Annotated in this window: 45 protein-coding genes, 1 tRNA gene, 1 rRNA gene and 1 pseudogene (1 of these 48 cut by a window edge); 16 read left to right on the plus strand and 32 right to left on the minus strand. The window is 63.3% G+C overall.

The window, feature by feature from the left end:
* A protein-coding gene (locus AWB67_RS03080; protein WP_087654763.1) for a CNP1-like family protein crosses the window boundary here: on the plus strand, nt 1-127 show its final stretch. The gene continues 431 nt to the left of window position 1, outside the view; 127 of the gene's 558 nt are visible here — the last part of the coding sequence; the start codon falls outside the window, past its left edge; the stop codon is at nt 125-127.
* A gap of 52 nt (nt 128-179) precedes the next feature.
* On the opposite strand, the gene proB is transcribed toward AWB67_RS03080, so the two are convergent.
* The 4 genes from proB to rplU form a co-directional block, all read right to left on the minus strand.
* Nucleotides 180-1,298 carry a glutamate 5-kinase gene (gene proB, locus AWB67_RS03085; RefSeq protein WP_087654821.1) on the minus strand — a complete coding sequence of 373 codons (1,119 nt, stop codon included), beginning with the start codon at nt 1,296-1,298 and terminating at the stop codon, nt 180-182.
* A gap of 53 nt (nt 1,299-1,351) precedes the next feature.
* A complete protein-coding gene (gene cgtA, locus AWB67_RS03090; protein WP_087654764.1) occupies nt 1,352-2,458 on the minus strand; it encodes an Obg family GTPase CgtA in 1,107 nt (368 codons plus the stop codon).
* A gap of 202 nt (nt 2,459-2,660) precedes the next feature.
* Nucleotides 2,661-2,921 carry a 50S ribosomal protein L27 gene (gene rpmA, locus AWB67_RS03095; RefSeq protein ID WP_087632317.1) on the minus strand — a complete coding sequence of 87 codons (261 nt, stop codon included), beginning with the start codon at nt 2,919-2,921 and terminating at the stop codon, nt 2,661-2,663.
* A gap of 18 nt (nt 2,922-2,939) precedes the next feature.
* Entirely contained in the window at nt 2,940-3,251 is a 312-nt protein-coding gene (rplU, locus tag AWB67_RS03100) for a 50S ribosomal protein L21 (protein WP_035927503.1), read from the minus strand.
* 273 nt (nt 3,252-3,524) lie between these two features.
* On the opposite strand from rplU, the gene AWB67_RS03105 reads away from it, so the two are divergent.
* The 5 genes from AWB67_RS03105 to AWB67_RS03120 all read left to right on the plus strand — a co-directional run bounded on the left by AWB67_RS03105 (nt 3,525) and on the right by AWB67_RS03120 (nt 6,820).
* Nucleotides 3,525-4,517: a polyprenyl synthetase family protein gene (locus AWB67_RS03105; protein WP_087654765.1), complete on the plus strand. Its 993-nt coding sequence runs from the start codon at nt 3,525-3,527 to the stop codon at nt 4,515-4,517.
* A gap of 39 nt (nt 4,518-4,556) precedes the next feature.
* Nucleotides 4,557-4,633 (plus strand) — tRNA-Pro (locus AWB67_RS03110).
* A gap of 131 nt (nt 4,634-4,764) precedes the next feature.
* Nucleotides 4,765-5,640, plus strand: a complete 876-nt coding sequence (locus AWB67_RS03115) for an SDR family oxidoreductase (RefSeq protein WP_087654766.1) — start codon at nt 4,765-4,767, stop codon at nt 5,638-5,640.
* A 153-nt stretch (nt 5,641-5,793) separates the two neighbouring features.
* Complete coding sequence (locus AWB67_RS39415; RefSeq protein ID WP_125477538.1) at nt 5,794-6,033, plus strand: hypothetical protein; 240 nt, start codon at nt 5,794-5,796, stop codon at nt 6,031-6,033.
* 1 nt (nt 6,034) lies between these two features.
* Nucleotides 6,035-6,820: a hypothetical protein gene (locus AWB67_RS03120; protein WP_125477539.1), complete on the plus strand. Its 786-nt coding sequence runs from the start codon at nt 6,035-6,037 to the stop codon at nt 6,818-6,820.
* Nucleotides 6,821-6,892: 72 nt separating this feature from the next.
* Here the strand turns inward: AWB67_RS03120 and AWB67_RS03125 are convergent, their stop codons facing one another.
* The 3 genes from AWB67_RS03125 to AWB67_RS03135 are packed head-to-tail and all read right to left on the minus strand — an operon-like array spanning nt 6,893 to nt 9,769.
* Nucleotides 6,893-8,155 carry a DUF3734 domain-containing protein gene (locus tag AWB67_RS03125; RefSeq protein WP_087654768.1) on the minus strand — a complete coding sequence of 421 codons (1,263 nt, stop codon included), beginning with the start codon at nt 8,153-8,155 and terminating at the stop codon, nt 6,893-6,895.
* Between the two features lie 13 nt (nt 8,156-8,168).
* A complete protein-coding gene (locus AWB67_RS03130) occupies nt 8,169-8,951 on the minus strand; it encodes a 3-hydroxybutyrate dehydrogenase (protein WP_087654769.1) in 783 nt (260 codons plus the stop codon).
* A 38-nt stretch (nt 8,952-8,989) separates the two neighbouring features.
* Complete coding sequence (locus AWB67_RS03135) at nt 8,990-9,769, minus strand: acetoacetate decarboxylase (RefSeq protein ID WP_087654770.1); 780 nt, start codon at nt 9,767-9,769, stop codon at nt 8,990-8,992.
* Between the two features lie 439 nt (nt 9,770-10,208).
* Between AWB67_RS03135 and AWB67_RS03140 the strand changes: the two genes are divergently transcribed.
* The 7 genes and pseudogenes from AWB67_RS03140 (at nt 10,209) to AWB67_RS03170 (ending at nt 16,661) form a co-directional block, all read left to right on the plus strand.
* A complete protein-coding gene (locus AWB67_RS03140; RefSeq protein WP_087654771.1) occupies nt 10,209-11,498 on the plus strand; it encodes an HlyC/CorC family transporter in 1,290 nt (429 codons plus the stop codon).
* Between the two features lie 74 nt (nt 11,499-11,572).
* Nucleotides 11,573-12,758 (plus strand): annotated as a pseudogene (locus AWB67_RS03145) (GspE/PulE family protein).
* Nucleotides 12,758-13,954, plus strand: coding sequence for a type II secretion system F family protein (locus AWB67_RS03150; RefSeq protein WP_087654772.1), 1,197 nt, complete (start codon nt 12,758-12,760; stop codon nt 13,952-13,954). The pseudogene AWB67_RS03145 and the gene AWB67_RS03150 overlap by 1 nt, the downstream one beginning before the upstream one ends.
* A 31-nt stretch (nt 13,955-13,985) precedes the next feature.
* On the plus strand, nt 13,986-14,879 hold the full coding sequence (locus AWB67_RS03155; protein ID WP_087654773.1) for a prepilin peptidase: 894 nt from the start codon (nt 13,986-13,988) through the stop codon (nt 14,877-14,879).
* A 14-nt stretch (nt 14,880-14,893) separates the two neighbouring features.
* Nucleotides 14,894-15,517, plus strand: a complete 624-nt coding sequence (gene coaE, locus AWB67_RS03160; protein WP_087654774.1) for a dephospho-CoA kinase — start codon at nt 14,894-14,896, stop codon at nt 15,515-15,517.
* Between the two features lie 168 nt (nt 15,518-15,685).
* A complete protein-coding gene (gene zapD, locus AWB67_RS03165) occupies nt 15,686-16,441 on the plus strand; it encodes a cell division protein ZapD (RefSeq protein ID WP_087654775.1) in 756 nt (251 codons plus the stop codon).
* 28 nt (nt 16,442-16,469) lie between these two features.
* Nucleotides 16,470-16,661 carry a DNA gyrase inhibitor YacG gene (locus AWB67_RS03170; RefSeq protein ID WP_087654776.1) on the plus strand — a complete coding sequence of 64 codons (192 nt, stop codon included), beginning with the start codon at nt 16,470-16,472 and terminating at the stop codon, nt 16,659-16,661.
* A 7-nt stretch (nt 16,662-16,668) separates the two neighbouring features.
* On the opposite strand, the gene AWB67_RS03175 is transcribed toward AWB67_RS03170, so the two are convergent.
* The 4 genes from AWB67_RS03175 to secA form a co-directional block, all read right to left on the minus strand.
* Nucleotides 16,669-17,085, minus strand: coding sequence for an NUDIX domain-containing protein (locus tag AWB67_RS03175; RefSeq protein WP_087654777.1), 417 nt, complete (start codon nt 17,083-17,085; stop codon nt 16,669-16,671).
* The gene (locus AWB67_RS03180; protein WP_087654778.1) at nt 17,082-17,945 is read right to left on the minus strand and encodes an ATP-binding protein; all 864 of its coding nucleotides are present in this window, start codon (nt 17,943-17,945) and stop codon (nt 17,082-17,084) included. Before AWB67_RS03180 ends, AWB67_RS03175 begins: the two co-directional genes overlap by 4 nt.
* Nucleotides 17,946-17,951: 6 nt before the next feature.
* Nucleotides 17,952-19,193, minus strand: a complete 1,242-nt coding sequence (argJ, locus tag AWB67_RS03185; protein ID WP_087654779.1) for a bifunctional glutamate N-acetyltransferase/amino-acid acetyltransferase ArgJ — start codon at nt 19,191-19,193, stop codon at nt 17,952-17,954.
* Nucleotides 19,194-19,361: 168 nt separating this feature from the next.
* Nucleotides 19,362-22,163, minus strand: a complete 2,802-nt coding sequence (secA, locus tag AWB67_RS03190) for a preprotein translocase subunit SecA (protein WP_087654780.1) — start codon at nt 22,161-22,163, stop codon at nt 19,362-19,364.
* A 263-nt stretch (nt 22,164-22,426) separates the two neighbouring features.
* Between secA and AWB67_RS03195 the strand changes: the two genes are divergently transcribed.
* Entirely contained in the window at nt 22,427-22,921 is a 495-nt protein-coding gene (locus tag AWB67_RS03195; protein WP_087654781.1) for a DciA family protein, read from the plus strand.
* A 54-nt stretch (nt 22,922-22,975) separates the two neighbouring features.
* Here AWB67_RS03195 and lpxC read toward each other — a convergent pair whose 3' ends face one another.
* The 18 genes from lpxC to coq7 form a co-directional block, all read right to left on the minus strand.
* The gene (lpxC, locus tag AWB67_RS03200; protein ID WP_087654782.1) at nt 22,976-23,893 is read right to left on the minus strand and encodes a UDP-3-O-acyl-N-acetylglucosamine deacetylase; all 918 of its coding nucleotides are present in this window, start codon (nt 23,891-23,893) and stop codon (nt 22,976-22,978) included.
* 288 nt (nt 23,894-24,181) lie between these two features.
* Nucleotides 24,182-24,685 carry a peroxiredoxin gene (locus tag AWB67_RS03205; RefSeq protein WP_087654783.1) on the minus strand — a complete coding sequence of 168 codons (504 nt, stop codon included), beginning with the start codon at nt 24,683-24,685 and terminating at the stop codon, nt 24,182-24,184.
* A gap of 273 nt (nt 24,686-24,958) precedes the next feature.
* Nucleotides 24,959-26,158 (minus strand): cell division protein FtsZ, encoded by a 1,200-nt coding sequence (ftsZ, locus tag AWB67_RS03210; RefSeq protein ID WP_087654784.1) that lies wholly within the window; start codon nt 26,156-26,158, stop codon nt 24,959-24,961.
* A gap of 131 nt (nt 26,159-26,289) precedes the next feature.
* Nucleotides 26,290-27,522: a cell division protein FtsA gene (gene ftsA, locus AWB67_RS03215; protein WP_087654785.1), complete on the minus strand. Its 1,233-nt coding sequence runs from the start codon at nt 27,520-27,522 to the stop codon at nt 26,290-26,292.
* 27 nt (nt 27,523-27,549) lie between these two features.
* Nucleotides 27,550-28,302: a cell division protein FtsQ/DivIB gene (locus AWB67_RS03220; RefSeq protein ID WP_087654786.1), complete on the minus strand. Its 753-nt coding sequence runs from the start codon at nt 28,300-28,302 to the stop codon at nt 27,550-27,552.
* Nucleotides 28,303-28,320: 18 nt separating this feature from the next.
* A complete protein-coding gene (locus AWB67_RS03225; RefSeq protein ID WP_087654822.1) occupies nt 28,321-29,262 on the minus strand; it encodes a D-alanine--D-alanine ligase in 942 nt (313 codons plus the stop codon).
* A gap of 29 nt (nt 29,263-29,291) precedes the next feature.
* Nucleotides 29,292-30,683, minus strand: coding sequence for a UDP-N-acetylmuramate--L-alanine ligase (gene murC, locus AWB67_RS03230; protein WP_087654787.1), 1,392 nt, complete (start codon nt 30,681-30,683; stop codon nt 29,292-29,294).
* Nucleotides 30,680-31,822, minus strand: coding sequence for an undecaprenyldiphospho-muramoylpentapeptide beta-N-acetylglucosaminyltransferase (murG, locus tag AWB67_RS03235; protein WP_087654788.1), 1,143 nt, complete (start codon nt 31,820-31,822; stop codon nt 30,680-30,682). Before murG ends, murC begins: the two co-directional genes overlap by 4 nt.
* Nucleotides 31,819-33,048: a putative lipid II flippase FtsW gene (ftsW, locus tag AWB67_RS03240; RefSeq protein WP_374729799.1), complete on the minus strand. Its 1,230-nt coding sequence runs from the start codon at nt 33,046-33,048 to the stop codon at nt 31,819-31,821. Before ftsW ends, murG begins: the two co-directional genes overlap by 4 nt.
* Nucleotides 33,049-33,128: 80 nt before the next feature.
* Complete coding sequence (gene murD, locus AWB67_RS03245; RefSeq protein WP_087654790.1) at nt 33,129-34,634, minus strand: UDP-N-acetylmuramoyl-L-alanine--D-glutamate ligase; 1,506 nt, start codon at nt 34,632-34,634, stop codon at nt 33,129-33,131.
* Between the two features lie 26 nt (nt 34,635-34,660).
* On the minus strand, nt 34,661-35,830 hold the full coding sequence (gene mraY, locus AWB67_RS03250) for a phospho-N-acetylmuramoyl-pentapeptide-transferase (protein WP_025496821.1): 1,170 nt from the start codon (nt 35,828-35,830) through the stop codon (nt 34,661-34,663).
* A gap of 19 nt (nt 35,831-35,849) precedes the next feature.
* Entirely contained in the window at nt 35,850-37,271 is a 1,422-nt protein-coding gene (locus AWB67_RS03255) for a UDP-N-acetylmuramoyl-tripeptide--D-alanyl-D-alanine ligase (RefSeq protein WP_087654791.1), read from the minus strand.
* Nucleotides 37,268-38,809, minus strand: coding sequence for a UDP-N-acetylmuramoyl-L-alanyl-D-glutamate--2,6-diaminopimelate ligase (locus AWB67_RS03260; RefSeq protein ID WP_087654792.1), 1,542 nt, complete (start codon nt 38,807-38,809; stop codon nt 37,268-37,270). Before AWB67_RS03260 ends, AWB67_RS03255 begins: the two co-directional genes overlap by 4 nt.
* Nucleotides 38,806-40,647, minus strand: coding sequence for a peptidoglycan D,D-transpeptidase FtsI family protein (locus tag AWB67_RS03265; protein WP_087654793.1), 1,842 nt, complete (start codon nt 40,645-40,647; stop codon nt 38,806-38,808). The genes AWB67_RS03260 and AWB67_RS03265 overlap by 4 nt, the downstream gene beginning before the upstream one ends.
* Nucleotides 40,644-40,988, minus strand: coding sequence for a cell division protein FtsL (ftsL, locus tag AWB67_RS03270; protein WP_025584319.1), 345 nt, complete (start codon nt 40,986-40,988; stop codon nt 40,644-40,646). Before ftsL ends, AWB67_RS03265 begins: the two co-directional genes overlap by 4 nt.
* Entirely contained in the window at nt 40,985-41,938 is a 954-nt protein-coding gene (rsmH, locus tag AWB67_RS03275; RefSeq protein WP_087654794.1) for a 16S rRNA (cytosine(1402)-N(4))-methyltransferase RsmH, read from the minus strand. The genes ftsL and rsmH overlap by 4 nt, the downstream gene beginning before the upstream one ends.
* Nucleotides 41,939-41,954: 16 nt before the next feature.
* Nucleotides 41,955-42,383, minus strand: a complete 429-nt coding sequence (mraZ, locus tag AWB67_RS03280) for a division/cell wall cluster transcriptional repressor MraZ (protein WP_087654795.1) — start codon at nt 42,381-42,383, stop codon at nt 41,955-41,957.
* Between the two features lie 384 nt (nt 42,384-42,767).
* A complete protein-coding gene (coq7, locus tag AWB67_RS03285) occupies nt 42,768-43,424 on the minus strand; it encodes a 2-polyprenyl-3-methyl-6-methoxy-1,4-benzoquinone monooxygenase (protein WP_087654796.1) in 657 nt (218 codons plus the stop codon).
* A 338-nt stretch (nt 43,425-43,762) separates the two neighbouring features.
* Here coq7 and AWB67_RS03290 point away from each other — a divergent pair, with 338 nt between their 5' ends.
* The gene (locus AWB67_RS03290; protein WP_087654797.1) at nt 43,763-44,917 is read left to right on the plus strand and encodes a porin; all 1,155 of its coding nucleotides are present in this window, start codon (nt 43,763-43,765) and stop codon (nt 44,915-44,917) included.
* Between the two features lie 138 nt (nt 44,918-45,055).
* Here the strand turns inward: AWB67_RS03290 and AWB67_RS03295 are convergent, their stop codons facing one another.
* Entirely contained in the window at nt 45,056-46,729 is a 1,674-nt protein-coding gene (locus AWB67_RS03295; protein WP_087654798.1) for a long-chain fatty acid--CoA ligase, read from the minus strand.
* Between the two features lie 128 nt (nt 46,730-46,857).
* Complete coding sequence (locus AWB67_RS03300; RefSeq protein ID WP_087654799.1) at nt 46,858-48,948, minus strand: molybdopterin-containing oxidoreductase family protein; 2,091 nt, start codon at nt 48,946-48,948, stop codon at nt 46,858-46,860.
* 167 nt (nt 48,949-49,115) lie between these two features.
* On the opposite strand from AWB67_RS03300, the gene AWB67_RS03305 reads away from it, so the two are divergent.
* Complete coding sequence (locus AWB67_RS03305; RefSeq protein ID WP_087654800.1) at nt 49,116-50,315, plus strand: M20 aminoacylase family protein; 1,200 nt, start codon at nt 49,116-49,118, stop codon at nt 50,313-50,315.
* 301 nt (nt 50,316-50,616) lie between these two features.
* On the opposite strand, the gene rrf is transcribed toward AWB67_RS03305, so the two are convergent.
* Nucleotides 50,617-50,730, minus strand: a 5S ribosomal RNA gene (gene rrf, locus AWB67_RS03310).
* Between the last annotated feature and the right edge of the window lie 173 nt (nt 50,731-50,903).

The raw sequence follows: 50,903 nt of genomic DNA on the forward strand, positions 1-50,903 counted from the left end.
GTTGAACGCGTATCACGCGGCGCTCTATCAGGATTATTTCTGCGCGAACAAGCTGCCGACCGGCGACGCCAAGCAGATCGTGAACGCGATCCAGTACAAGCGATCGGCGGTTTCGCAGTATCGGTGAGGTTTTGGTGGTTGAAAAAGCCCGCTGACTTTTTTTGGTCAGCGGGCTTTTTTCATACCAGCACGAGGTTGTCCCGGTGGATCAGTTCGGGCTCGAGCATATAGCCAAGCACCGTTTCGATTTCCGCGCTTGGCCGCCGATGAATCAGCCGCGCTTCCGAGCTGCTGTAGTTCGTGATGCCGCGCGCGACTTCCTGGCCCTGAGGATTCACGCACGCGATCACCTCGCCGCGCGCAAAAGCGCCCTTCACGTCGATCACGCCGATCGGCAACAGGCTTTTGCCGCCCTCGGTAAGCTTCTCGACCGCGCCGTTGTCGATCACGACGTGGCCGCGCACCTGCAGGTGATCGGCCATCCACTGCTTGCGCGCCGCGATCCGCGCCGTGCGCGCCATAAGTTGCGTGCCGATCATCTCGCCCGATGCAAGCCGCGTCAAAACGTCCGATTCCCGCCCGCTCGCGATTACCGTGTTCGCCCCGCTGTGCGCGGCGCGCTTCGCGGCGAGGATCTTGGTCAGCATGCCGCCGCGCCCGAGGCTCGAGCCCGCGCCGCCCGCCATTGCTTCGAGCTCCGGCGTGCCGGCGTCGGCCTGCTCGACGAGCGTGGCCGTCGGATCCTTGCGCGGATCGGCGGTGAAGAGCCCGCGCTGGTCGGTGAGAATGATCAGCGCGTCGCCTTCGATCAGATTCGCGACCAGCGCGCCGAGCGTGTCGTTGTCGCCGAACTTGATCTCGTCGGTGATGACGGTGTCGTTCTCGTTGATGATGGGGACTGCGCCCAGACGCAACAGCGTCAAGAGCGTCGAGCGCGCGTTCAGATAGCGCTCGCGATCGGCGAGATCGGCGTGCGTGAGAAGAATCTGCGCCGTGCGGATTCCGTGCGCGCCGAAGCTGCTCTCGTAGACCTGCGCGAGCCCCATCTGGCCGACGGCCGCGGCCGCCTGCAATTCGTCGATTTCACGTGGACGCTTGGTCCAGCCGAGCCGATGAATGCCTTCGGCGATCGCGCCCGAACTGACCATCACGACTTCCTTGCCCTGCTCGCGCAATGCCGCGATCTGCGATGCCCAGCGGGCGATCGCGGCGTGGTCGAGCCCGCGCCCATCGTTCGTGACGAGGCTCGATCCCACTTTCACTACCAAACGCTTCGAAGCAGCGATGACGGAACGCATCGTGCGCATTCTCCTCGGGTGGTCGTTGGCTGCGCGAGCGCGCAGGTGCGTGGTTATTCTTCCTCGTCCTGCTTCGGCACGGCGGCAGTTTCATCGCGAAAACGAACGTCTGCTGCAAGATCTTCCGCCTCGGCCGCGCGAGACGCGTCTGAATTCTTCGAGATGTAATCGAAGATCGCGTAGGTCAGCGCTTCGCAGCCCTGGCCCGTCAGCGCGGAGATTTCGAACACCGGACCGCTCCACTCGTAGCGATCAAGGAAATCCGCGACGCGCGCTTCGCGCTCATCGTCCGGCACCATGTCGAGCTTATTTAGCACGAGCCAGCGCGGCTTTTCATACAGCGCTTCGTCGTACTTGCGCAATTCGTTGACAATTGCCCTCGCTTCCGCGACCGGATCGACGTTTTCGTCGAACGGCGCCAGATCCACCAGATGCAGCAGCACGCCGGTACGCTGCAAATGCCGCAGGAACCGATGGCCGAGGCCCGCGCCTTCCGCCGCGCCCTCGATCAGGCCGGGGATATCCGCGATCACGAAGCTCTTGCTCGGACCGACGCGCACCACGCCGAGATTCGGCGCGAGCGTGGTGAACGGATAATCGGCGATCTTCGGCCGCGCATTCGAGACAGACGAAATGAACGTCGATTTCCCTGCGTTCGGCATACCCAGCAGGCCGACGTCCGCAAGCACCTTCAGTTCGAGCCGGAGCATGCGGCGCTCGCCGGGCTTGCCTTCGGTCTTCTGGCGCGGCGCGCGATTCGTACTCGACTTGAAATGCAGGTTGCCGAGGCCGCCCGCGCCGCCGTTCGCGATCAGCACTTCCTGATTATGCTCGGTCAAATCGGCGATCAGCTCGCCGGTTTCCATGTCCGCGATGATCGTGCCGACCGGCATGCGCAAGGTGATGTCGTCGCCGCCCTTGCCGTAGCAGTCCGCACCGCGGCCGTTTTCGCCGTTGCGCGCCTGGTGTTTTTTCGCGTACCGGTAGTCGATCAGCGTGTTGATGTTGCGGTCCGCGACCGCGTAGACGCTGCCGCCCCGGCCGCCGTCGCCGCCGTCCGGTCCACCGAATGGGACGAACTTCTCGCGGCGCATCGACGCGCTGCCATCCCCTCCGTCGCCGGCGATGACTTCAATTCTCGCTTCGTCAATGAACTTCATGCGTTGCTCCGTCCCGTGTTTCGTGCCGTGGGGGCCGGCGTAAGCGCCTAGGCGTTACACCAGCAAACACCCTATTTTGCCGCGACCGGCCAATGCCGGCCAACGTGCAAACGATATAAGCCAAATGTCCTGGAAACCAAATAAAAAAGGCCCCGCGAACTTCGCGGGGCCTTTTGCGGTCCTGAAGCCCGTGCAGTAAGACTTAGGCTGCCGGGACGACGTTGACCAGATGCTTCTTCGCTGCGCCCTTCGTCGTAAACGTGACGTGGCCGTCGGTCAGCGCGAACAAGGTGTGATCCTTGCCGATGCCGACGTTCTCGCCCGGGTGCATGCGCGTGCCGCGCTGGCGAACGATGATGCCGCCCGCGTTGATTGCCTGGCCGCCGTAAACCTTCACGCCGAGGCGCTTCGATTCGGAATCGCGGCCGTTGCGGGAAGACCCGCCTGCTTTTTTGTGTGCCATGTGATTACTCCTTGCCGCTTACGCGTTGATCGCGTCGATACGCAGTTCGGTATAGTTCTGGCGATGGCCAGCGTGCTTTTGGTAGTGCTTCCGGCGACGCATCTTGAAGATCGTGACCTTCTTGTGACGACCCTGGGACACGACGGTAGCCTTGACGGAAGCCCCACTCACCAGCGGTGCACCGAACTTAATCGATTCACCTTCGCCTACTGCGAGAACCTGGTCGAGCGTGATTTCAGCGTCAATGTCTGCCGGTATCTGTTCTACTTTCAATTTTTCGCCGACGGCAACCTTATACTGCTTGCCACCGGTTTTTATGACCGCGTACATTGAGAACCTCACTCTGAATTCATTTTTCCGCGCACCGTGCGGGGAAAACGCGTGATTATACAGAGAGTTAGGATCGACGTCAAAGGCCGTTGACTTTGTCTTTCAGGCAAGCCAGCGGTCGCAGCCCGACCGATTGCCTGACGAATGGCCGTGCAATCAAATATCGCAAAATATCCGCCGAAACCGGCCGCGCACCGCGTCGCATCGGCTGGGGAAACTCCGTCGAGAGGCCGATTCGCCTTATAATTCGCGGCACTATCCTAATTGCCGATCATGTCGTCCACCGCCACTTCATCCCCCAACGCCGCCACTCTGCTCGCCCCGATCGCCGAGGACATGCAGCAGGTCAATCGCGTCATCCGGCAGCGCCTGGCATCCGAAGTGATGCTCATCAACCAGATTTCGGAGTACATCATCGGGGCCGGCGGCAAGCGTCTGCGGCCCGCGCTGCTGTTGCTCGTCGCGGGCGCGCTCGGCGATACGACCGGACATCGTCATGAACTCGCGGCTGTCGTCGAGTTCATCCACACAGCGACGCTGCTGCACGACGACGTCGTCGACGAGTCGGATCTGCGCCGCGGCCGCAAGACGGCCAACGCGCTCTTCGGCAACGCGGCGAGCGTGCTGGTCGGCGATTTCCTGTATTCGCGCTCGTTCGAGATGATGGTGGGCGTCGGCAAGATGCGCGTGATGGAAATTCTGTCGGTCGCGACGAACGTGATTTCCGAAGGCGAAGTCCTGCAGCTTCTGAACATGCACGATCCGGACGTCGATCAAGCGCGTTACATGCAGGTCATTCGTTATAAGACGGCGAAGCTTTTCGAAGCCGCAGCACAGTTGGGCGCGGTGTTGTCGGGGTCGGATGCGAAGACAGAAGCGGCGGCCGCCGAGTTCGGTCGGCGCATCGGCACGGCGTTCCAGATCATGGACGACTGGCTCGACTACACGGGCACCGCGGAATCGATGGGCAAGAACGCCGGCGACGACCTCCGCGAAGGCAAGCCGACGCTGCCGCTGATCTACCTGATGGAACACGGCACGGCGGAAGAAGCGGCGCTCGCGCGGGAAGCGATCGAACAGGGCGGCACGGACCGCTTCGACACGATTTTCGAGGCAATCACGCGCTCCGGCGCGCTCGATCACACGCTGGAATGCGCGCGCGGTGAAGCGCAGGCGGCGGCGAAAGCGATTTCTTCCTTTCCCGATTCCATTTTTAAAGATAGCCTGCTAGAATTATGCTCTTACTCGACGGCGAGACAGTCTTGAACGAGACTGTAATGGCGTAAGAGTCCAGCAGTAAAAATTCGGGGTGTAGCTTAGCCTGGTAGAGCGCTACGTTCGGGACGTAGAGGCCGGAGGTTCGAATCCTCTCACCCCGACCAGAATTTCCTTGTAGATCAAGGCCGAAACCGCCCAGCTCGCTGGCGGTTTTTTGTTTTGGGGCTCCGTTCGCTCAAGTCATCCGATTCGAAAACCAGGCGTATGCTGGCAACGAAAAACTCGGGAGACGACCATGAGCCTCGCCGGCAAGACCCTCTTCATTTCCGGTGGCAGTCGCGGCATCGGCTTGGCGATTGCGCTGCGGGCGGCGCGCGACGGCGCCAATATCGCGATCGCCGCGAAAACCGCAGATCCCGATCCGCGGCTCGAAGGCACGATCCACACCGCGGCCGCCGCGATCGAAGCGGCCGGTGGCAAGGCACTCCCCCTCGTCGTCGATATTCGCGATGAGGAGCGCGTGCAGAGCGCCGTCGCGGAAACGGTGCATGCGTTCGGCGGCATCGATATTCTCGTGAACAACGCGAGCGCTATCCGGCTGACCGGCACGCTCGATACCCCCGTCAAACGCTACGACCTGATGCACGGCGTCAACGGCCGGGGCACGTTCGCGTGCGCGCAGGCCTGCCTGCCCTATCTGCTCGAAGCCGCCAATCCGCACATCCTTACGCTCTCGCCGCCGCTCGTCACCGATGCCAAGTGGTTCGAGGAATTTCCCGCCTACACCATCGCGAAATACACGATGAGTCTCTTTACGCTGGCGCTCGCGAGCGAATTCCGTGAGCGCGGCGTGGCGGTCAATTCGCTGTGGCCGCGTACCGCCATCGCGACGGCTGCCGTGCGCAACGAAATCGGCGGATCGGGGATGCTTGCGGCGTGCCGTAAGCCTGAGATCGTCGCCGATGCCGCGCACTTCATTCTCACGCGCCCCGCGCGGGAGTGCACGGGCAATTTCTTTCTCGACGACGAAGTGCTGCTGGCCGCCGGCGTGCGCGACTTCGCCCAATACGACATGCAACCTGGCGCGCCGCTGCAGGCCGATTTCTTCGTCGAGGCATTGCCCGGCATGCTGCGCTCGGACGGCATGACGAAGCGCCGCAGCGGTCCGTGACTTCGTTCGGGCAAGACGCGAGAAAATGCCGTCCGGCCTAAGGGTATAAGCACCGACCGCCGCCTTGCTACCGGCTTTTGCTGACTGTTAGGATTCCTGCTCGGCTTGAGAGAAGCCGAGCCGATATAACATCCAGCAAACTGAGTACAGTCCTTGAAAAAAATAGCAAAATTTGGGGTATCCGCAGCAGCCGTCATTTCGCTTGCTGCGTGTGGCGGTGGCGGAGGTGACGAGAGCGGCAGCGTGGCGAATTCGAGCAGTCAGCCGCCATCGACGATGAAACTCGCAGACCCCGTCAACAACTACGCAACCAGCAAGAAAGCAAGAAAGCAAGAAAGCAAGAAAGCAAGAAAGCAAGAAAGCAACAGGGTATGTGCTCTTCGCAGCGCGTGACGTGTATCAACTCTATCTGCATACGCTCGCCACCGCGATTACCGGCGCGAACCAGAGCTCGGCGGGCAAGCACACGCAAGACTGTCCTGGGGGTGGCAGCGCAACAGTGACCCTGAAGGACTCGGACAACTCCCGCAGCATCACGCGCGGCGGTTCCGCGATGATCGAGTTCGCTAATTGCAGGCAGTTCGGGACGTTAGAAGGACAGGCCCTCGAATCCATCAACGGCGGCATGACGTTCGCGATGAACAAGGTCGAAGGCATCATCGGTTCCGGTGGCGATTTTGCCGTCGCCGCGGATGTCACCGCGTCCGCGCTGACGTTCGCGACCAACACGGGTATAGGCTCCATCGACGGCACCATGTCGTTGACCGGGAAACACACATCGAACGGCATCGAGTCGGCTGTCGCAAAGACGAGTTCCGTGACCGTCAAGCGCACGGTGAATGGCAGGACGGACAGCATCACGCTCGTCGACTGGTTCGAAAGAGATGACTACTCGGCCCAAACGAATACCGACACGGTTTCCGTCGATGGAAAACTCAACGTGACGTCGCCCGATGGCGATGCGTCGCTTCTCGTGAGTACGCCAACGCCCGTCGTCGTGACAAAGGGCAATTCGCTCGACAGCGGAAATCTGACGATCGCGACTACTGTCGATGCTGTCAACGCGGCTTTCGCTGGCAATTCGAACGTGACGCTCGCTGTCGACGCAGGCAAAATGGGCACGCCTACCGCCGTCGTACCGACGAGCATCGACGAGATGAACGCGCTTTTGAAGTCCTGATGGCGCCATTCACATAAAAGCGCCACCGCCGGCATACCCGGCGGTGGCGCTTTGCAATCCCACACGCAAGCCTCAGCCCGCGTCGACTTCGTCCGCCTCTTCCGCCTCGCGGGGCATATCCGAGACCGACACCGGCGCTGCCTCATGCCGATGCACATCATGCGTCACGAACCCTAACTCGTGACTCGGGATCGCAAACCACTCAGGATGTTCGAACGATCGGCGGATATCCTCCAGACCGCTCGCCCAGTGCTCGCCCATCGTGTCGTTGCTGAACTCGTAGTCCTTGTAATGGCCTTCGAAGAACTTGTCCTTGTAGATCAAATGCACGATGTTGACCGCCCCGCCATCCGCGGCTTTCTGTGCCGCGCGCACGAGCGGATGCGTACGACGCACCTTCTCCGGAATGTGCTCGAGCAGTTCCTTGATCATCCGAGCGTGCTTCTGGCTCAGTGACACGAAATCCGTCACCGCGCGCGTCCGGCTAGAGAACTGGATGTCCTTGGTGCGTTCGGAAATGTCGAGGAAATCGGTGGGCAGCGTGCCTTTCGCGCTCCACAAATCGACCTGGAAGATCAGCGTGTCCTTGTGTTGCGACTCGTTGATGATCTCAGTGAGCGGCGTGTTCGAGACGAGGCCACCGTCCCAGTAATACTCTCCGTCGATCTCGACTGCCGGAAAACCCGGCGGTAACGCGCCCGACGCCATGAAGTGCTCCGGCTCGAGGCGCATCTTCGTGTTGTCGAAGTAGACGAGGTTGCCGGTGCGCACGTTCACCGCTCCGACCGACACGCGCACGTTGCCGTCGTTGATGCGGTCGAAATTGGCGTATTTCAGGAGCGTCGCGCGCAAGGCGCTCGTGGCGTAGAAGCTGACTTCGTTCGGCAACTTCGCCGAGGCACCCGCGAACGGCGCCGTGACGGGTACCAGCATGCGCGGCGAGAAGAAGCCCTTCTGCCCTTCGGTCAGCGTGCGCGCGGCGGACCACATGCTCGACCACTTGCGGCCGATGTCGGGGAATCCGAACATCGTGGGAACGAAGTTGCCGACGTGGCCCAGCAAGTCCGCCGGCTGGCAGATCGTCCGCCAGAAACCGCGCAACGCCTCGGCGCGATCCTTCGGCGCGTTGCCCGCGATGATCGCGGTATTCAGCGCGCCGATCGAGATGCCCAGCACCCAGCCCGGTTCGATGCCGGCTTCGGCCAGGCCTTCATAGACGCCCGCCTGATAAGAGCCCAGCGCGCCGCCGCCCTGCAGGACCAGGCCGATCTCATCGTAGGAAGGCAGTTCGATGCACTTCGGCCCACAAGATTTGTTACGTGACTTGCGATGCATCGTCGTCGGCTCCTTACTGCATGAACCAGCCGTGGCTGACGACGATCGACTGTCCCGTCAGCGCAGCCGATCCGAAGCCGGCGAGAAACGCAACCGTGTTCGCGACATCGTCGATAGTGGTGAATTCGCCGTCGACGGTTTCCTTCAGCATCACGTCCTTGACCACCTGCGCCTCGCTGATGCCGAGCGCCTTCGCCTGTTCCGGGATCTGCTTGTCGACGAGCGGCGTGCGCACGAAGCCCGGGCACACGACGTTCGCCCGCACGCCGCGCGAGCCGCCTTCTTTCGCGACGACGCGCGCCAGGCCGAGCAAGCCGTGCTTCGCGGTGACATAAGCGGACTTCAGCTTCGACGCCTCGTGCGAATGCACCGATCCCATATAGATGATCGAGCCGCCCTTGCCGTCCGCGTACATGTGCTTGATGGCGGCCTTCGTGGTGAGGAACGCGCCGTCGAGGTGGATCGCGAGCATCTTTTTCCAGTCGGCGAACGCGTAGTCTTCGATCGGGTTGACGATCTGGATGCCCGCGTTCGACACGAGCACGTCGATCGAGCCGAGCTTCGCCACGGCTTCCTCGATGCCCGCGTTCACCGCGTCTTCGTTCGTCACGTCCATCGCGACGGCGAGCGCCTTGCCGCCGCTGGCGACGATGTCGTCGGCGACTTTCTGCGCGTTCACGAGATTCAGGTCGGCGATGACGACGGCCGCGCCGTCCGCTGCGAGCTTGCGCGCGCATTGTTCACCGATACCGCTTGCTGCGCCCGTGACGAGCGCGACTTTTCCTTGCAATGACATGAGTGTGGTTCCTTCGCTTTCGGCTGAGTTTTTACTGGTTATTGATTGACGGCGAGTTTCAGTGCTTCGGCCGGCGCGAGATAGTCATAGGCGACTTCGCCGATATCGAGCGTGAGATTCGCGATGACGTGCCGCGCGCCCACCACCTTGCGCACGGGCAAGTCGGCGACCGGCGCAAGCGCGTGCGCGTGGAGGTCGAGCGCAGCGGGGCCTTCCCACGCGCCAAGCACGGCGACGTCGCGCAGGAAGAAGCGCACGAGTTCGCAAACGCGCGCCGAGCCGTCGACGTGCGGAATCACCTTGAGCAGATAGTTCGGCGTATCGGCGAGCTTGCGGCGCTCGGTTTCGATGTCGAGCGGACGATACTTGTAGCCCATCGTGCCGGTCGCGATGCGTTGCGTGCCGTATTCGAGCGTGCCGAGCAGCGTGTCCCTGCCGTCGACGCCCAAGCGCGGCGACGCCAGCTTCTTCGGAAAGCCCCAGATCTCGCGGCCGCCGGCGATCGGGCCTTCGTCGTCGAGATACATCGCGTGGGTGTAGCTGGCCTTGCGCCCTTCCTCGTCAATCACCGAGATGACCTGGCCGCTCTCCGTGTAATCGCCGAATCCCGACGAATCCGGCATGCGGATGAACTCGTAGTGGACGAGGCCGTTGTCCACCGTCAGCGGCTCGGGGACGACGGCGCGCAGGGCGTCGAGGTCGGTCTCGTACGAGATGATGAAGTACTCGCGATTGACGAAGCGGAACGGCGGGCGCGGATAAGCGGGGTTATGCACGGGCATGGCATAAGCGTTCTTGCGGATTTCATCGGCTGTCACTGCATCGATTCCTTGGGATGAGGAAGGCACGATGGTAGCGGCATTCTTCGATCGCGGCGCTTTACGCCAACCTGACATTTGACGCCTGAGAGACCCTTCATGAAACGCTGGAATGCCCGCCGGGCTTGGCTTCCAGCGATTCGACCAAGCCTTCGCAATGCATCGTGTCCCATTTCGCAAAATATTGTTGCTTCACGAGCTCCTATGCCGATCGGCGCCTGTTCAAGATAGTGCATAAGACTTTTACCCAGCCATCCTTATCAATCAGTACGCTCGCCTAAGGCGTTTAGATGATCGACGGTCCCCGCACGATCGTGCTCCGAAAACGCCGAAAAAAAACCGTCAAACGCCCGCCCATCGGCCGATCGGCCGGTCCCGGCAGCTTTGGGGAAGGGTCTGTTATAGTCGTCCCCATCCCTCCCCCTCATTCATCGGTCGCGTGGACAACCTTCCCTTATGGGCGCAAATTGGCGCCATCTTTCTTCTTCTCTTTCTGTCCGGCTTCTTCTCGATCTCCGAAACGTCGATGATGGCGCTGAATCGCCATCGTCTGAAGCACCTCGCCAACCAGGGGTCGCTCCGCGCGCGCACCACGCAAGGGCTTCTCGCCAAAACGGATCAGCTACTGAGCGTCATCCTGATCGGCAACAACCTGATCAATACGATCATCCCCGTTCTCACCACGTCGATCGCGCTGCGCACGTTCGGGCATGACAACCTCGTGCTGTCGATCGCGACGGGGCTGGTCGCGTTCCTGATCATCGTGTTCGCGGAGATCGCGCCGAAGATCGTCGGCGCGACATATCCGGAAAAAGTCGCGCTGCCGGCGAGCCTGATCCTCGCGCCGCTGATGCGCATCGCGCGGCCGCTCGTGTGGTTCGTCAACCTGTTCGCGAACGCCGTGCTGGGCGCGCTGCACATTAATACGAAGGGCGGCCGCGACCAGCGCATGTCACCGGAAGAATTGCGCACCGTCGTGCTGGAATCGGGCAGCTTCATGCCGACCAAGCACCGCAGCATCCTGCTGAACCTGTTCGATCTCGAAAACATCACCGTCGACGACGTGATGATCCCGCGCCGCCGCATCGAAGCGCTCGATTTCGATGCGCCGTTCGAGCAGATCATGCAGCAGCTCGAAACCTGCTATCACAACAAGCTCGTCGTGTACCAGGGCGATATCGATCGAGTACTCGGCATCCTGCATGTGCGCAAGACGCTGTCGGCGCTGCACAACCAGGAGCTGGAGCGCGAGACGCTGCGCGAACTGCTCACCGAGCCGTATTTCGTGCCGACCGGGACGCCCGTGTTCCAGCAGTTGCAGTATTTCCAGGAAAGCCGTCACCGGATTGCGATCGTCGTCAATGAATACGGCGAACTGCAGGGGCTCGTGACGCCGGAAGACATCATCGAAGAGCTGATCGGCGAATTCACGACGACGATTCCGCGCGGCACCGCGTCACGCGGCGGCTGGGACGACAACGGCGAGGTCATCGTGGCGGGCAGCATGCCGCTGCGCGAGCTGAACCGCTGGCTGCACCTGAATCTTCCGACCGATGGCCCCAAGACGCTCAACGGGCTGATCCTCGAAACGCTGGAGGAAATTCCCGACGGCGATGTATCGGTGCAGATCGCGGGCGTGCGCTTCGAAGTGATGCGCAGCGACGATCAGGCGATCCGCACGGTGAAGATCTTCCGGCCGGCCGTCACGAAACCGCGTTTGCAGCGTTAGCCTTTCGGCCGAGTTGGAAGGCGCGCGGCGCGGCGCGATGATCAGGTCATCCTGATTACGAAGGGCCCGACGCCATGCCAGCCACTTCCCGCCCCGCCTTCGCGCGTCCTGCGGAGACACCCCTGACCGACGACGCGCCCGCCGTCTCGCTGCTCACCGAAACCTTGCGCGCCGCCGCGGCGCGCGGCGCGTCCGATATCCACGTCGAGCCGGCGGAACACGCGTGGCGCATCCGATTGCGTATCGACGGCGCGCTCCACGTTCTGCAAAGGCCGCCGCTGCATCTGCGCGACGCGTTCATCACGCGTATCAAGGTGCTGGCGCGCATGGACATCGCGGAGCGGCGCGTGCCGCAGGACGGGCGCCTGCGCCTGCCGCTCGCGAACGGCCAGCTCGAAAACTATCGCGTGAACTCGCTGCCAACGCTCTTCGGCGAAAAGCTCGTACTGCGGCGTCTCGATGCGCTGCCCGCTGATTTGTCGCTCGCGGCGCTCGGGCTTGATGTGCGACAGCGGGAAGTCGTCGAATCCGCGATCCACGCGCCGCACGGGCTCATTCTCGTCACCGGGCCGACCGGCAGCGGCAAGACGCTTTCGCTCTACTGCTTCCTCCAGATGCTGAACGCCGAAGCGCGCAACGTGCTCGGTCGAAGATCCCGCCGAAATCCAGCTCGACGGCATCAATCAGGTCAGCGTGCGCGACAAGGCCGGACTCACCTTCGCGGTCGCGTTGCGCGCGTTCATGCGGCAGGACCCGGACGTGATCATGGTCGGCGAGATCCGCGATGCCGAGACCGCCGACGACGCCGTAAAAGCCGCGCAGACCGGCCATCTCGTGCTTTCGACGCTTCACACGAACGACGCGCCCGCCGCGATCGCGCGGCTGATCGACATCGGCATCGCGCCGTACAACCTGGCGTCGGCGCTCAGGCTCGTGACCGCGCAGCGGCTCGTGAGGAAGCTCTGCGACGCTTGCCGCGCGCCGTCCGAACTCGCGCTCGACGACGGCACGCGCCCCTTCGAGCCGCGCGGCTGCGTGAAATGTCACGGCATCGGCTATAAGGGGCGCGTGGGCGTGCATCAATTGATGCCCGTCACCGACGCGTTGCGCGAATTGATCGTCGCGCGCGCCGCCACCCACGCAATCACGCGTCAGGCGCAGGCCGAGGGCATGCCTGCACTGCGCGACGCCGCGTTCCAGCGCGTGCGCGACGGCGTGACGAGCGTCGCGGAAGCGGCCGAAGCGACGGAGATCGCGTGATGAGCATTGACACGCGTTTTGCATGGCGCGGCGTCGATGCGAACGGCGCCGCGAAACGCGGCAAAACCATCGCCGCTGATGCCACTGGCGCCCGCGCCGCGCTCAAGCGCGAAGGCTGGACGGTGCTCGAACTCGACGCCGTCGGCCCCGCGCCGCCCCCAAAATCGAGCGCCGCCGACGTGACGCTCTTCACGCGCCAGCTCGCGGGCCTGCTGCGCTCGGGGTTGCCGCTCGCGCCGTCGCTAGAACTGATCGCGCAGACGCCGACGCGCGGCGGCCTGCCGCGCATCGTGCAGAACGTCGCCCGCGACATCACGCAGGGCGTGCCGTTCTCAGATGCGCTCGCGCGGCATCCAGCCTGCTTCGGGCCGCTGTATTGCCAACTGGTGTCGGTCGGCGAACTGGCGGGCGCGCTGCCGACCGTGCTCGCCCGCCTCGCCGACGACCGCGAGCGCGCTGCCTCGCAGCGCGCGAAGCTCAAGGGCGCGCTGACGTATCCGGTCATGGTGCTGCTTCTTTCACTGCTGATCACGGCTGGCTTGCTGGTCGGCGTGGTGCCGACGTTCAAGACGATCTTCGACGGCTTCGGCGCCGCGCTCCCCGCACCGACGCGTTTCGTGCTCGCGCTCTCCGACGGCGTCGCGCGCTGGAGCGTGCCGTTCGCGACCACGTGCGTGGCCGTCGGCATCGGATGCGCACGGCTGTTGAAGCGCTCGCCGTCGGCGCGCGAGGCCGCCGATCGCGCGACGCTCAAGCTGCCGCTCGTCGGCGCGTTGCTGCGCTCGCTCGCGATCGCGCGCTGGAGCCGCGCGCTAGGGACGCTGCTCGCCGCCGGCACGCCGCTGTCGGACGCTTTCGATTCGCTCGCCAACGCAACCGGCAACCGCATCTTCGACCGCGCGACCGTAGAGATCGCGACGCGCCTTCGCCACGGCGAGCGGCTGGCGGCCGCGATGCGCGCGCTCGGCTGCTTCCCGCCCGAAGTCGTGCAGCCGATCGCCGTCGCCGAGGAGTCCGGCTCGCTCGACTCCATGCTGATGGACCTCGCGACCCTCGGCGACCGCCAGGTCGACGAAAAGATCGGCACGTTCGCGAGTCTTTGCGAGCCGGTCGTGATCGTGGTGCTCGGCGCGCTCGTGGGCGGACTCGTGATCGCGATGTATCTTCCCATCATCCAACTCGGCAACGTGGTGTAGCATCCCTGCCGAATTCACCCAGACACAGCCCATGCAGCTTTCGTTCGAACCGTACGTCGCGCGGTCCAGCCTCTTCACGCAGGCGTTCGCCGCGCTGCCCGCCGCCGCGCAATACGGCTTTGCGATCGTCTTCGGACTTGTGATCGGCAGCTTCCTGACGGTCGTCGTGCACCGGCTGCCCATCATGCTCGAGCGTGCGTGGCGCGCGGAAATCGACGCCGAAACCACGAGCGAAGCCGCTCCCGCCGAGCGCTACAACCTCGCCGTCCCGCGCAGCGCCTGCCCGCATTGCGGACATGTCCTGCGCGCGTGGGAAAACATCCCCGTCATCAGCTATGTGCTTTTGCGCGGACGCTGCGCGAAATGCGGCGCGTCCGTCAGCGCGCGCTATCCGCTGATCGAACTCGCGACCGCTCTCTTCGCCGCCGCGTCGCTGTATGCGTTCGGGCCGGACTGGCTCGCGCTCGCCGCGTTCGGTTTATGCGCTACGCTGCTCGCAACGAGCCTGATCGATTTCGACACGCGCTACCTGCCCGATTCGCTCACGCTGCCGCTGCTCTGGGCCGGCCTGATCGTCAATCTCAGCGATGGCGGCTTCGTGCAACTGCACGACGCGGTGATCGGCGCGATCGGCGGGTATCTCTTCCTTTGGTGCGTCTACTGGATCTTCCGGCTGGTGCGCGGCGTCGAAGGCATGGGCTACGGCGACTTCAAGCTGCTCGCCGCACTCGGCGCGTGGTTCGGCTGGATGGCGCTGCCGCAGATCGTGCTGGTTTCCGCGATCGCCGGAGCGCTGGTCGGGCTCGTCGCGACGTGGCGCGGACGTATGCGCTTCGAGGAACCGCTGCCGTTCGGCCCGTTCCTCGCGATCGGTGGCGTGCTGACGCTCTACTTCGGCACCCCGCTTTACGGACTTTTTGGATGATCAAGGAGTTACGGATGTACAGCATCGGCCTGACGGGCGGCATCGGCAGCGGCAAGACCACAGTCGCGGATTGCTTTGCCGCGCACGGCGTGCCGCTGATCGACACCGATCTCATCGCGCACCAGATCACCGCACCCGGCGGCGTCGCGATGCCGCTGATCGCAAGCCGCTTCGGGCCGGAGTATGTCGCGGCGGACGGGTCGCTCAATCGCTCGAAGATGCGCGAGCGTGTCTTCGCCGACGATACCGCGAAGGCGCAGCTCGAAGCGATCACGCATCCGCTGATCCGTGCGGAGACCGAACGGCAGCGAAGCGTCGCGGACGGCGCGTATCACATCGTCGTGGTGCCGCTATTGGTGGAATCGGGGAACTGGTCGTCGCGGGCGGACCGGGTGCTGGTCGTCGATTGCCCGGTCGAGACGCAGATCGCGCGCGTCATGCGCCGCAACGGCTTTTCACGCGAACAGGTGCTCGCGATCATCGCGCGCCAGGCGACGCGCGAGGCGCGGCTCGCGGCAGCGGACGACGTCGTCGTCAACGATGAGCACGCGACGCTCGACACACTCAGGCAGCAAGTCGATGCATTGCACGCGCGCTATCTGTCGCTCGCGAGCGGCGCCGACAGGGCGCAAGCGTAAAGTTCACACGAACGGAGGAAACCGCGGATTGAAAAACTCCCGCTAACAGCGACGAAAATGCTCTGCGACAGGCTCATTTTGCGTCGATTTGCTAGGGTAGTGCTGCGGCATTAGAATGTCCTGACTTTCCGTCCCACGAAGCACCGACCAACGCTGAGGCGAGCGCGCTTGATCCTTTACGAGTATCCCTTCAACGAGCGAATTCGAACGCTGTTGCGACTCGAAGACCTGTTCGAGCGCTTCACGTTCTTTTTGACCCAGGAAGACCCGCGAGAGCATCACGTCGCACTGACGACGCTCTTCGAAATCGCCGAAGTCGCAGGCCGCACGGATCTCAAAGCCGATCTGATGAAGGAACTGGAACGCCAGCGTCAGACGCTCGCGCCGTTCCGCGGCAATCCCGGCATCGAACAGGAGGCACTCGAAGCGGTGCTTGGCGAAATCGAACAGACGCTCGCCGGTCTTTCGCAGATGCAGGGCAAGACAGGCCAGCATCTCGCGGACAACGAGTGGCTCGCCAGCATCCGCAGCCGCACGATCATTCCGGGCGGTACCTGCAAGTTCGACTTGCCGTCGTATTTCGCGTGGCAGCAATTGCCGGTGGAGCAGCGTCGCCACGACATCGCGAAATGGGTCATGCCGATGCTCGCGCTGCGCGACGCCGCCATCATCGTGCTGCGGCTCGCGCGCGAATCGGGGCAGGCGTCGAAAGTGATGGCGATGCAGGGCAGCTATCAGCAGATGCTGTCGGGACGGACGTATCAGTTGATGCAGGTGCGCGTGTCGCCGGAAGTGCGGGTGATCCCCGAGGCGAGCGCGAACAAGTACATGCTGTGGGTGCGTTTCACGGTGCAGGACGGCGATCTGCGGCCGCGTGCCGTCGATGTCGACGTGCCGTTCCACCTCACGCTGTGCAGCCTTTGATCAGCAACCTTCGATAACGTCAGACCGTATGACCACCGTCGTCAAATGTCCGACCTGCGATAAGGAAGTCCGCTGGGTCCCGGAAAACCGCTTTCGTCCGTTCTGCTCGGACCGCTGCAAGCAGATCGATCTCGGCGCCTGGGCGGCCGGGAAATATCGCATCGCCGGCAATCAGCAGGAAACGCCGCCCGATGACGATTCGCGCGGCGGCCTGAACTAAAGAGTTTCTAGCTTGCTTCCGCTGCGAGCCATTCCAGCACGGGAATGGTCGCCGGAAGCAGCGGGCCGACGTCGGCCGGCAAGTGCTGCCAGGCGAGCGCCTGACCCTCACGACCGGCGGGCGTCCCGGTCCAGTGCGTCACCTTGCAGAAATGAAGCCGCACATACGCGTGCGGATAGTCGTGTTCGAGCGTGCGCCAGCGTTCGCTTGCGGTGACGTCGATGCCGAGTTCCTCGTGCAGTTCGCGCCCGAGCGCCGCTTCCACGCTCTCACCCGCCTCGATCTTCCCGCCCGGAAACTCCCAGTAGCCCTCGTACGGCTTGCCTTCCGGCCGCTGCGCGAGCAGATAGCGCCCGTCCGGCTGCACCATCACGCCGACGGCCACCTCGGTGACCTTGCGCCCGTTCGCGGCGATTTCCGTCATGCCTTGCGCCCCGACCAGTCGCGCGCGAACTGCCACGCGACGCGTCCCGAGCGCGACCCGCGCTCCAGCGCCCAGACAAGCGCATCGCCGCGCGCGCTTTCGATTTCGCTTTGCTCGCAGCCGAAGTGCTTCAGCCAATGGCCGACGATCGACAGGTAATCGTCCTGCTTGAACGGGTAGAAGCTGACCCACAGCCCGAAACGCTCCGACAGCGAAATCTTCTCCTCGACCACTTCGCCCGGGTGAATCTCACCATCGGACGTGTGCTTGTAGGTCTCGTTTTCGCTCATGTACTCGGGCATCAGGTGCCGCCGGTTTGACGTCGCGTAGATCAGCACGTTGTCCGACTGCGCCGCGACCGAGCCGTCGAGCGCGACTTTCAGCGCCTTATAGCCCGATTCACCTTCCTCGAACGAGAGGTCGTCGCAGAACACGATGAAGCGCTCCGGCCGCGTCGAGATCAGATCGACGATGTCGCCGAGATCGTGGAGATCGTCCTTGTCGACTTCGATCAGGCGCAGGCCGTCCTTCGAATACGCGTTCAGGCACGCCTTGATCAGCGACGACTTGCCGGTGCCACGCGCGCCCGTCAGCAGCACGTTGTTCGCCGGGAGCTTCGCGACGAATTGCCGCGTGTTCTGATCAATCAGACCCTTCTGGCGATCGATGTTTTGCAAATCGTCGAAGGAAATGAGGGAAATCGACGGCACAGGTTGCAGGTAGCCGCGCCCCTGACGCTTTCGCCAGCGAAAGGCGACAGCGCCGTTCCAGTCGATCTGCGGCGCCGTCGGCGGCAGCATGCCTTCGATGCGCGCCAGAACTGCTTCGGCGCGAGTCAGAAATTGTTCGAGTTTGTCCATGATGTTTTATGAGCGATAGTCGGCGTTGATGCTCACGTAGTCGTGCGAGAGATCGCAGGTCCAGACGGTCGCCTGCGCGTCGCCACGGCCGAGCAGCACGCGAATCAGGATCTCGCTCTTCTTCATCACGCGCTGGCCGTCTTCCTCGCGATACTCCGGATTCCGGCCGCCTGCCTTCGCGACGAGCACATCGTCGAGATAGAGATCGATTTTGTCCACGTCGAGATCGGACACGCCCGCGTAGCCGATCGCGGCGAGAATACGGCCGAGGTTCGGATCGGATGCGTAGAACGCCGTCTTTACGAGCGGCGAATGGCCGATTGCATACGCGATCTGGCGACACTCGGCGACGTTCGCGCCGCCTTCCACCGTGATCGTCATGAACTTGGTCGCGCCCTCGCCATCGCGCACGATCAACTGCGCGAGCTCCTGCGCGACGGCCGTCACGGCGTCGCGCAACGCGGTGTAGGCGGGCGAATCCGTCGACGTGATCGCCGGCAGGCTCGACTTTCCCGACGCGATCAGGATGAATGAATCGTTCGTCGACGTATCGCCATCGATCGTGATGCAGTTGAACGAGCGGTCCGCGACGTGTTTCGCGAGCTGATCGAGCACCGGCTGCGCGACGGTTGCATCGAACGCGAGGAAGCCGAGCATCGTCGCCATATTCGGCTTGATCATGCCGGCGCCCTTGCTGATGCCCGATAGCGAGACCGTGTGGCCGTCGATCTGCACCTGGCGCGACGCGGCTTTCGGCAACGTGTCGGTCGTCATGATGGTCTGCGCGGCATCGAACCAGTGCGCCGCCCTCTGGTTGGCGAGCGCGGCCGGCAAGCCCGCCTTCAGACGATCGACCGGCAGCGGCTCCAGAATCACGCCGGTCGAGAACGGCAGGATCTGCTGCGCGTCGAGGCCGAGAAGCTGCGCGAGCGCCGCGCAGGTTTCGCGCGTGTGGGCCATGCCCGGCTCGCCGGTGCCCGCATTCGCGTTGCCCGTGTTCACGACGAGCGCGCGAATACCCTTGCCGCCAGCGCGCACCGCGTCGAGATGCTCACGGCACACCGTGACCGGCGCCGCGCAAAATCGATTCAACGTGAACACGCCCGCGACGGTCGCGCCCTCTTCGAGCTGAATGACGAGCAGATCCTTCCGATTCGGCTTGCGAATATGGGCTTCGGCCCAGCCGAGCGTAACGCCGGCGATGGGATGAAGCGCTGCGGGATCGATCGAGGGGAAATTGACGGCCATGTTCGCGACTCGCTGAATGTGGCGCGCGCCGGCGCTTGTTGTGAGACACGCTGCGCGGGCGCGGGATGAATAGACAGACGCCTTAAGACAGACGCCAGGAAAAACCGGTCCTGCAAAGACAAACGACGCATCTCTGCGTCGCTTGTTCCAACCGTGAACCGTCGGCGATTAAACCAGCTTGCCGTGACAGTTTTTGTACTTCTTGCCGCTGCCGCACGGGCACGGATCGTTGCGGCCGACCTTCGGCACGTCGTCGCCGGCGCGCGTGGCGACGGTGGTGTCGTCGCCGTAGGCCATTGCCTGGTTGACCATTTGCGCGGTGGCGTCGGCCGGGGCGGGCGCGGCGGCGGCCTCGGCGAAGTCCATGTGTGTGAACGCGACGTTCTCCAGATGGCTGCCCTTTTCCTCGTACTGCTCGGCGGCTTCTTCGAGTTGCTCCGGCGATTGAATTTGCACGTTCATCACGACGCGCGTGACTTCCTGCTTCACCGAATCAAGCATTGCTGCGAAGAGTTCGAAAGCTTCGCGCTTGTATTCCTGCTTCGGATTTTTCTGTGCATAGCCGCGCAGATGGATGCCCTGACGCAGGTGATCGAGCGCGGCAAGATGCTCGCGCCAGCGGCTGTCGAGCGTCTGCAGCATGATCGAGCGCTCGAACGCGCTGAACGATTCGCGGCCCACCAGCGTGACTTTCGCCTCGTAGGCTTCGTCGGCGGCGGCGAGCACGGCTTCGAGAATTTCGTCGGCGTCGATCGAATTCGACTCGTTGATCATCTCCTGAATCGCGAGATCGAGCGACCATTCGTTGCGCAGCACCTCCTCGAGTTCCGGCGCTTCCCACTGCTCTTCGATACTGCCCGCCGGCACGAACGTGCGCCCGACTTCGCTGAGCACGCTATGGCGCATCGCGGCGATCGTTTCCTGCACGTCGGTGGCTTCGAGCAGTTCATTGCGCTGCTGATAGATCACCTTGCGCTGATCGTTCGAAACGTCGTCGTATTCGAGCAATTGCTTGCGGATATCGAAGTTGCGCGCCTCGACCTTGCGCTGCGCGCCTTCGATCGAACGCGTGACGATGCCCGCCTCGATCGGCTCGCCTTCCGGCATCTTCAGGCGGTCCATGATGGAACGCACGCGGTCGCCAGCGAAGATGCGCAGGAGCGGATCATCCAGCGACAGATAGAAGCGCGACGAACCCGGATCGCCCTGACGGCCCGCACGGCCGCGCAACTGGTTGTCGATCCGGCGCGACTCGTGGCGTTCCGTGCCGATGATGTGCAGCCCGCCAGCAGCCTTCACCTGATCATGCAGCGCCTGCCATTCGTCGTGCAGTTTCTGGATGCGCGGCTGCTTTTCGTCCTCGGGGATCGACAGATCCGCTTCGATGAACGACGCCTGTTTCTCGACGTTCCCGCCGAGCACGATGTCCGTGCCTCGGCCGGCCATGTTCGTCGCGATGGTGACGACGCTCGGCCGCCCCGCTTCCGCGACGATCGCGGCTTCGCGCGCGTGCTGCTTCGCGTTGAGCACCTCGTGCTTGATGCCGGCTTGCGTGAGCAGACCCGACAGCAGCTCCGACGCCTCGATCGACGTCGTGCCGACGAGCGTCGGCTGGCCGCGGCTCACGCAATCGTGGATGTCGCGGATCACCGCGTCATAGCGTTCCTTCGCGGTCTTGTAGATCTGGTCCTGCTTGTCGCTCCGCTTCGGCGGACGGTTCGTCGGGATCACGACCGTTTCCAGGCCGTAGATCTCGTTGAATTCGTACGCTTCGGTATCGGCCGTGCCGGTCATGCCGGACAGTTTCGAATACATGCGGAAGTAGTTCTGGAACGTGATCGACGCGAGCGTCTGGTTCTCGTTCTGAATCTTAACGTGTTCCTTCGCCTCGACGGCCTGATGCAGCCCGTCCGACCAGCGGCGGCCGGTCATCATGCGCCCAGTGAATTCGTCGACGATGACGACTTCGCCGCCCTGCACGACGTAATGCTGATCGCGATGGAACAGCGTGTGCGCGCGCAACGCGGCGTACACGTGGTGCATCAGCGTAATGTTCTGCGCGGCGTAGAGGCTCTCGCCCTCGCCGATCAGGCCCCACTCGGCGAGCAGGCGCTCCGCCTTTTCGTGGCCCTGCTCGGTGAGGAAGACCTGACGCGCTTTTTCATCGAGCGTGTAGTCGCCCGCCTTCTCGACGCCCGTGCCGTCCGCCTTCTCCTCGCCGATCTGCAGTTCCAGCAGCGGCGGCAGCGCGTTCATGCGCACGTAGAGGTCGGTGTGATCCTCGGCCTGGCCGGAGATGATCAGCGGCGTACGCGCTTCGTCGATCAGGATCGAGTCCACTTCGTCGACGATCGCAAAATTCAGCGGCCGCTGCACGCGCGATTCGGTCTCGTAGACCATGTTGTCGCGCAGGTAGTCAAAGCCGAATTCGTTGTTCGTGCCGTAGGTGATGTCCGCGGAGTAGGCCTGCTGCTTCTGGCCGTGCTCCATCTGCGACAGGTTGATGCCCCACGACAGCCCGAGGAAGTTGTAGAGCCGGCCCATCCATTCGGCGTCGCGCTGCGCGAGGTAATCGTTTACGGTCACGACGTGCACGCCACGCCCCGAGAGCGCGTTCAGATAGGCCGCGAGCGTGGCGACGAGCGTCTTGCCTTCGCCGGTGCGCATTTCCGCGATCTTGCCGTAGTGCAGGACCATGCCGCCGACGAGCTGGACGTCGAAGTGGCGCATGTGCAGCACGCGCTTGCTGGCCTCGCGACAGACGGCGAACGCTTCGGGCAGCAGAACGTCGAGCGACTCGCCGCTCGCGACGCGCTGACGGAATTCGTCGGTCTTCGCGCGCAGTTGCTGGTCCGTGTACTTTTCGATCGTCGGTTCGAGCGCATTGATCGCCGCAACGGTCTTTTGGTATTGCTTGACCAGCCGCTGGTTGCGACTGCCAAAAATCTTTTGAAGGAAACCGGTGGTCATCGGATCAGTGTCTGCGTCGCGGTGTCGGCTGGGCGCACGCTAGGTGCGCCCGAGTACGGCGGACCTCGGCGGCTTAAGTCCATTAGTGAAAATTAACGGGGGATTTTAGCACGCGAGCCCGGCGGAGCCTGTGTCCGCGTGGGGCCGCGCGTCCGGCCGGGGCCTCGGCGTCAGAGGCGTAAAAGCTTCCGCCGGCGGAGCGCTTCGCCGCAATCCTGCGCGTTACAATTGATGGGTCGCGCTCGCGCCCACTGACCCAGAAAATGAGCCGTTTTCCGCCGAATTCAAGGCCGCCGCCGCAGCGATTCGATCCCCGCAAGCCGCAAGCCGTGTCGGATTTACTCGGCCGGACCGACGCGTTTCGCGCATTGCGCGCGGGCGTCGAGCAAATGGCGGCATTGCAGCTCGACTTATCGACGCTGTTGCCGGATTATCTGGCGTCGAGCGTCGAGCCAGGGTTCATCAAGGACGGCGTTCTGGCGCTCTTCGCGGGCCATAACGCGCTCGCCGCCCGCTTGCGGCATATCGAGCCGCGTCTTCTCGCCGATTTGCAGCAGCGCGGCTGGGCGGTGAATTCGCTGAAGATTCGCGTGCGTCCGCAGTCGATGAAGGAAAGCGCGCCGCCGAAGCAGGCGCGCATGTCGGCTGCCGGCGCCGACGCCTTGCAGCACCTCGCCGAAACGCTCGAACCGTCGCCGCTTCAGGAGGCGCTCGCGAAAATGGCTGCGCGTCATCAGGCGAAAGCGCAAAAAAAATGAGCGGCGCTTTCGCTGCCGCTCATTCCTGGATTTACTTCCGGGCTTAATTCAAATTCACGCAAATGCCGTCTGCGTGTCGAAGCCAAAGCCGCGCGGCGCTTTCTGCGTATCGTCGAACGTGACGATTTCATAGGCGTCTTCGTGCGCCAGCAATTCACGCAGCAGCATGTTGTTCAGCGCGTGACCGCCCTTATAAGCCGTGTACGACGCGAGCAGCGGATGACCAACCACATACAAATCGCCGATTGCGTCGAGCATTTTATGCTTCACGAATTCGTCGTCGTAACGCAGGCCGTCGTTATTCAGGATGCGGTATTCGTCCAGCACGATCGCGTTATCCATGCTGCCGCCGCGCGCGAGGCCCAGCTCGCGCATCATCTCGACTTCATGCGCAAACCCGAACGTGCGAGCACGCGCGATTTCACGGACATACGACGTATGGGCAAAATCGACCTCCAGCGCCTGACCGGTTTTATCGACTGCCGGATGACGAAAATCGATCGTGAATTGCAGCTTGAAACCGAAATACGGTTCGAGGCGCGCGAATTTATCTCCGTCGCGGATTTCGACGGGCTTCGTCACCTTGATGAATTTCTTTGGAGCATTCTGCTCTTCGATTCCCGCCGATTGAATCAGAAACACGAACGAAGCGGCGCTTCCGTCCATGATCGGAATTTCTTCGGCAGTCACATCGACATACAAATTATCGATGCCGAGACCCGCGCACGCCGACATCAAATGCTCGATCGTGGAAACGCGTGCGCCGTCTTTCTGCAGCACGGACGCGAGACGCGTGTCACCGATCGCCATCGCAGACGCGGGGATATCGACCGGCGTGGGCAGGTCGATACGCGAAAACACAATACCGGCGCCAGCCGGCGCCGGCTTCAGCGTCAACTCGACTTTTCGGCCCGAATGCAGGCCGATACCGACGGTCTTCACGACAGATTTGATTGTTCTTTGCTTCAACATGATTTTTCCGCTTCGATTAACTTTCTCTATAAAGAGAATTAATCGTAAATATGCATTCAATAGCACGAATTATACTCCATCCGCTGCGAGACGTCTTGAAAGGGAGCGTGTCAATCTGTTGCCCTGTGTTACGCCCGACTTATGCTGAACCGCGCGGATCGAGGAAGCAGAACGGGCCGATGACCGGAATGGAGGCATTTCCGGTCATCGGCCCCAAGTCACGATGATGACGAGGGTGTCATATTTTGTTGTCCCGCTACAACGCAGGCCAACGAGACACCGCTGCGATCAGCGCAACGTCGCCAGGATGCTTTCAGCGTCGCTGACTTCGAACTTGCCGGGCGCTTCGACATTGAGCGTCTTGACCACGCCGTTGTCGACCACCATCGCGTAGCGCTGGGAACGGATTCCCATGCCACGCTCCGACAGATCCTGATCCAGACCGAGTGCCTGGGTGAAACGCGCGGCGCCGTCGGCGATCATCTTCACCTTGCCCGAGGTTTGAAGATCGCGTCCCCACGCGTTCATCACGAACGCGTCGTTGACGGAAACGCACCAGATTTCGTCGATGCCGGCAGCGGTCAACCGCTCCGCCGCCTCGACATAACCGGGTACGTGTTTCGCGGTACAGGTCGGCGTGAACGCGCCCGGCAATCCGAAGATCACCACGCGTTTGCCTGCTGTCTGCTCGCGCACCTGGAACCCGTTCGGTCCCACGGCGCAGCCTTCGCTCGCCACTTCGACAAACTCGAAGAGGCGTGCATCCGGCAACGTGTCACCCACCTTGATCATGTTCGGTCCTTCGCTCGTCAGTGCTTTCGCAACCTCGCGAAACAACTTTATGCCGCAAGAGCGAGACGGAATCGGCTTCAGATCAAACGCTTGTCGTGCAAAAAAGCGCCATCCGTGGAGGTCGGCTGGCCACGGCCTGGCGTCCAGAAAAAGACGCGGCCTTGGACAGTCGCCCCATCAGCCCGATTCGTCAGGCTCCGCGTTCTGCTTCATGTGTGCAGTGCGCCGCACTACACCAAATCAGCAAAAAACGTGCAGCTTTCTTCAGCTTTTTCAGTCGGCTTGCTTGCGCAGGAACGCCGGAATGTCATACGTATCGACGCCCTTTTCCTGCAGCGCCTGAACGTGCGAAGCCGCCGTTTCACGCGTCGAACGCCACACCGCCGGGGTGTCGAGCGCGCCGTAGTCCGTCGCGTGCGATTGCTGCGGAGCGTAGCTGTGCTGCGGCGAATGCGAGATCGGCTGGTTGTCGGTGCCGGTGCGCAGCAGCGTCATCGGTGCGGCTTGCTGCTTGTTCTTCGCCGCGCGGCCGAGACCCGTCGCCACCACCGTCACGCGCAGAGCGTCGCCCATTGCGTCATCGTAGACCGCGCCAAAAATCACGGTTGCATCTTCTGCAGCGTAGCTCTTGATCGTGTTCATCACTTCGCGCGTTTCCGACAGACGCAGCGAACGGCTCGACGTGATGTTCACCAGCACGCCACGCGCACCCGACAGATCGACGCCTTCCAGCAGCGGGCTCGCGACCGCCTGTTCGGCAGCGAGACGCGCGCGATCGACGCCGGCGACCGTCGCCGTGCCCATCATCGCCTTGCCCTGCTCGCCCATCACCGTCTTCACGTCTTCGAAGTCGACGTTGACCAGACCGTCGACGTTGATGATTTCCGCGATGCCGGCCACAGCGTTGTTCAGCACGTCGTCGGCGCACTGGAAGCACTTGTCCATCTCGGCGTCGTCGCCCATCACCTCGAACAGCTTGTCGTTCAGCACGACGATCAGCGAATCGACGTGATCCTCCAGTTGCTGCGAACCGGCTTCGGCCACGCGCATGCGGCGGCCGCCTTCGAACTCGAACGGCTTGCTGACGACACCGACCGTCAGAATGCCCATTTCCTTCGCGATCTGCGCCACGACCGGCGCTGCGCCCGTGCCCGTGCCGCCGCCCATGCCCGCGGTGATGAACACCATGTGCGCGCCGCGCAGCGCATCGGCGATCCGCTCGCGTGCGTCTTCAGCCGCGGCCTTGCCCATGTCCGGCTTGGCACCAGCGCCCAGACCGGTGTTGCCGAGCTGGATCACCGTGCTCGCGCGCGAACGGGCGAGTGCTTGCGCGTCGGTGTTCATGACGATGAAGTCGACGCCCTGCACGCCGCGGTTGATCATGTGCTGCACGGCATTGCCGCCAGCGCCACCAACTCCGACGACCTTGATGATCGTTCCGTTGGTTTCCGTTTCCAGCATTTCGAAATCCATGTTGCCTCCGTCAAGATGAAAAGCGGCGTTATTCGGCGAGGGATCGGGCAACCCCTTGTCGCGCGCCAGCCGCCGGCACCAGCGCGTATTATTTTTGCTGCGGTTTCGTCGTAACTCTCGTTGATGCTCTTTTAGAAGTTCCCGAGGAACCAGTCCTTCATCCTCGTGAACACCTGTCCCATCGATCCTGACTGCACCGCGACCTTGCGGCCGCGCATGCGTTGCGAGCGTCCTTCGACGAGCAAGCCCATTGCCGTCGAATAACGCGGATTGCGCACGACATCCGCGAGACCGCCCGCGTACTCCGGCACGCCGATGCGTACCGGCTTCAGAAAAATGTCTTCGCCGAGCTCGACCATGCCGGGCATCATCGATGCGCCGCCGGTCAGCACGACGCCGCTGCTCAGCAACTCCTCGTAGCCCGACTCGCGCACGACCTGCTGCACGAGCGAGAACAGCTCCTCGACGCGCGGCTCGACCACCGCCGCCAGCGCCTGCCGCGACAGCGTGCGCGGACCGCGCTCGCCGAGTCCCGGCACTTCGATCATTTCGTCCGGGTCGGCCAACGCCTGCTTCGCGATGCCGTAGCTCACCTTGATGTCTTCCGCGTCGGGCGTCGGCGTGCGCAGCGCCATCGCGACGTCGCTCGTGATCTGGTCGCCGGCGATCGGGATCACGGCCGTGTGACGGATCGCGCCTTCGCTGAAAATCGCGATGTCGGTCGTGCCTCCGCCGATATCCACGAGCACGACGCCCAGTTCCTTCTCGTCCTCGGTGAGCACCGCGAGCGACGACGCGAGCGGCTGCAAAATGAGGTCGTTCACTTCGAGCCCGCAGCGGCGCACGCACTTCACGATGTTCTGCGCCGCGCTCACCGCGCCCGTCACGATGTGCACCTTCACTTCCAGCCGGATGCCGCTCATGCCGATCGGCTCGCGCACGTCTTCCTGGCCGTCGATGATGAATTCCTGCGTCAGGATGTGCAGCACCTGCTGATCGGTCGGGATGTTGATGGCCTTCGCCGTCTCGATCACGCGCGCGACGTCCGTCTGCGTGACTTCCTTGTCCTTGATCGCGACCATGCCGCTCGAATTGAAGCTGCGGATGTGGCTGCCCGCGATGCCGGTGAACACGTTTGTGATCTTGCAGTCGGCCATCAGTTCCGCTTCTTCGAGCGCGCGCTGGATCGACTGCACCGTGGCCTCGATATTGACCACGACGCCCTTCTTCAACCCCTTCGAATCGTTCTGGCCGAGTCCGATCACTTCGTAGTGGCCCTCGCCCTTCAATTCAGCGACGATCGCCACCACCTTCGACGTCCCGATGTCGAGGGCGACCAGCAGGTCTTTGTAGTCTTTGCTCATAGCGTGCTCATTGCCTGTGATGTCTGCTTATTTCTTGGCTTTGTCGGTGTCGCTGATGAAACGCATGCCGGCAGCCCGTATTGCGAAGCCATTCGGATAGCGCAAATCCGCGTATTCGATGTCATTTCCCCACCGCCCCGTCACCGACGACCACGCCGACACGAAACGGCGGCTGCGGTCGAATAAAGTGTCCTGATTGCGCTCGCGGCCGAGTTCGACCTGCGTGCCGTTCGAGAGCTTCACCGTCCACGCGAAACGCGGCGACAGGATCACTTCGTCCGGATGCGCGTCGAGCGGCGCGAACCACTTCGTGAAATCGCGATACCGCGCGACCACTTCCTTCGCCGTGCCTTCTGGGCCGTCGAACGCGGGCAGGTCGTCGTCGAGCTCGCCCTGGTTCGCCGTGAAGAGCTCGCCGTCGACGCTCACGAGCTGATCGCTGCCCCACGTGCCGAGCGGCTTGAATTCCTCGAGCGTCACGGCGAGCGCATTCGGCCACACGCGGCGCACGCTCGCGTGGCGCACCCACGGCATCTGTTCGAACGCGGTGCGCGCCGTATCGAGATCGACGGTGAAGAAATTGCCCTTCAGCCGCCCGACTACGCTCGCACGCACCGTCGGCGAATTGATGTGGGACGTGTCCCCGTCGATCTGGATCTCGCGCAGCCGGAACTCGGGACGCTGGATCGCCCAGTACCCCGCGGCGGCCAGCAGCAGAAGCACGAGCAATACGTGCAGCGCATTGGCGGCGAGGTTGAGTTGGCGAGCGTTGTTCCACATGTTTCGGCTTCAGTCCTTTCAGTTTTTCAGCGTCAGCGAAAGCACCTTCACGACGAGATCCTGATAGCTGATCCCGACCGCGCGCGCGGCCTTCGGCGGCAGCGAGTGATCGGTCATGCCAGGCGCCGTGTTCACTTCCAGGAAATACGGATTGCCGTGCGCATCGAGCATGAAATCGGCGCGGCCCCAGTCGGTGCAGCCGAGCATGTCGAAGGCGCGCTGCGTCAGTTGCTTCATGCGCGTTTCTTCGGCAGGCGTGAGGCCGCAGGGAATCAGGTACTGCGTGTCGTTCGCGATGTACTTCGCGTGGTAGTCGTAGAACTCGCCCGCCGGCACGATCTTGATGACCGGCAAATCGAGGTCGCCCGCGATGCAGCAGGTGAACTCGCCGCCGCCTTCGATGCTCTTCTCGACGATCACGATCTTGTCGAACTTCGCCGCCTCGACGAGCGCCGGCACCAGCCCCTCCGCGCTCTTCACCTTGATGACCGCGACGCTTGATCCCTCGCTCGCCGGCTTCACGAAGAGCGGCAAGCCGAGCTTCGCGACGATCTCTTGTGCGCGCGCTTCGTACGCGTCACCGCGCAGGACGGTTTCGAACGGCGGCGTCGGCACGCCGGTCTGCTGCCACACGAGCTTGGTGCGCAGCTTGTCCATGCCGAGCGCCGAGCCGAGCACGCCGCTGCCCGTATAGCGGATGCCGTAGAAATCGAGCGCGCCCTGCAACTGACCGTTCTCACCGTAACCGCCGTGCAGCGCGATGAACGCGCGCACGAAGCCTTCGGCCTTCAGTTCCGAGAGCGGACGCTCGGCCGGATCGAACGGATGCGCGTCGATGCCCGCATCGCGCAGGCCTTGCAGCACGAGGCGTCCGGAATTGAGCGACACCTCGCGCTCGGCCGAATTGCCGCCGAGGAGCACTGCCACTTTGCCGAATGCTTTCGGATCGATCTGGTTCACGCTTTGGCCCGTTGTTTCGTTCATTTTGGTTATTGCGATTGCTGTTCTTGCGTGATGCGTCCGCACACGCCGCCGATCGATCCCGCGCCCATCGTGATCACCACGTCGCCGTGCCGCGAGATCGTGTTGAGCGCGTCCGGCATCTCGTCGACCGTTTCGACGAACACCGGCTCGACCTTGCCCGCGACGCGAATCGCGCGCGCGAGCGCCCGGCCGTCGGCGGCGACGATCGGCGCTTCGCCCGCCGAATAGACTTCGGTGAGCACGAGCGCATCGACGGTCGAGAGCACTTTCACGAAGTCCTCGAAGCAGTCGCGCGTGCGCGTGAAGCGATGCGGCTGGAACGCCAGCACGAGCCGGCGGTCCGGAAACGCGCCGCGCGCCGCCGCGATCGTCGCGGCCATTTCGACCGGGTGATGGCCGTAGTCGTCGATCAGCGTGTACGCGCCGCCGTTCACCTTCACTTCGCCGTAGCGCTGGAAGCGCCGCCCCACGCCGTTGAATTCGGCGAGCGCACGCTGGATATCGGCATCGGCGACTTCGAGTTCAGTCGCGATCGCGATCGCCGCCAGCGCGTTCTGCACGTTGTGCGTGCCCGGCAGGTTCAGCGTGATGTCGAGCGGCGGCGCATCTTCGCGCAGCGTCGTGAAGTGCATGCGGCCGTCGCGCGCCTCGACGTTCACCGCGCGCACCTGCGCCTCGGCGCCGAGACCGTAGCGGATGATCGGCTTCGACACGAACGGCAGAATCTCGCGCACGTTCGGATCGTCGACGCACAGCACCGCGATGCCATAAAACGGCAACCGGTGCGTGAATTCGATGAACGCCTGCTTGAGCCGCGCGAAGTCGTGGCCGTAGGTGTCCATGTGATCGGCGTCGATGTTCGTGATGACTTCGATCACCGGAAAGAGGTTCAGGAACGACGCGTCCGATTCGTCGGCTTCCGCGACGATGAAGTCGCCCGTGCCGAGCCGCGCGTTCGCGCCCGCGCTGATCAGGCGCCCGCCGATCACGAAGGTCGGATCGAGCCCGCCTGCCGCGAGCACGCTCGCGACGAGCGACGTAGTCGTGGTCTTGCCATGCGTCCCGGCGATCGCGATGCCCTGCTTCAGGCGCATCAGTTCCGCGAGCATCACGGCGCGCGGCACGATCGGGATGCGGCGATGGCGCGCGGCGAGCACTTCGGGGTTGTCGGACCGCACGGCCGTCGATACGACAACGGCGTTCGCACCTTCGATGTTCTGCGCGTCATGCCCGACGGCGACGCGCGCGCCGAGTCCGATCAGCCGCTCGGTGACCGCGTTCTTCGAGAGATCGGAGCCGCTCACCTGATAGCCGAGGTTGAGCAGCACTTCGGCGATGCCGCTCATCCCCGCGCCGCCGATGCCGACAAAGTGAATATGCTTGACGATGTGTTTCATTTCGAATCCTTCAGCGCTTCGGCGCTTTCGCCCACGCCCATGCTCATGCCGGCGACGTCGGCGCATACCTTGGCGACGCGCTCGGTCGCGTCGGGTTTCGCCAGTTCGCGCGAGCGCCTGGCCATTTCGGCGAGCGATGCGCGCGTCTGGCTCTGCAACCAGCCGGCGAGTTTGTCCGCCGTGAGGTCGCGTTGCTGTATCAGTTGTGCCGCGCCGTTCTTTTCGAGGAACGCGGCATTCGTGGTCTGGTGATCGTCGACGGCGAACGGAAACGGCACGAAGAGCGCCGCCACGCCGACCGCCGCGATCTCGGAAACGGTCATCGCGCCCGAGCGGCAGATCACGAGATCGGCGGCCGCGTAGGCGCCCGCCATGTCTTCGATGAACGGCACGAGTTGCAGGTCATCGCCGCGCTGCAAACCGGCAGCCGCGTAATTCGCTTCGAGCGCTTCGATATGCTTCGCGCCCGCCTGATGCACGATGCGCGGCCGCATTGAAGGTTCGAGCAGCGCGATCGCCTTCGGCACCGTTTCGTTCAGTGCCGCCGCGCCCAGACTGCCGCCGACGATCAGCACGGAGAGCAGCCCCGAGCGAGCCGCGTAGCGTTCTTTGGGTGGCAATGCGCGCGCAAGTTCCGCACGAATCGGATTGCCGGTCCATTCAGCATTCGGCAGCGCATTCGGGAACGCGACCAGCACGCGTTTCGCGAGATGCGCGAGCACCTTGTTCGCGAGGCCCGCGATCGAATTCTGTTCATGCAGCACGAGCGGGCAGCCCGCGAGCTTCGTCATCAGGCCGGCCGGGAACGTGATGTAGCCGCCCATGCCGAGCACGACGTCCGGCTTCACGCGACGCAGCGCCGCGAGGCTCTGCGAGCACGCGCGCAAGAGGTTCACGGGCAGCATCAGCTTCGTCGTGATGCCCTTGCCGCGTACGCCGCCGAAGCGCACGTATTCCATCGGGATGCCGTGCTTCGGGACGAGCGTCGCTTCCATGCCCGCCGCGTTGCCGAGCCAGACGACGCGCCAGCCGCGCGCCTTCATCCAGTGGGCGACCGCGAGCCCCGGGAACACATGTCCGCCGGTGCCGCCCGCCATCACCATCAGCGTGCGTGAGCCGCGTGCGCCCGATGCGCTCATACCTTCCCTCCGCGCATCAGCACCCGATTCTCGTAGTCCACGCGCATCAGCACCGCGAGCGCGACGCAGTTCAGCAAAATGCCCGAGCCGCCGTAACTGACGAGCGGCAGCGTGAGGCCCTTCGTCGGCAGCAAACCGAGGTTCACGCCCATGTTGATGAACGTCTGCGCGCCGAACCAGATGCCGACGCCCTTCGCCATCAGCCCCGCGAACGTGCGATCGAGCGCAAGCGCCTGACGGCCGATTTCGAACGCGCGCCGCACGATCCAGTAGAACATCAGGATCACGACGATCACGCCGATGAACCCCAGTTCCTCGCCGATCACCGCGAGGATGAAGTCGGTGTGCGCTTCGGGCAGGTAGTTGAGCTTTTCGACGCTGCCGCCGAGCCCCACGCCGAACCATTCGCCGCGCCCGAACGCGATCAGCGAGTGCGTCAACTGATACGCCTTGCCTTGCGCGTAGCGGTCGTCCCACGGATCGAGGTAGGCGAAGATCCGCTCCCGACGCCACGGCGACGCCCACACGAGCAGCGCGAACGTGCCGACCGCCGTCGCGACGAGCCCGCCGAACAGCTTGCCGTTCACGCCGCCGAGGAACAGCACGCCCATCGCGATCGCGGCGATCACCATGAACGCGCCCATGTCCGGCTCGAGCAGCAAGAGTGCACCGACCGCGCCGACCGCGACCGCCATCGGCAAAAAGCCGCGGCCGAAGCTGTGCATGAACTCTTGCTTGCGCACGGTGTAGTTGGCGGCGTAGATGGTCACCGCGAGCTTCATGATTTCCGACGGCTGCATGTTTGTGATGCCGAGCGGAATCCAGCGCCGCGCGCCGTTCACGCCCTTGCCGAGGTGCGGAATCAGCACGATCACGAGCAGCACCAGCGCGGCCAGGAAAAGCTTCGGCGCGTATTTGTCCCACGCCGAGACCGGAATCTTGAACGCGACGATCGCGCCGACCACGGCGGTGGTCACCGAGATCAGGTGGCGCACGAGAAAGTGGTAGTCACGGTATTGCGCGTATTTCGGCGAATCGGGCATTGCGATCGATGCCGAATACACCATCACGATGCCGAGTGCGAGCAGCGCGATCGTCACCCAAAGCAGCGAGTGATCGTAGTCGAGCAGGCGCGAGCGGACCGGGCGCACGCCGTTGACGGCGCTCGAAATGCCGCCGTCGCGTTCCGCCGTGCGCGCGCCGCCGAGGTTGCTCGTGCGGCTCATGCGGCCGCCGAGCGCGGCGCTGTCGTTCGCGACGGCGTTGCGCGGTCCGGTGAGTTTCGATCCAAAGCGGTCGGACCAGCTCATAGCATCACTCCCCGCACGGCGGCGATTTCTTCGATCGCGTGACGGAACACGTCCGCGCGATGTGCGTAGTTCCTGAACATGTCGAGGCTCGCGCACGCGGGCGAGAGCAGCACGGCATCGCCCGGTTGCGCGAGTTGCGCGGCGGCTTGCGTCGCGGCTTCGAGCGTCGCGTGGTCCTGCAGTTCGACGCCGGTTTCCGCCAGCACTTCGCGGATGCGCGGCGCGTCGCGTCCGATCAGCATCACCGCGCGGCACCAGCGCGCGGCGGGCGCGACGAGCGGCGAAAAGTCCTGGCCCTTGCCGTCGCCGCCGGCGATCAGCACGACGCGTTGCGCGAGTCCGTCGAGCGCCGCGACCGTCGCGCCGACGTTGGTGCCCTTGCTGTCGTCGACGTAATCGATGCCGTCGATCTGCGCGATCACCTCCACGCGATGCGGCTCGCCGCGATATTCGCGCAAGCCGTGCAGGAGCGCGGCGAGCGGCAAGCCGATCGCGCGCGCGAGCGCCAGTGCCGCCAGCGCGTTAGCCGCGTTGTGCAAGCCGCGGATACGCAATGCGTCGGCGGGCATCAGGCGCTTCGAGAACAAATCCGGCGCGGCGGCTTCCTGCTTGCGGCGGCGCGTTGGCGCGGGCTCGTCGCGGGCGTCGCGGTCGTGTCCTTCCGCAAGCCACAGGATGTCGTTGTCGCGCAGCAGACCGTAGTCGCCCACCCGCGCCGGTTCGTTCAGGCCAAACGTCACCACGCTCGGCGAGCCTTGCGCGAGCGCCATCGTGCGGGCGTCGTCGCGGTTCAGCACGCGGACAGTACGCGTGCCGAAAATCCGGCCCTTGGCTGCCGCGTAGGCGTCGAGGCCGCCGTGCCAGTCGAGGTGATCCTGCGTGATATTCAGCACGGCGGCAGCGTCCGGAGCGAACGTGTGCGCCGTCTCAAGCTGAAAACTCGACAATTCGAGCACCCAGACATCGGGCAGCGCGGTGTTGTCGATGGCGTCGGAAAGCTTGTCCAGCATGGCCGGGCTGATGTTGCCCGCCACGGCCACCGTCTTGCCCGCGCGCTCGCAGAGCAGGCCCGTGAGCGCGGTGGTCGTGGTCTTGCCGTTCGTCCCTGTGATCGCGACGACCTTCGGCGCGTACCCGTTCACAGCGAGTGACCGGAGCGCCTGCGCGAACAGTTCCAGCTCGCCCCACACCGCGATGCCGCGTTCGCGAGCGGCGTCGATCAACGGCTTCAGGTCTTCAGCCAGCGGTGACAGTCCCGGGCTGATCGCGACGATCTCGATACCGCCATCCAGCAGCGCAGGCGTGAACGCGCCGCCGACGAATTCCGCGTCGATCTTGTGAACCGCCAGTTCGGCAAGGTTGGGCGGCGTCTCGCGCGTATCGGCGATCCGCAGCCGGCACGCGTGCCTGGCGCACCAGCGCGCCATCGCGAGGCCGGATTCACCGAGCCCCAGCACGAGCACCATCGGACTTTGCCGATCCAGAAACTTCTCGCCAAACATCGCTTTAACCTTTCTCTGACAACGATTCAACGCAACTTGAGCGTGGAGAGCCCGAAGAGACACAACATCAGCGTGATGATCCAGAAACGCACGACGACCTGCGTCTCGGTCCAGCCCGACAATTCATAGTGGTGATGCAGCGGCGCCATCTTGAAGACGCGCCGTCCTTCGCCGTAGCGGCGCTTCGTGTACTTGAACCAGAACACCTGCAGCATCACCGACAGCGTTTCCGCCACGAAAATGCCGCCCATGATGAAGAGCACGATTTCCTGACGCACGATTACGGCGATCGTGCCGAGCGCGCCGCCGAGCGCGAGCGCGCCGACATCGCCCATGAAGACCTGCGCGGGGTGCGTGTTGTACCAGAGGAACGCGAGCCCCGCGCCGCCCATCGCCGAGCAGAAGATCAGGAGTTCGCCCGCGCCGGGAATGTGCGGGAACAGCAGGTACTTCGAGTAAACCGAGCTGCCCATCACGTACGCGAACGCGCCGAGCGATGCGCCCACCAGCACGACGGGCATGATCACGAGGCCGTCGAGGCCGTCGGTGAGATTCACGGCGTTGCTCGCGCCGACGATCACGAAATACGTCAGCGCGATGAAGCCCCACACGCCGAGCGGGTAGCTGATCGCCTTGACGAACGGCAGCATCAGGTCGGCGCGCGCGGGCAGGCCCATCGAAAGGCCGCTCCTTACCCACGCCATGAAGAGATCGAAGACGCGTGCGTTGTTCGCCTCGGACACGCTGAACGCCAGATACACGGCCGCGAACAAGCCGATCACCGATTGCCAGAAATACTTCTCGCGCGACGACATGCCGCGCGGGTCCTTGTGAACCACCTTCCGGTAGTCGTCCACCCAGCCGATCACGCCGTAGCCGAACGTGACGAGCATCACGATCCACACGAAGCGGTTCGTGAGATCGGCCCAGAGCAGCGTCGATACCGCGATGCCGAGCAGGATCAAAACGCCGCCCATCGTCGGCGTGCCGGATTTGACGAGGTGCGTCTGCGGGCCGTCCTTGCGCACGGCTTGACCGACTTTCATCGCTGTCAGTTTGCGGATCACCCACGGTCCGCAGACGAGGCCGATCAAAAGCGCCGTCGCCGTGGCACCCACGGCGCGGAACGTGATGTAGATGAACACGCGCATGAAGCTGGCGTCATTCTGGAGCCATTGCGCGAGTGCGAGTAGCATGCTGGTCCTTCTCTTCTATTCAGTGTGCACCGGGCGCTGTGCCCGGAGCGGGTTGGTGTGGACTCGTCACGGCGTCCACCACGCGTTCCATCTGCATGAAACGCGAGCCTTTCACGAGAAACGTTGCGCCGGGTCCGAAGCCGGCGCGGGTCAGTGCTGCAATGAGTTCGTGCGCATCGGTAAAGTGCTTCGCGCTTTTATTCGATGCCGCCGAATGGAACGCCTTGGCCGACGCGGCGCTGGCGTCGCCAAGCGCGTAGAGCGCGTCGATACCGCGCTCCGCCGCATACGCGCCCACTTCGCGATGAAACGCCGGGCCCTGGTCGCCGACTTCGCCCATGTCGCCCATCACGAGGACGCGCGGCGACGGCTGCGACGCCAGCACGTCGATGGCGGCGCGCATCGAATCCGGGTTCGAGTTGTACGTATCGTCGATGACGGTTGCGCCTTCGATCGGATCGACGGCTGCGCGCTTCACCTGCAGGCGCCCTTTCACCGGCTCGAAGGCTTCGAGGCCGCGCTTGATCGCATCGAGCGAAACGCCCGCCGCCAATGCCGCCGCCGTTGCCGCGAGCGCGTTGCGCGCGTTGTGCTCGCCCAGCACGCGCAGCGCGACGGTCAGCGGACCTTGCGGCGTCACGATCGCGACATTCGTCCCGTCGACGCGGCCCGTTACTGCCGCCTTCGACGCATCGCCTGAAAGCGCGAAATCGATGATCGGATTGCCCGTCGCGGCAACGCGCCAGATGCTGGCGTAGGCGTCGTCGGCAGGGAAGACGGCCGTGCCGGTCTCGCCGAGCGCGTGGATCACCGACGCGTGCTCCAGCGCGACCGCTTCCACCGTCGCCATGAATTCCTGATGCTCGCGCTGCGCGTTGTTCACCACGGCAACCGTCGGCGCGGCGATCTTGCCGAGCGCGTCGGTTTCGCCCGGGTGGTTCATCCCGAGCTCGACGACCGCCAGCCGATGCTGCGCATTCAGGCGAAACAACGTGAGCGGCAAGCCGATGTCGTTGTTGAAATTGCCCGCCGTCGCCATGCGCGCGTCGACGCCGACCGCCGTCGCGAAGATCGACGCGATCATTTCCTTGACCGTCGTCTTGCCGTTGCTGCCGGTGACGGCGACGAGCGGCATCGTGAAGCGCTTGCGCCATCCGTTCGCAAGCGCACCGAGCGCCGCGCGCGTGTCCTTTACCTTGATGACTGGAAGGGACACATCAGCAGGCACGCGCGATACCAGTGCCGCCGTGGTCCCGCGCTCCGCCACCTGTTTCAGGAAATCATGCGCATCGAAACGATCGCCCTTCACCGCGACGAACAGATCCCCGGCTCCTACCGTGCGGCTATCCGTCGAGACGCGGTGGAACACGACGTTTTCATCGCCAACGACGACAGCGCCCGGAATCAGCGCGGCGGCTTCGCGCAACGTGAACATCGTCATTCGCCACCTCCGCGCGTATGCGTGGCGCGTGCGGCGAGCGCGAGGCGCGCGTGATCCTGATCAGAGAAGACGCGTTTCTTTCCCATGATTTCCTGCGTGGCTTCGTGCCCTTTTCCGGCCAGCACGATCACGTCTTCCTTCGCCGCCGTGCGGATCGCCTGCAGGATCGCGCTCGCGCGGTCTTCGATGCGGCGTGCCTTCGACGCGTCGCTCATGCCGCCCGCGATCTGGTCGATGATGGCTTGCGGGTCTTCGCTGCGCGGGTTGTCGCTAGTGATCACTACTTGATCCGCGAGCTTCTCCGCGATCGCGCCCATGAGCGGACGCTTGGTTGCATCGCGGTCGCCGCCGCAGCCGAACATGCAGACGAGTCCGCCGCTGCGGGCTTCGGCGATCGGGCGCAACGCGGCGAGGGTTTTGTCGAGGGCGTCGGGCGTGTGCGCGAAGTCGATCACGACGAGCGGTTCGTCGTTCTGCAAGCGGCCGCCCAAGCGCTGCATGCGTCCGTTCACCGATTCGAGCTTCGTGATCTGCGCGAGCGCGCCGTTGAGCGGGACGCCCGTTTCGAGCAGCGCGCCGAGCACCGCGAGCAGGTTGCTCACGTTGAACACGCCAAGTGTGCCGACTTCGACATCGGCCTCTCCCCAATCCGACAAAAGGTGGAACGCCGTGCCGTTCGCCGTCGCGCGGACGTTGGTGGCGAGCAGCAACGCGTCGGCGCGCGGTGCGGCTTCGGCTGCGATCTCGACGCCGTAAGCAATCGTGCGGACCTTGCCGCGCAACGCTTCGATCAGGCGCTGGCCGGCGGCATCGTCGCGATTGACGATCGCCGACTTCAGCGAAGGCCACGCGAAAAGACGCGCCTTCGCGGCTTCGTACGCGTCGAACGTGACGTGATAGTCGAGGTGGTCCTGCGTGAGATTCGTGAAGATAGCGATGTCGAAATTCGTGCCGTTCACGCGCCCCTGATGCAGCGCATGCGACGACACTTCCATCACGACGCCCTGCGCGCCATCGGCCTTCAATTGCGCGAGATTGCGCTGGAGTTGCGGCGCGTCGGGCGTGGTGAAGCCGCTCGCGACGAGCTTGCCCGGCATTCCGATCCCGAGCGTACCGACGATCGCGCACGGACTGCCGAGCGCCGTCAACGCGGTGGCGAGCCACTGGCTGCACGACGTCTTGCCATTCGTGCCGGTCACGCCGACGGTCAACATCGAATCGGTCGGTTCGCCGTACCACGCGGCGGCGATCGGACCGGCGAGTTCATTCAGCGCCTTCACGGCGAGCGTTTTCGTGGCGTCGGGCTTGCCGCCAAAGTTTTCCGGTTGATAGAGCGCAGCGGCCGCGCCGCTCGCGAGCGCGGCGTCGATGTACTGGCGGTTGTCCGCGCCATCGACGGCGTACGCGAAAAACACGTCGCCGCTTTTCAGCGAGCGCGTGTCGGCGTGCAGTTGCGCGTTCGGTTGAGCGTGCGCGCGCAGCCATTGCACGGCCTGCGCGATGTCTTTCTGCGCCTTCGACTTCGTGGAAGCGTTCATCGAACCACTCCCGGATGCGTCTTGTTGCTGCTCGATACCGCGAGCTTTTTCGCGTTCTGTGGCGCTGTCGTCGCGGCCGGCTGGGACGCCGCGCCCGATTCGTCGTTCACCACCATCTGCTTGACGGGCATGTCGGGCGGGACGTTGAGCGCGCGCAGCGTGTCGCCGGCGATCGCCGAGAACACCGGCCCCGACACCTGTCCGCCGAAGTGGCTGCCGACCGTCGGTTCGTCGACGGACACCGCTACGACGATGCGCGGATTCGGCATCGGCCCCATGCCGACGAACGACGCGCGATATTTCGATTTGTCGTAGCCGCGGCCTGCGTGCTTGTACGCCGTGCCGCTCTTGCCACCGACGCGATATCCCGGCACCGCCGCATCCGGCGACGTGCCGCCCTTCGCCGTCACGGTTTCGAGCATCGCGCGGACTTCACGCGCGGTGGTCGCCGCGAAGACCTGCGAGCCCTGCACCGGCTGGTCGCCGGGCGTGCGAAAAATCGAAACCGGAACCACCTGGCCGTCGTGCGCGATCGTCGTATAGGCGCGCGCGAGCTGGAACAGCGACGCCGACAGTCCATAGCCGTACGACATCGTCGCCTGCTCGATGCGGCGCCAGCTTTTCCACGGCCGCAGACGCCCGGAGACCGCGCCCGGGAAGCCGACCTTCGGCGCCTGTCCCAGGCCGATGCTCGTATACATGTTCCACATTTCTTCCGGGCGCAGCTGCATTGCGATCTTGGTCGCGCCGATATTGCTCGACTTCTGGATCACGCCGCCGACCGTCAGCGTGCCGAAACCGGCGTCGTCGGTGATGCGCGCGCCGTCGAGGACGAACACGCCGCCGCCCGTCTCCACGAGCGTATTCGGCGACACGCGATGCAGATCCAGCGCGAGCGACACCGTAAACGGCTTCATGATCGAGCCGGGCTCGAAGGTGTCCGTGAGGATGCGGTTGCGCAACTGCTCGCCGGTCATCCGCGAGCGGTCGTTCGGGTTGTAAGTGGGATAGTTGACGAGCGCGAGCACTTCGCCCGTCTTCACGTCGATCACGATTGCCGCGCCTGCCTTCGCCTTCGACTTCTCGACCGCCGCCTTCAGGTTCGTGTACGCGATGTACTGGATCTTGCTGTCGATCGAGAGATCGACGTCGTTGCCGTTATGGGGTACGACCTGCTCGTCGACGTCCTCGATGATGTGACCCATCCGGTCCTTGATCACGCGTCGCATGCCCGGCGTGCCGGCCAGCACGTGCTGGTCGCCGAGTTCGACGCCTTCCTGGCCCTTGTCTTCAATATTAGTAAAGCCGATCAGATGCGCGGTGATTTCGCCTTCCGGATAGAAGCGCTTGTATTCGCCGCGCGAATAAATGCCCGGAATGTCGAGCGCCGCGACTTTCTGCGCGGTTTCGAGCGGCACTTGGCGCTTCACGTAGACGAAGGTCTTGTCGACCGACAATTTCGCGCGCAATTCCTTCTGCGTCATGTCGAGCAGTTTCGACAATTCGGCGAGCTTGTCCGCGCCGAGGTCGTCCGGCACGGCTTCGGGAATCGCCCAGATCGCCTTGACCGGAAGGCTCGTCGCGAGCACGAGCCCGTTGCGGTCGCGAATCTGGCCGCGCGTCGCCGGCAGTTCGAGCGTGCGCTGATAGCGGCTCTCGCCCTGCTTCTTGAAAAACGCGTTGCCGGGGCCCTGGATCCAGAACGCGCGCGCGGCGAGCGCGACGAACGCCATGAACAGCAGGAACACGACGAACTTCGAGCGCCACATCGGCAGGCGCACCGAAAGGATCGGGTTGGGCGTGAACGCCACGCCCTTCTGCTTCGCGGATTTCTTCATCGCTTCGCTCCGCGCGCAGGAGGTGCCGACGCCGGCAGCGGCGGCGGCATGGGGGCATCGGCGGCCTTGGAGGTCGCCGGATCGTAAGTGAGGTATTGCGTGCGGCCGGTGCTCACGGGCTGCATCTTCAAGGAGGTAGTAGCCAACTGCTCGATACGCGACGTTTTGGACAACGCGCTCTGCTGATACTGCAACTGCGAGTAATCCTGCTGAAGCTGGCGCTCCTGCGACTGCGCCCGCTGCAATTCGATGAAAATCTGCCGCTGCTGATTGGTCGCGCTGACGACCGACAACGCGCACCCGAGCACGACGATCAACAGGAAAATGTTGAGGCGGTTCATGGCGCGATCCGCTCCGCGATACGCATCACGGCGGAACGCGCGCGCGGGTTGCCTGCGACTTCGGCGTCGCTCGCGAACACCCGGCCGACGATCCGCATCGGTGGGCTGGGCAGATCGACGGCGCGGATCGGCAGGCGACGATCGACCGCAGGCGCACTTGCGTGCGCCTGCATGAACCGCTTGACGATCCGATCCTCGAGCGAATGAAAGCTGATCACGACCAGCCGGCCCCCTTGCTCCAGCAAACCCAATGCGTGTTCCAGGACTACCTGCAGCTCCGCAAGCTCTTGATTGATGTGAATCCGTATAGCCTGAAAGGTGCGGGTTGCCGGATCCTTGCCCTTCTCACGGGTTTTGACGACGTGACCCACGATTTGGGCAAGCTCGCTCGTGCTGACGAGAGGCCCAAGACGGTCGGACTCTGCCCGGCGAGCAACAAGCGCCTTTGCAATCTGAAAAGCAAACCGTTCTTCCCCATAATCTCTGATCACCTCCGTCAATTCCTGCACCGTTGCCCGCGCGAGCCACTCGGCCGCCGACTCGCCGCGAGTCGGGTCCATCCGCATGTCGAGCGGGCCCTCGGCCCTGAAGCTGAAGCCGCGACCCGGATCGTCCACCTGCGGCGACGACACCCCCAGATCCAGCAACACACCCGATACCCGCGCTACTCCTCGTTCGCTCGCCGCGTCGCGCAGGGCAGCAAAGCTGTCGTGCACGATCGAAAAGCGTGAGTCCTCTATTTGTTGCGCCGTGGCGATGGCGAGCGGATCCTTGTCGAAAGCGATCAGACGCCCCGCACCACCCAGCTTCGCCAATACCGCACGACTGTGGCCGCCGCGCCCGAACGTGCCATCTATATAGATACCGTCCGTGCGCGTGACCAATGCATCTACCGCTTCATCCAGCAGCACCGTGCGATGCTGCAACTCGTTTCCCATCGCAGGTGCCATCTTGATCAGCGCCGCGTCAGAAAGTGAAATTCTTGAGCGACTCGGGCATGCCCTGCGCCATCGCCGCCGCTTCCTTCGCGGCGTAGGTGTCCGCGTCCCACAGCTCGAAGCGATTGCCCATGCCGAGCAGCGTCACGTTCTTTTCAAGCAATGCCGCCGAGCGCAATTCCGGCGACACGAGCACACGCCCCGCCGTGTCGAGTTCGACGTCCATCGCGTTGCCAAGGAAAATGCGCTGCCACCAGGCGGCTTCCATCGGAAGCGCGGCGACTTTGGCGCGAAAGACTTCCCACTCCGGGCGAGGAAAGAGCAACAGGCATCCATCCGGGCTCTTCGTGAGCGTCACCCGGCCTTCTGCCTGTGCTTGCAGCGCTTCCCGATAGCGAGACGGAACCGACATCCGCCCTTTCGCATCGAGCGTCAGCGCCGACGCCCCTTGGAACACTCGCCCTCTCCCCTTTTGACGGCGCCGCGTCGGCGCCTCGCTCTGTCGAAAATATGCTGGAAAGTGCGCCTGAAATCACACGAAAATACACTTTCTCACACCTTCTCCCACTTTAGAGGAACGCATTTGTAGGGTCAAGGCTCAGACCTTTTATTTAATTAATTTTGTTTTCCAGAACAAGGACTTAGCGTGGGAGCTTGAACTAGCGCGGAAATTGAAAACCGTTATGAATGAATGAGCTAGTGCGGACTCTGAAGGTACTACGTGAAATGCACGGGGGAAGCGCGCGAATCGTAAAGGATCTGCAAGGCGGGTTCGCGGCATTTTCGGGACAGCGAAGGGATAACGCGCGCGGTGGGATGGCGTCCCACCGCCCGAGGGGGGTCAGACGCGATACGCCGTGGTCGTCATCACCTTCGATGCCGCCTTCATCAGCGCGCGAATCGGGAAGGGCACTTCGGATCCGCCCGCCGCCACCGCCGCCGACGCGTGCACGCTCTCATCAAGCCGCATCTGCTCGACGATCGCGCGCGACGCGAGATCGTTGGCCGGCAGCTTCTTCATGTGGCCGTCAAGATGATGCTCGACCTGGCGCTCGGTTTCCGCCATGAAGCCGAGGCTCGCGCGATCGCCGAATCGCCCGGCGACGAACCCGATCGCAAGCGATCCGGCGTACCACAACGGATTCAGCAGGCTCGGCCGCGAATCGAGTTCCTTTAGACGTTGCGTGGTCCACGCGAGGTGGTCTTCTTCCTCGCGCGCGGCGCGCTCGAAATCGTCCTTGAGCGCGGGCGAGTGAGTTGCGAGCTTCTGCGCCTGATAAAGCGCCTGCGCGCACACCTCGCCGACGTGATTCACGCGCATCAGCCCCGCCGAATGCGCCTTTTCCTCGTCGGTCAGTTCGGGGGCTGGCGCCGGCATGCCGTACTCGTCGACGTGACCGGCCGCCTTCGACTCCGGAACCGGACGGGACATGCGGCTTACGCCCGCCATCGATCGCAAACCGCGATCGAACTCGGTAATCAGTTCGTCAAGCGTCATTCGCACCTCCCTTCAGCCAGCCTTTTCAAGACGTTCTCTCTTCGCGATCCTGAGCAATTCGCATGCTCCCGCCCTTCTCTCAATAAAGCTCCGGAAACTTGTCCCGCTTTGGAATTAGGGCAGACCCAGGTCGCAAAAATGAGCGGAACCGGGATTTTAGCGCATGTTGCGTAAACGTCACAGGGCATGACCAGATGGTCGGCTTTTCCTTTGTTCGCAAAAGCCTCTTTGTTACATTACGGTCAACTTCTTTGGAAGTACCCGGCGGGGACGTCAACACACTGGCGCTAGAACAGTGACCTTGCCAAACAGTTTCAACATCCTTGGAGATCATTTCAATGAAAAAGTCGCTTCTCGCTCTGGCCGCATTGGGCACGTTTGCTGGTGCCGCTCAAGCACAGAGCAGCGTGACGCTGTACGGCATCGTCGACGCTGGTTTCGTGTTTAACAACAACAGCAGCGGCAATCAACTGTACTCGCTGATGAGCGGTAGCTTGCAGGGCAGCCGTTGGGGCCTGCGTGGCACGGAAGATCTGGGCGGCGGTATGAAGGCCCTGTTCGTGTTGGAAAACGGCTTTGACCTCATGACCGGCCGTCTGGGCCAAGGCGGCGACGAGTTCGGCCGTCAAGCCTACGTCGGTCTGTCCACGAGCCAGTTCGGTACGGTCACGCTCGGTCGTCAGTACGACTCCGTCGTTGACTACACCGGCGCACTCGAAGTCGGTAGTCAGTGGGGCACGCGCTTCGGTGCGCACCCGGGCGACCTGGACAACATGAACAACTCGAACCGCGTGAACAACGCGGTCAAGTACACGAGCACGAACTACGGTGGTTTCACGTTCGGCGGCCTGTACAGCCTGGGCGGCAACGCCGGCCAGTTCAACCGCAACCAGATCTGGTCGCTGGGTGTTGGCTATAACCAGGGTCCGCTGCAATTCGGCGCTGGCTACCTGAACGTCAAGGATCCGAACTTCTCGTTCTTCGGCAACAACGCAACGTCGAGCGCGACCGGTTCGAACATGAGCGGCAGCCGCGTGTACTCGGGCTATGCATCGGCGCGCACGCAGGAAGTGATCTCGGCTGGCGCTGCCTACACGTTCGCCGCAGCAACCGTTGGCGTGACGTACAGCAACACCGCGTTCAAGGATCTGGGCTCCGAAGCCGGGCTGAACCCGCTGGGCTACGGCGGCTCCGCACGTTTCCACAACGCAGAAATCAACTTCAAGTATCAGCTGACCCCGGCTCTCCTGCTGGGCATTGCTTACGACTACACGCACGGTTACGGCGTGAACGACGCGAAGTACCACCAGGCAATGCTTGGCACGGACTACTTCCTGTCGAAGCGCACCGACTTCTACGTTGCAGGCGTCTACCAGCACGCAATCGGCACGGATTCGACCAACACGTCAGCAGTGGCGAACATCAACGGCCTGTCGCCGTCGTCGACGTCGAACCAGGTTGCCGCGATCGTCGGTATCCGCCACAAGTTCTAATAAGTCTGAACAAAGCAGTACACGATTGGAAAGGCGCCTTCGGGCGCCTTTTTTTATCCGCTTTCGTTGCGGCTACGCAACAAAAAAGCCTTCGCGTCTCCCGACGCGAAGGCTTTTTACTCGCGCGAGATGCGGCGTCTACGCCTTGCCGTCGCGCAATTCCCGCCTCAGGATCTTGCCGACGTTACTCTTCGGCAGATCGCTGCGGAATTCGATGATGCGCGGCCGCTTGTAACCCGTCAGTTGGTCCTTGCAGAACGCGATCACGTCGGCTTCCGTCAGGCTCTGGTCCTTCTTGACGATGAAGAGCTTCACCGCCTCGCCCGAGTTCTGGTCCTTCACGCCGACCGCCGCGACTTCGCACACGCCCGGCAGCTTCGCGACGACATCCTCGATCTCGTTCGGATACACGTTGAAGCCCGACACCAGGATCATGTCCTTCTTCCGGTCGACGATCTTCACGTAGCCGCGCGCGTCCATCACGCCGACGTCGCCCGATTTGAAGAAGCCATCCGGCGTCATGACCTTGGCCGTCTCGTCCGGCCGGTTCCAGTAGCCCGGCATCACCTGCGGTCCCCGGATGCAGATTTCGCCGGCGACGCCGAGCGGCAGTTCGTTGTTGTCGTCGTCGCGGATGGAGATTTCCGTCGACGGGAACGGCAGCCCGATCGTGCCCGTATATTCGGTGGCGGTCACCGGGTTGCTCGTCACGCACGGCGACGTTTCCGACAACCCGTAACCCTCGACGATCGGCACGCCGGTCGCCTCGAACCAGCGCTTCGCCACCGCTTCCTGCACGGCCATGCCGCCGCCGTTCGCCGACACGAGCTTCGAAAAATCGAGGCTCGTGAAATCCGGATGGTTCAGTAACGCGTTGTACAGCGTGTTGACGGCGGGGAACGTGTTGATCGGAACGCCCTTGAGCGCCTTGATCGTCCCGCCGATATCCCGTGGATTGGGGATCAGAACGCCGAGACCGCCGGTGCGGATCGTGAGCAGCCCGCAGACCGTCAGCGCGAAGATGTGATAGAGCGGCAGCGCCACGACGCACACGAACTGATCGATGTCCGGCCGCTTCTTGCGCGCCGGATCGAGCCACACTTCCGACTGCAGCACGTTCGCGATCAGGTTCCGGTGCAGCAGCGTCGCGCCTTTCGCGACGCCGGTCGTGCCGCCCGTGTACTGGAGAAACGCGACGTCGTCGGGATTCTGCGTGACGCTTTGAAGCGTTTCGCGCGCGCCTTGAGCGATGGCGTCGTTGAAGCGCACGTGACCGGGCAGATTCCACTCGGGCACCATTTTCTTCACGCGCCGGATGACGAAGTTGACGACGAGCCCCTTCACGCCCATCAGGTCGCCCATTGCGGCCACGACAACGTGCTTGATCGCCGTGTTCTTCACAACCGCCTGCAGCGTGGTCGCGAAGTTTTCGAGCAGCACGATCGCTTCCGCGCCGCAGTCCTTCAACTGATGCTCGAGCTCACGCGGCGTATAGAGCGGATTGACGTTGACGACGATATACCCCGCGCGCAAAACGGCCGCGATCGCGACCGGATATTGCAGCACGTTCGGCATCATGAGCGCGACTCGCGCGCCGGGCCGGAGGCCCTTCGACTGCAACCACGCGGCGAGCTTGCGCGACATCGCGTCGAGTTCGCCATACGTGATCGCTTGCCCCATACAGATGAACGCGCGTCGATCGCGATTCTTCCGAAAACTGTCCTCGAGCAGTTGCGAAACCGAGCGGTACGCTGACGCGTCGATTTCCGTGGGCACGCCGGCCGGATACGACTTCAGCCAGATTTTTTCCATGCGGCGTCTCCTTTATATATTTATAGAATGGTCGTGCGGAAAACGAATGCTAACGGCTCGCTCCGCTTCCCACAACCGGGTTAGACGCCACCCTCCACCACCTTTCGGAGCCTTCGGATTCACACCGCTCAATGCGCCGGTTCCACCTCGACGAGGCAATCGTAGAACGTCGCCGATCCCCCGAGATCGGTCAGCGCCTGGCTCGTGACCTGATTGGCGTTGCGGCCGTCCGGCGCGAGCTTCTTCCACCAGATCGACAAGCCTACGACCACGCCTTCGCGGGCTCGGTCGGTCACACGCACGCGCGCCTGCATCGATCCGCGATCGTTGAAGATACGCACGATTTCGCCGTCCGCGATCTGGCGCGGTTGCGCATCGGCGGGATGGATATCGAGATGCGGCTCGCCTTCGGTCGAGCGCAGGCTCTCCACGTTCACGAAGCTGCTGTTCAGGAAGTTGCGCGCGGGCGGCGAGATCATTGCGAGCGGATAGCGCGCGGCGAGTTCAGGTGAGCCATCGGCGGATTCGTAGGGCGCAAGGTAATCGGGGAGCGGATCGAGGCCCTGACTCTGCAGACGCCCGCTAAAGAACTCGCATTTCCCCGATGGCGTGCGGAAACCGCCGTTCGCGAAAGGCGCGTCCGCAAGCTTGAGCTGCGCCCAACCCGCCGTCTTCAACGCGTTCCAACTCTGGCCCGCGAGCGCCGGATCGTCCCAGCGAAACGCCTTCGACGCGATTTCCTCGTCGGTTTCGAAGAGGGCCGGATCGGTGAGATCCATCGCGCGGGAGAGGCCGCGGAAGATCTCGGTATTCGAGCGCGAGCCGCCGACCGGGGCGATCGCCGGCAAGTTCGCCATCACGTGCGTATGCCCGTACGACTTGTGGACATCGAGGTGCTCGAGCTGCGTGGTGGCCGGGAAAATCAGGTCGGCGTAGTCGGCGGTATCGGTCTGGAAATGCTCGAGGACGATCGTGAACAAGTCTTCACGCGCGAAGCCCGCCGCGACTTTTTCCGAATCCGGCGCGACCGCGACCGGGTTCGAGTTGTACACGATCAGTGCCTCGACCTTCGGGCCGAACGTTACGTCGCCCGGATGGAGAAGTGCGTCGCCGAGTGCGTTCATGTTGATGAGACGCGGCAGCTTTGACGGCCAGCCGAGCAGCAGATCGGGCCGTTCGAGCGCGGCGGAATCGACCGGCGCCCATCCCGAGGATGACAGCAACATCCCGCCCGACCGCTCACGCCAAGCGCCCGTCAGCGATGGCAGACACGCGACCGCCCGAACTGCATTGCCGCCGCCGCGCACACGCTGCATGCCATAGTTCAGACGGATCGACGCCTTTTTCGTCGCGCCGAACGCGCGCGCCAGTTCGACGATCACCTGCTCGTCGATGCCGCAAATCTGCGCGGCGCGCGCCGGCGGATATTCGGCCGCGCGCGCCTTGAGCTGCACGAAGCCGAGCGTGTAAGAGTCGATGTATTCGCGGTCGATCAGGTTTTCCTTGATCAACACGTCGATCATCGCGAGCGCGAGCGCCGCATCGGTGCCCGGCTTCAGCGCGATGTGCTGATGACACTTTTCGGCGGTCAGCGAGCGATACGGATCGATCGCGATCAGCCGCGCGCCGCGCCGCTTGGCCTCCTGCGCGCGTGTCCAGAAATGCAGGTTCGAAGCGATCGGGTTCGAGCCCCAGATCAGGATCAGCTCGCTCTCGTCGAAATACTCGGTGTGCATGCCGAGGCTCGCGCCGTAGGTATATTTGAGGCCCGCCGCGCCGGCCGCTGCGCAAATCGTCCGATCGAGCCGCGACGCACCGAGCGCGTTGAAAAACCGCGCCGCGATGCTCTCGCCCTGCACCAGGCCCATCGTCCCCGCGTAGCTGTACGGCAGGATCGCCTCGGGCGCGCGGGCCGCGATCGGCTTCAGGCGCTCTGCGGCGAAGCGCAGCGCTTCGTCCCAGCCGATCGCTTCGAAACGGCCTTCGCCCTTGCGCCCGACGCGACGCATCGGCATGAGCAGCCGGTCTCGGTGATGCGTGCGATCCGCGTAACGCGTGACTTTCGTGCAGAGCACGCCTTGCGTTGGCGGATGGTCTGGATCGCCGCTCACCTTGACGGCTTTGCCGTTCTTCACGGTGACGCGCATCGCGCAGGTGTCGGGACAGTCGTGCGGGCAAACGGCGCGGGCAAATTCGGCGGGGACGGCGGGGGCATTCATGCGGAAGTCCGGTAGGAAACGCGCGAAACAGGCGGATAAGCGGATTTTATTACGGCTGGCCGTTGGGCACCGGTCAGATCGATTAATTTGTCGGGGCGTAAAATGATCTTCGAGCCGCGCCCCACAAGGCGCACAGCATTTTTCTTTGCAAAACGAGAGCAGTTCATATGAACCTGATTCCAGAAATCGAAGCAGCACACGAAGAAATCAAGGCGCTCCGACGAACGATCCACGCGCATCCCGAACTTCGATACGAGGAGGTCGGAACGGCGCAACTGGTTGCTGAAAATCTCGAACGCTGGGGAATCACTGTTCATCGCGGGCTGGGCAAGACGGGCGTGGTCGGCGTACTGGAGCGCGGCTCGAGCAACATGTCGATCGGACTTCGCGCCGACATGGACGCCCTGCCCATCCAGGAAGTCAACACGTTCGACCATCGGTCTAAGAACACCGGCCGGATGCACGCCTGCGGCCACGACGGGCACACCGCGATGCTGCTCGGCGCGGCGAAACATCTGGCGCAGCACGGCACGTTCGATGGCACAGTCGTCTTCATCTTCCAGCCGGCCGAGGAAGGCGGCGCGGGTGCGCGCGCGATGATCGAGGATGGTCTTTTCGAGCGCTTTCCCGTCGATGCCGTGTTCGGCATACACAACTGGCCGGGCATGCCGACGGGCCATTTTGGTGTGACGGAAGGACCGATCATGGCGTCGAGCAACGAGTTTCGGATTCAGATTCGCGGCACGGGTTCGCACGCGGCGCTTCCGCATAACGGGCACGATCCCGTGTTCACGGCGGTTCAGATCGCGAACGGGCTACAGAGCATCATCACGCGCAACAAGAAACCGATCGATACGGCGGTGCTTTCGATCACGCAAATCCACGCCGGCGACGCCGTCAACGTGGTCCCGGACGAAGCTACGCTTGCGGGGACGGTGCGGACGTTCACGGTGGAAACGCTGGATCTGATCGAAAGCCGGATGCGAAAGATCGTGGAATCGACGGCCGCTGCCTACGATTGCGACGTTGAGCTTCACTTTCACCGAAACTATCCCCCGACGATCAACGACGCGGAGCAGACGCGGTTCGCAGCATCGGTGATGGCAGAGGTGGTGGGGGCAGACAAACTCGACGCATCAGTGGAGCCGACCATGGGCGCCGAGGACTTTTCCTTCATGCTGCTCGCAAAGCCGGGATGCTATGCGTTCCTCGGCAACGGGGAAGGCGGACATCGCGAATCCGGACACGGCGCAGGACCGTGCATGCTTCATAACGCGAGTTATGACTTTAACGACGGCCTGCTTTCGGTCGGATCGACGTATTGGGTGAAGCTCGCGGAACGCTTCCTGTCGCGCGGACGCGTATGAGAGTTTTCGTACGGTTGAACAGTATTGCCTGCTACTGACCGGACCAGTCATGACTGTGGTGGTCTAATTTCCTCGGACAAGTCGATAAGAGGACAATCCTAAAATCGATGAGGATTTGAGCTAGATGACAGGAGTGCCTTCAAAGCGAACCCGAACCACTCCGCGCTCCACCGTGAGTGGGAAAGTGTTTTCGACAATCCGGAGGACGTTTTTGTTGTCTCGGACAGATTTTCGGCAGGAGAGTGGGTAGAAACGCAAAAACCCCACTTTAAGGGTGGGGTTTTTGTTTAACGCATGAGGAGCCTGACGATTACCTACTTTCACACGGGAGATCCGCACTATCATCGGCGTGGAGTCGTTTCACGGTCCTGTTCGGGATGGGAAGGGGTGGTACCAACTCGCTATGGTCATCAGGCATGACTTGTTGCTGTGTCGTTTCTTGGGGGAGACGCCACAACCAATCTGGGAAGAAGTAGTCGAACTGCGCGGGTTAAGCGCGTTCGGTGTTACTGGTGTTACTTGGGCTGTGCTTGTTGGCACAACACTTGACTCAACCTGGTGTGCGCTACTCCCTTCGGGAGCGGGGTC

Source organism: Caballeronia terrestris, assembly GCF_001544515.1.
GTDB classification, from domain to species: Bacteria; Pseudomonadota; Gammaproteobacteria; order Burkholderiales; family Burkholderiaceae; genus Caballeronia; species Caballeronia terrestris.

What these genes read in the sequence shown, in the direction of transcription:
- proB (WP_087654821.1), bottom strand. Translation starts at nt 1,298, where the DNA reads ATGCGTTCCGTCATCGCTGCTTCGAAGCGTTTGGTAGTGAAAGTGGGA.
- cgtA (WP_087654764.1), bottom strand. Translation starts at nt 2,458, where the DNA reads ATGAAGTTCATTGACGAAGCGAGAATTGAAGTCATCGCCGGCGACGGA.
- rpmA (WP_087632317.1), bottom strand. Translation starts at nt 2,921, where the DNA reads ATGGCACACAAAAAAGCAGGCGGGTCTTCCCGCAACGGCCGCGATTCC.
- rplU (WP_035927503.1), bottom strand. Translation starts at nt 3,251, where the DNA reads ATGTACGCGGTCATAAAAACCGGTGGCAAGCAGTATAAGGTTGCCGTC.
- AWB67_RS03105 (WP_087654765.1), top strand. Translation starts at nt 3,525, where the DNA reads ATGTCGTCCACCGCCACTTCATCCCCCAACGCCGCCACTCTGCTCGCC.
- AWB67_RS03115 (WP_087654766.1), top strand. Translation starts at nt 4,765, where the DNA reads ATGAGCCTCGCCGGCAAGACCCTCTTCATTTCCGGTGGCAGTCGCGGC.
- AWB67_RS03125 (WP_087654768.1), bottom strand. Translation starts at nt 8,155, where the DNA reads ATGCATCGCAAGTCACGTAACAAATCTTGTGGGCCGAAGTGCATCGAA.
- AWB67_RS03130 (WP_087654769.1), bottom strand. Translation starts at nt 8,951, where the DNA reads ATGTCATTGCAAGGAAAAGTCGCGCTCGTCACGGGCGCAGCAAGCGGT.
- AWB67_RS03150 (WP_087654772.1), top strand. Translation starts at nt 12,758, where the DNA reads ATGAGCATTGACACGCGTTTTGCATGGCGCGGCGTCGATGCGAACGGC.
- AWB67_RS03155 (WP_087654773.1), top strand. Translation starts at nt 13,986, where the DNA reads ATGCAGCTTTCGTTCGAACCGTACGTCGCGCGGTCCAGCCTCTTCACG.
- coaE (WP_087654774.1), top strand. Translation starts at nt 14,894, where the DNA reads ATGTACAGCATCGGCCTGACGGGCGGCATCGGCAGCGGCAAGACCACA.
- AWB67_RS03170 (WP_087654776.1), top strand. Translation starts at nt 16,470, where the DNA reads ATGACCACCGTCGTCAAATGTCCGACCTGCGATAAGGAAGTCCGCTGG.
- AWB67_RS03175 (WP_087654777.1), bottom strand. Translation starts at nt 17,085, where the DNA reads ATGACGGAAATCGCCGCGAACGGGCGCAAGGTCACCGAGGTGGCCGTC.
- AWB67_RS03180 (WP_087654778.1), bottom strand. Translation starts at nt 17,945, where the DNA reads ATGGACAAACTCGAACAATTTCTGACTCGCGCCGAAGCAGTTCTGGCG.
- argJ (WP_087654779.1), bottom strand. Translation starts at nt 19,193, where the DNA reads ATGGCCGTCAATTTCCCCTCGATCGATCCCGCAGCGCTTCATCCCATC.
- secA (WP_087654780.1), bottom strand. Translation starts at nt 22,163, where the DNA reads ATGACCACCGGTTTCCTTCAAAAGATTTTTGGCAGTCGCAACCAGCGG.
- AWB67_RS03195 (WP_087654781.1), top strand. Translation starts at nt 22,427, where the DNA reads ATGAGCCGTTTTCCGCCGAATTCAAGGCCGCCGCCGCAGCGATTCGAT.
- lpxC (WP_087654782.1), bottom strand. Translation starts at nt 23,893, where the DNA reads ATGTTGAAGCAAAGAACAATCAAATCTGTCGTGAAGACCGTCGGTATC.
- AWB67_RS03205 (WP_087654783.1), bottom strand. Translation starts at nt 24,685, where the DNA reads ATGATCAAGGTGGGTGACACGTTGCCGGATGCACGCCTCTTCGAGTTT.
- ftsZ (WP_087654784.1), bottom strand. Translation starts at nt 26,158, where the DNA reads ATGGATTTCGAAATGCTGGAAACGGAAACCAACGGAACGATCATCAAG.
- ftsA (WP_087654785.1), bottom strand. Translation starts at nt 27,522, where the DNA reads ATGAGCAAAGACTACAAAGACCTGCTGGTCGCCCTCGACATCGGGACG.
- AWB67_RS03220 (WP_087654786.1), bottom strand. Translation starts at nt 28,302, where the DNA reads ATGTGGAACAACGCTCGCCAACTCAACCTCGCCGCCAATGCGCTGCAC.
- murC (WP_087654787.1), bottom strand. Translation starts at nt 30,683, where the DNA reads ATGAAACACATCGTCAAGCATATTCACTTTGTCGGCATCGGCGGCGCG.
- murG (WP_087654788.1), bottom strand. Translation starts at nt 31,822, where the DNA reads ATGAGCGCATCGGGCGCACGCGGCTCACGCACGCTGATGGTGATGGCG.
- ftsW (WP_374729799.1), bottom strand. Translation starts at nt 33,048, where the DNA reads ATGAGCCGCACGAGCAACCTCGGCGGCGCGCGCACGGCGGAACGCGAC.
- murD (WP_087654790.1), bottom strand. Translation starts at nt 34,634, where the DNA reads ATGTTTGGCGAGAAGTTTCTGGATCGGCAAAGTCCGATGGTGCTCGTG.
- mraY (WP_025496821.1), bottom strand. Translation starts at nt 35,830, where the DNA reads ATGCTACTCGCACTCGCGCAATGGCTCCAGAATGACGCCAGCTTCATG.
- AWB67_RS03255 (WP_087654791.1), bottom strand. Translation starts at nt 37,271, where the DNA reads ATGACGATGTTCACGTTGCGCGAAGCCGCCGCGCTGATTCCGGGCGCT.
- AWB67_RS03260 (WP_087654792.1), bottom strand. Translation starts at nt 38,809, where the DNA reads ATGAACGCTTCCACGAAGTCGAAGGCGCAGAAAGACATCGCGCAGGCC.
- AWB67_RS03265 (WP_087654793.1), bottom strand. Translation starts at nt 40,647, where the DNA reads ATGAAGAAATCCGCGAAGCAGAAGGGCGTGGCGTTCACGCCCAACCCG.
- ftsL (WP_025584319.1), bottom strand. Translation starts at nt 40,988, where the DNA reads ATGAACCGCCTCAACATTTTCCTGTTGATCGTCGTGCTCGGGTGCGCG.
- rsmH (WP_087654794.1), bottom strand. Translation starts at nt 41,938, where the DNA reads ATGGCACCTGCGATGGGAAACGAGTTGCAGCATCGCACGGTGCTGCTG.
- coq7 (WP_087654796.1), bottom strand. Translation starts at nt 43,424, where the DNA reads ATGACGCTTGACGAACTGATTACCGAGTTCGATCGCGGTTTGCGATCG.
- AWB67_RS03290 (WP_087654797.1), top strand. Translation starts at nt 43,763, where the DNA reads ATGAAAAAGTCGCTTCTCGCTCTGGCCGCATTGGGCACGTTTGCTGGT.
- AWB67_RS03295 (WP_087654798.1), bottom strand. Translation starts at nt 46,729, where the DNA reads ATGGAAAAAATCTGGCTGAAGTCGTATCCGGCCGGCGTGCCCACGGAA.
- AWB67_RS03300 (WP_087654799.1), bottom strand. Translation starts at nt 48,948, where the DNA reads ATGAATGCCCCCGCCGTCCCCGCCGAATTTGCCCGCGCCGTTTGCCCG.
- AWB67_RS03305 (WP_087654800.1), top strand. Translation starts at nt 49,116, where the DNA reads ATGAACCTGATTCCAGAAATCGAAGCAGCACACGAAGAAATCAAGGCG.